The sequence below is a fragment of the Bradyrhizobium sp. LA6.1 genome (assembly GCF_040547805.1).
Taxonomy (GTDB): Bacteria; Pseudomonadota; Alphaproteobacteria; order Rhizobiales; family Xanthobacteraceae; genus Bradyrhizobium; species Bradyrhizobium barranii.
Genome location: NZ_JBEPQK010000013.1, coordinates 222,305 through 263,060, shown reverse-complemented (window position 1 = coordinate 263,060; position 40,756 = coordinate 222,305). Strand labels below are relative to the sequence as shown.

At 61.0% G+C, this 40,756-nt stretch carries 45 protein-coding genes, 1 tRNA gene and 1 pseudogene (1 of these 47 only partly in view); 19 read left to right on the top strand and 28 right to left on the bottom strand.

Translation table 11 applies throughout. The features are described 5' to 3' along the window. Both ABIB99_RS28995 and chpT read right to left on the bottom strand, forming a co-directional pair. Positions 1 to 816, bottom strand: an 816-nt coding sequence (locus tag ABIB99_RS28995; RefSeq protein WP_354178730.1) for an Hpt domain-containing protein, incomplete at its 3' end; no start/stop codon positions are given. 195 nt (positions 817 to 1,011) lie between these two features. Further along, complete coding sequence (chpT, locus tag ABIB99_RS28990) at positions 1,012 to 1,665, bottom strand: histidine phosphotransferase ChpT (protein ID WP_063985400.1); 654 nt, start codon at positions 1,663 to 1,665, stop codon at positions 1,012 to 1,014. A 170-nt stretch (positions 1,666 to 1,835) separates the two neighbouring features. Between chpT and ABIB99_RS28985 the strand changes: the two genes are divergently transcribed. Further along, positions 1,836 to 2,666: a 3'(2'),5'-bisphosphate nucleotidase CysQ family protein gene (locus ABIB99_RS28985; protein WP_354121247.1), complete on the top strand. Its 831-nt coding sequence runs from the start codon at positions 1,836 to 1,838 to the stop codon at positions 2,664 to 2,666. An 8-nt stretch (positions 2,667 to 2,674) separates the two neighbouring features. On the opposite strand, the gene ABIB99_RS28980 is transcribed toward ABIB99_RS28985, so the two are convergent. Beyond that, the gene (locus ABIB99_RS28980) at positions 2,675 to 3,160 is read right to left on the bottom strand and encodes a YHS domain-containing (seleno)protein (RefSeq protein ID WP_354178727.1); all 486 of its coding nucleotides are present in this window, start codon (positions 3,158 to 3,160) and stop codon (positions 2,675 to 2,677) included. Positions 3,161 to 3,299: 139 nt separating this feature from the next. On the opposite strand from ABIB99_RS28980, the gene ABIB99_RS28975 reads away from it, so the two are divergent. The 3 genes from ABIB99_RS28975 (at position 3,300) to ABIB99_RS28965 (ending at position 5,656) form a co-directional block, all read left to right on the top strand. Continuing rightward, entirely contained in the window at positions 3,300 to 3,905 is a 606-nt protein-coding gene (locus tag ABIB99_RS28975; RefSeq protein ID WP_028151234.1) for a DUF1134 domain-containing protein, read from the top strand. Positions 3,906 to 4,125: 220 nt separating this feature from the next. Beyond that, on the top strand, positions 4,126 to 5,424 hold the full coding sequence (locus ABIB99_RS28970; protein ID WP_354178725.1) for a coiled-coil domain-containing protein: 1,299 nt from the start codon (positions 4,126 to 4,128) through the stop codon (positions 5,422 to 5,424). A 157-nt stretch (positions 5,425 to 5,581) separates the two neighbouring features. Further along, positions 5,582 to 5,656, top strand: a tRNA-Val gene (locus ABIB99_RS28965). A 135-nt stretch (positions 5,657 to 5,791) separates the two neighbouring features. Here the strand turns inward: ABIB99_RS28965 and ABIB99_RS28960 are convergent. Beyond that, positions 5,792 to 6,706, bottom strand: a complete 915-nt coding sequence (locus tag ABIB99_RS28960) for a hypothetical protein (RefSeq protein WP_354178723.1) — start codon at positions 6,704 to 6,706, stop codon at positions 5,792 to 5,794. 279 nt (positions 6,707 to 6,985) lie between these two features. Here ABIB99_RS28960 and ABIB99_RS28955 point away from each other — a divergent pair, with 279 nt between their 5' ends. The 3 genes from ABIB99_RS28955 to ABIB99_RS28945 all read left to right on the top strand — a co-directional run bounded on the left by ABIB99_RS28955 (position 6,986) and on the right by ABIB99_RS28945 (position 8,695). Beyond that, positions 6,986 to 7,423 (top strand): hypothetical protein, encoded by a 438-nt coding sequence (locus ABIB99_RS28955; RefSeq protein ID WP_354178721.1) that lies wholly within the window; start codon positions 6,986 to 6,988, stop codon positions 7,421 to 7,423. A gap of 478 nt (positions 7,424 to 7,901) precedes the next feature. Further along, on the top strand, positions 7,902 to 8,429 hold the full coding sequence (locus tag ABIB99_RS28950) for a hypothetical protein (protein WP_354178719.1): 528 nt from the start codon (positions 7,902 to 7,904) through the stop codon (positions 8,427 to 8,429). Next, positions 8,426 to 8,695, top strand: coding sequence for a hypothetical protein (locus ABIB99_RS28945; protein ID WP_354178717.1), 270 nt, complete (start codon positions 8,426 to 8,428; stop codon positions 8,693 to 8,695). Before ABIB99_RS28950 ends, ABIB99_RS28945 begins: the two co-directional genes overlap by 4 nt. Positions 8,696 to 8,930: 235 nt before the next feature. Here ABIB99_RS28945 and ABIB99_RS28940 read toward each other — a convergent pair whose 3' ends face one another. From ABIB99_RS28940 to ABIB99_RS28895, 11 genes are all read right to left on the bottom strand, one after another. Then, positions 8,931 to 9,131: a hypothetical protein gene (locus ABIB99_RS28940; RefSeq protein ID WP_247346258.1), complete on the bottom strand. Its 201-nt coding sequence runs from the start codon at positions 9,129 to 9,131 to the stop codon at positions 8,931 to 8,933. 206 nt (positions 9,132 to 9,337) lie between these two features. Then, the gene (locus ABIB99_RS44515; protein ID WP_502917517.1) at positions 9,338 to 9,490 is read right to left on the bottom strand and encodes a DUF6894 family protein; all 153 of its coding nucleotides are present in this window, start codon (positions 9,488 to 9,490) and stop codon (positions 9,338 to 9,340) included. A gap of 799 nt (positions 9,491 to 10,289) precedes the next feature. Further along, positions 10,290 to 11,798 carry an SGNH/GDSL hydrolase family protein gene (locus ABIB99_RS28935; RefSeq protein WP_354178715.1) on the bottom strand — a complete coding sequence of 503 codons (1,509 nt, stop codon included), beginning with the start codon at positions 11,796 to 11,798 and terminating at the stop codon, positions 10,290 to 10,292. Position 11,799: 1 nt separating this feature from the next. Continuing rightward, positions 11,800 to 12,051, bottom strand: coding sequence for a spike base protein, RCAP_Rcc01079 family (locus ABIB99_RS28930; RefSeq protein WP_354178713.1), 252 nt, complete (start codon positions 12,049 to 12,051; stop codon positions 11,800 to 11,802). Between the two features lie 102 nt (positions 12,052 to 12,153). Continuing rightward, on the bottom strand, positions 12,154 to 12,459 hold the full coding sequence (locus ABIB99_RS28925; protein ID WP_354178711.1) for a septal ring lytic transglycosylase RlpA family protein: 306 nt from the start codon (positions 12,457 to 12,459) through the stop codon (positions 12,154 to 12,156). A gap of 3 nt (positions 12,460 to 12,462) precedes the next feature. After that, positions 12,463 to 12,897: a phage tail tube protein gene (locus ABIB99_RS28920; protein WP_354178709.1), complete on the bottom strand. Its 435-nt coding sequence runs from the start codon at positions 12,895 to 12,897 to the stop codon at positions 12,463 to 12,465. 64 nt (positions 12,898 to 12,961) lie between these two features. Beyond that, the gene (locus ABIB99_RS28915; protein ID WP_354178707.1) at positions 12,962 to 13,423 is read right to left on the bottom strand and encodes an HK97-gp10 family putative phage morphogenesis protein; all 462 of its coding nucleotides are present in this window, start codon (positions 13,421 to 13,423) and stop codon (positions 12,962 to 12,964) included. After that, positions 13,399 to 13,587 carry a hypothetical protein gene (locus tag ABIB99_RS28910; RefSeq protein ID WP_354178705.1) on the bottom strand — a complete coding sequence of 63 codons (189 nt, stop codon included), beginning with the start codon at positions 13,585 to 13,587 and terminating at the stop codon, positions 13,399 to 13,401. Before ABIB99_RS28910 ends, ABIB99_RS28915 begins: the two co-directional genes overlap by 25 nt. Then, entirely contained in the window at positions 13,587 to 13,988 is a 402-nt protein-coding gene (locus tag ABIB99_RS28905; RefSeq protein ID WP_354178703.1) for a DUF3168 domain-containing protein, read from the bottom strand. The genes ABIB99_RS28910 and ABIB99_RS28905 overlap by 1 nt, the downstream gene beginning before the upstream one ends. Next, positions 13,988 to 14,395 carry a hypothetical protein gene (locus ABIB99_RS28900; protein WP_354178701.1) on the bottom strand — a complete coding sequence of 136 codons (408 nt, stop codon included), beginning with the start codon at positions 14,393 to 14,395 and terminating at the stop codon, positions 13,988 to 13,990. Before ABIB99_RS28900 ends, ABIB99_RS28905 begins: the two co-directional genes overlap by 1 nt. Before the next feature lie 22 nt (positions 14,396 to 14,417). Further along, a complete protein-coding gene (locus ABIB99_RS28895) occupies positions 14,418 to 14,690 on the bottom strand; it encodes a hypothetical protein (protein WP_354178699.1) in 273 nt (90 codons plus the stop codon). A gap of 885 nt (positions 14,691 to 15,575) precedes the next feature. Between ABIB99_RS28895 and ABIB99_RS28890 the strand changes: the two genes are divergently transcribed. The 4 genes from ABIB99_RS28890 (at position 15,576) to ABIB99_RS28875 (ending at position 19,829) form a co-directional block, all read left to right on the top strand. Then, on the top strand, positions 15,576 to 16,430 hold the full coding sequence (locus ABIB99_RS28890; RefSeq protein WP_354178697.1) for a helix-turn-helix domain-containing protein: 855 nt from the start codon (positions 15,576 to 15,578) through the stop codon (positions 16,428 to 16,430). Positions 16,431 to 16,574: 144 nt separating this feature from the next. Continuing rightward, positions 16,575 to 17,186, top strand: coding sequence for a hypothetical protein (locus ABIB99_RS28885; RefSeq protein WP_354178695.1), 612 nt, complete (start codon positions 16,575 to 16,577; stop codon positions 17,184 to 17,186). Positions 17,187 to 17,197: 11 nt separating this feature from the next. Further along, complete coding sequence (locus ABIB99_RS28880; protein ID WP_354178693.1) at positions 17,198 to 17,992, top strand: hypothetical protein; 795 nt, start codon at positions 17,198 to 17,200, stop codon at positions 17,990 to 17,992. Positions 17,993 to 18,686: 694 nt separating this feature from the next. Further along, entirely contained in the window at positions 18,687 to 19,829 is a 1,143-nt protein-coding gene (locus ABIB99_RS28875) for a site-specific integrase (protein ID WP_354178691.1), read from the top strand. Positions 19,830 to 19,867: 38 nt separating this feature from the next. Here the strand turns inward: ABIB99_RS28875 and ABIB99_RS28870 are convergent, their stop codons facing one another. Further along, positions 19,868 to 20,269 (bottom strand): hypothetical protein, encoded by a 402-nt coding sequence (locus tag ABIB99_RS28870; protein ID WP_354178689.1) that lies wholly within the window; start codon positions 20,267 to 20,269, stop codon positions 19,868 to 19,870. Positions 20,270 to 20,813: 544 nt separating this feature from the next. On the opposite strand from ABIB99_RS28870, the gene ABIB99_RS28865 reads away from it, so the two are divergent. Further along, positions 20,814 to 21,632 (top strand): hypothetical protein, encoded by an 819-nt coding sequence (locus ABIB99_RS28865; protein WP_354178687.1) that lies wholly within the window; start codon positions 20,814 to 20,816, stop codon positions 21,630 to 21,632. A 116-nt stretch (positions 21,633 to 21,748) separates the two neighbouring features. Next, the gene (locus ABIB99_RS28860) at positions 21,749 to 22,291 is read left to right on the top strand and encodes a YjaZ family protein (protein WP_354178685.1); all 543 of its coding nucleotides are present in this window, start codon (positions 21,749 to 21,751) and stop codon (positions 22,289 to 22,291) included. A 1,233-nt stretch (positions 22,292 to 23,524) separates the two neighbouring features. On the opposite strand, the gene fabG is transcribed toward ABIB99_RS28860, so the two are convergent. The 3 genes from fabG to ABIB99_RS28845 all read right to left on the bottom strand — a co-directional run bounded on the left by fabG (position 23,525) and on the right by ABIB99_RS28845 (position 27,206). Then, on the bottom strand, positions 23,525 to 24,205 hold the full coding sequence (gene fabG, locus ABIB99_RS28855) for a 3-oxoacyl-ACP reductase FabG (RefSeq protein WP_208084844.1): 681 nt from the start codon (positions 24,203 to 24,205) through the stop codon (positions 23,525 to 23,527). 183 nt (positions 24,206 to 24,388) lie between these two features. Beyond that, positions 24,389 to 25,915, bottom strand: a complete 1,527-nt coding sequence (locus ABIB99_RS28850) for a coniferyl aldehyde dehydrogenase (RefSeq protein WP_354178683.1) — start codon at positions 25,913 to 25,915, stop codon at positions 24,389 to 24,391. Between the two features lie 394 nt (positions 25,916 to 26,309). After that, positions 26,310 to 27,206: a sterol desaturase family protein gene (locus ABIB99_RS28845; RefSeq protein WP_038388984.1), complete on the bottom strand. Its 897-nt coding sequence runs from the start codon at positions 27,204 to 27,206 to the stop codon at positions 26,310 to 26,312. A 113-nt stretch (positions 27,207 to 27,319) separates the two neighbouring features. On the opposite strand from ABIB99_RS28845, the gene ABIB99_RS28840 reads away from it, so the two are divergent. After that, the gene (locus ABIB99_RS28840) at positions 27,320 to 28,225 is read left to right on the top strand and encodes a LysR family transcriptional regulator (protein WP_071917142.1); all 906 of its coding nucleotides are present in this window, start codon (positions 27,320 to 27,322) and stop codon (positions 28,223 to 28,225) included. 304 nt (positions 28,226 to 28,529) lie between these two features. Here the strand turns inward: ABIB99_RS28840 and ABIB99_RS28835 are convergent, their stop codons facing one another. Then, a complete protein-coding gene (locus tag ABIB99_RS28835; RefSeq protein ID WP_354178680.1) occupies positions 28,530 to 29,279 on the bottom strand; it encodes a bestrophin-like domain in 750 nt (249 codons plus the stop codon). Between the two features lie 33 nt (positions 29,280 to 29,312). Continuing rightward, on the bottom strand, positions 29,313 to 30,650 hold the full coding sequence (locus tag ABIB99_RS28830) for a TAXI family TRAP transporter solute-binding subunit (protein ID WP_354178678.1): 1,338 nt from the start codon (positions 30,648 to 30,650) through the stop codon (positions 29,313 to 29,315). A gap of 250 nt (positions 30,651 to 30,900) precedes the next feature. On the opposite strand from ABIB99_RS28830, the gene ABIB99_RS28825 reads away from it, so the two are divergent. The 3 genes from ABIB99_RS28825 (at position 30,901) to ABIB99_RS28815 (ending at position 33,097) form a co-directional block, all read left to right on the top strand. Then, positions 30,901 to 32,238 carry a metallophosphoesterase family protein gene (locus tag ABIB99_RS28825; RefSeq protein WP_354178676.1) on the top strand — a complete coding sequence of 446 codons (1,338 nt, stop codon included), beginning with the start codon at positions 30,901 to 30,903 and terminating at the stop codon, positions 32,236 to 32,238. Between the two features lie 62 nt (positions 32,239 to 32,300). After that, positions 32,301 to 32,735, top strand: coding sequence for a hypothetical protein (locus ABIB99_RS28820; RefSeq protein ID WP_354178673.1), 435 nt, complete (start codon positions 32,301 to 32,303; stop codon positions 32,733 to 32,735). Continuing rightward, positions 32,732 to 33,097: a hypothetical protein gene (locus ABIB99_RS28815; protein ID WP_063985409.1), complete on the top strand. Its 366-nt coding sequence runs from the start codon at positions 32,732 to 32,734 to the stop codon at positions 33,095 to 33,097. The genes ABIB99_RS28820 and ABIB99_RS28815 overlap by 4 nt, the downstream gene beginning before the upstream one ends. A gap of 92 nt (positions 33,098 to 33,189) precedes the next feature. Here the strand turns inward: ABIB99_RS28815 and ABIB99_RS28810 are convergent. The 6 genes and pseudogenes from ABIB99_RS28810 to ABIB99_RS28785 form a co-directional block, all read right to left on the bottom strand. Then, positions 33,190 to 33,881 (bottom strand): annotated as a pseudogene (locus ABIB99_RS28810) (hypothetical protein). Positions 33,882 to 34,061: 180 nt separating this feature from the next. After that, entirely contained in the window at positions 34,062 to 34,625 is a 564-nt protein-coding gene (locus tag ABIB99_RS28805; protein ID WP_354178670.1) for a hypothetical protein, read from the bottom strand. A gap of 20 nt (positions 34,626 to 34,645) precedes the next feature. Then, a complete protein-coding gene (locus tag ABIB99_RS28800; protein WP_354178668.1) occupies positions 34,646 to 36,232 on the bottom strand; it encodes a tetratricopeptide repeat protein in 1,587 nt (528 codons plus the stop codon). Between the two features lie 203 nt (positions 36,233 to 36,435). Continuing rightward, complete coding sequence (greA, locus tag ABIB99_RS28795) at positions 36,436 to 36,909, bottom strand: transcription elongation factor GreA (protein ID WP_354178666.1); 474 nt, start codon at positions 36,907 to 36,909, stop codon at positions 36,436 to 36,438. A 92-nt stretch (positions 36,910 to 37,001) separates the two neighbouring features. Continuing rightward, positions 37,002 to 37,487, bottom strand: a complete 486-nt coding sequence (locus ABIB99_RS28790) for a hypothetical protein (protein ID WP_063985412.1) — start codon at positions 37,485 to 37,487, stop codon at positions 37,002 to 37,004. A 166-nt stretch (positions 37,488 to 37,653) separates the two neighbouring features. Next, positions 37,654 to 37,992 carry a hypothetical protein gene (locus ABIB99_RS28785; RefSeq protein ID WP_063985413.1) on the bottom strand — a complete coding sequence of 113 codons (339 nt, stop codon included), beginning with the start codon at positions 37,990 to 37,992 and terminating at the stop codon, positions 37,654 to 37,656. A 253-nt stretch (positions 37,993 to 38,245) separates the two neighbouring features. On the opposite strand from ABIB99_RS28785, the gene ABIB99_RS28780 reads away from it, so the two are divergent. Both ABIB99_RS28780 and ABIB99_RS28775 read left to right on the top strand, forming a co-directional pair. After that, a complete protein-coding gene (locus ABIB99_RS28780; protein ID WP_028151247.1) occupies positions 38,246 to 38,479 on the top strand; it encodes a DUF3551 domain-containing protein in 234 nt (77 codons plus the stop codon). Between the two features lie 336 nt (positions 38,480 to 38,815). Further along, a complete protein-coding gene (locus ABIB99_RS28775; protein ID WP_354178662.1) occupies positions 38,816 to 40,354 on the top strand; it encodes a peroxidase family protein in 1,539 nt (512 codons plus the stop codon). A 194-nt stretch (positions 40,355 to 40,548) separates the two neighbouring features. Here ABIB99_RS28775 and ABIB99_RS28770 read toward each other — a convergent pair whose 3' ends face one another. Continuing rightward, positions 40,549 to 40,756 carry the 3' portion of a hypothetical protein gene (locus tag ABIB99_RS28770; RefSeq protein ID WP_063985415.1) on the bottom strand. Its footprint extends 323 nt past the window's final position, so only the last 208 of its 531 coding nucleotides appear in the window; the start codon falls outside the window, past its right edge; its stop codon occupies positions 40,549 to 40,551.

The following is a 40,756-nucleotide window of genomic DNA, read 5'->3' as shown; positions in this document are numbered from 1 at the left end:
CAGCAGCTGGTTGCGGGTCAGGACCAGCTCGGAGACCATGGTCATCAGATGCTCCAGCGTATCCACGTTGACGCGGATCGACTGGTTGGCGATGCTGGCGCCTTCGCCTGCATTCTCGTCGGCCGTCGACTTCTTCGGCGCGGCCTTTTCCTTGGCGGGCTTCGCAGCTTCCTTGGCGGCGGGCGCGGGAGCTTCAGCAGCCGGCGCGGGCTCGGCCTTGGCGACAGGAGCCGGCGCTTCGATCGCGGTCTCGCGGAAGGCGCGCTCGAGCTCGTCGAGCGAGACTTCGCCCGGACGCAGCGGACGCTCCAGGGTCTGGTCGATCAGCGAGCCCTGCGTCATCTCCTTTGCGGGCGCAGGCGCAGCAGCAACAGGGGCTTCAGGCGCCAGTGGCGGAGATTCGGCGACAGGAGCAGCGGCCCCAGCGGCCATTGCCGCCATGCCCTGCTCGACCATCGCTTCCAGCTTGTCGATGAGATCGCGGTCGGTGCCCTCAGGCTCGGCTTCGGTCGCCTCGAGGCCTGCGAGGATCTCCTTGATGCGGTCGATCGAGGACAGGATCACCGTCACGGCCTGCCCGGTCACCGGCATGCCGTCGCGGAATTTGCCCATCAGCGTCTCGCCGGCATGTGCCAGCGCTTCAAGCCGCGGCAGTCCGAGGAAGCCGCAAGTGCCCTTGATGGTGTGGACCAGGCGGAAGATGTTATCCAGGATCTTGGCGTTGTTCGGCTCCTGCTCGAACTTCACCAGCTGATTGTCGACGGTGTCCAGGCTCTCGCTGGTCTCCGTCAAAAACTCCCGCAACAGATCATCCATGAAAACAGGCCTTCATACAGGGAGGGCGCGCACGACTTGTGATGCGCCATTTCGGAATGGGGCCAGCTTCACCGCAAAGCGTTTAATAATGGTTGAGTATGTGCAAAAGAACGGAACCAACAAAGAGATAAGGCGCTCCGGACAAGCCGAAGCGCCTTGTAAAGATTCGATTAACGTTTGAGGGCGGCGGCGCGCTTACGACGCGGTAATGGTGATCGCTTCGCCTTCGTGCGCGAGCCTCACGGTGAGCCCGCAAGCCTCTGCCAACAGCCGCGTATAATAAGGCTGGATCGCGTGCGCATCCGCGGCCGGGCCGCGCTCCCCGCTCAGGAGTTCGGAGATGTTCTGCGGCAGGCGCGCATTATGACCGGTCGCGGTGACGCGAAAGCTCATGGTCTCGCCGTCACCGATCGGATCGATCGTCAACATGCCGCCGCGCGGGATCGTGTGCTGGGAAACAACCAGCATATTGAGCAGTAGCTTGACGCGATTCTTCGGCAGCAAGAGCCGCGGCAGATTCCAGGTGATCGAGCACTTGCCGTCCTCGATATGGCCGCGCGCCATGGTCTGGGCGTCGCCGAGATCGATCTGCGCGCCGGACGAGCCGGCCGCGCCGAAGGCCAGGCGACAGAACTGGAGGCGGGCGGAGGCGGTTTTCGCGCTCTTGCGGATCAAATCGAGCGCGAACTCGCGATCCTCGGGCTTGGGATCGTCGTCGAGCACTTCGAGCCCATTGACGATGGCGCCGACAGGGCTGATGAGATCGTGGCAGACCCGCGAGCACAGGAGCGCGGCGAGTTCGAGCGCATCTGGAGCGGTAGCGGTACCGGGTGACGAAGCGTCAGACATAAAGGGTTCCTGGAATTGCACGGCGCGGACGCGGCGAATCACGCATGCTTGACGAATGCCGCAGGTTCTAACATTCGCAAGCCCGTGGCAGCTAGCTTGCGATCGGCTCGAAGCGGCCCTAAAGCCGCAGCGAATCAGTCGAGTAGGATGGAATTGCCGATGAATGAGGCATGCAGGTGAAGCGGATCATCGACGGCCCGGCCGCCTCCCACCTGATGGAGCCGCTCACCGCGCTGGTGGTGAAGGCGGGCGAAGCAATCCTCGCGGTCAACCGCGCAGCGATGCGGGTCGATGGCAAGCAGGACGGCTCGCCGGTCACCGAGGCCGATCTCGCCGCCGACCGCATCATCGCTGACGGCCTGGCGCAGCTTGCGGGCGACGTGCCGACGCTGTCGGAAGAGCGGACCCAGCTCGCATCGCCGCCATTCCGCGACAGCTTCTTCCTGATCGACCCCCTCGACGGCACCAAGGAGTTCGTCGCCGGCCGCGACGAGTTCACCGTCAACCTCGCCCTCGTGACCGAAGGCGTGCCGCTGCTGGGCATCGTAGCCGCGCCCGCGCTCGGCCTGCTCTGGCGCGGCATCGTCGGCCGCGGCGCCGAGCGCGTCAGGTTCGACGGCACGAGCATCGGTGCTGCCGAACCGGTCCGCACCCGCACGCTGCCGACGCAGGGCGAGCCCTGGATCGCGGCGGTGAGCCGTTCCCATGGCGACCTCAGAAGCGAAGCGTTCATCGACGGCCGGCCCAATGCAGTCAGGAAGACGGTCGGCTCAGCGGTGAAATTCGGCCGGATCGCGGAGGGCAGCGCCGACATCTATCCCCGCTTCGGACCCACTTGCGAATGGGATGTCGGGGCGGGCTGCGCGGTCGTGACGGCGGCCGGCGGCAAGGTCACCGACGGCAAGGGTGGCGAGCTCCGATTCGGCCAGCGCGGCGACACCGGCTTCATTATCCCGGAGTTCATCGCCTGGGGCGATCCGCGGGCGGCAGGCTGCTACTGACTGAGCTGTTATTGACTAAGCTGATCCTGGAGCGCCGGCCAGCGCTTGAGCACCTCATAGAGGAAGCGCTCCGGGTCGGCGGCGAAGGCATCGCGGTTGGCCTCCCGGCTGAACAGATAGAGCCGCTGCGCCGAAATCACGTAGAAGCGGGGATTGGCGGCGACGGCCACGCCCCGGGCGATGTCGGCCGGATCGTACCCGCCGAACTGCGGTCCATAGATCTCGGGATGGGCCAGGAAGGACGCCCGGTTGCCCTCGTTGCGGAAACGCCAGACCGCGCCCCAGAGGTTCGCCTCGAACTCGGCCGTCCCCTGCACGGCCGCGCCATCGACGAAATAGGCGACGGGGTCGAACCCCTCGATCGCCACGCCGCTGAAGCGGTTGACGACGATCCGCTCGGTGGTGGCCGCCTCGGCCGGCAAACCTGCGCAAGCGATCCAAATGCCGGCCAGCAGGCAGACCAGAAAGCGGATCAAGGCGATTCCGGGGCGCAAAGGGCTATCTTCCTGCCGTTGTGCCGTCATAGTTGCTGCGGATAACATCCGAGTCGAGGGGACATCCGGCGCAACCTAGAGCCGTGCCTGTTGGCGTCAGGTTAAGGAAGCGGCGGGATTCGATACCAGGGGTTCTTTTATGACTTTCGCATCACGCCTTGCTGCGGTCGCGCTTGCCGCGCTGGTCGGCTGGATCGTCCCGGCCTCCGCCCAGCAGCCGCCGCCGCCCAATTTGCCGCCGCCGCAGCGGAGCCCGTCACCCAGCACCTATGGGCCGGACGAACTCGTGACCGCCGGCCACCGCTTCTTCGGCAACGTCTCGCGCGGGCTCGCCTCGATCATCGAGAAGGCCGTCAGCCAGTGGGGCCTGCCCAACGGCTATATCCTGGGTGAGGAAGGGTCCGGCGCCTTCGTTGCCGGCCTGCGCTACGGCGAAGGCACGCTCTACACCAAGAACGCCGGCGACCTGCGCGTCTATTGGCAGGGCCCCTCGCTCGGCTTCGACTGGGGCGGCGACGGCGCGCGCACCATGACGCTGGTCTACAACCTGCCCGCCACCAACGCGATCTACCAGCGCTTCGCCGGCATCGACGGCTCGGCCTATATCATCGGCGGCTTCGGCATGACGGCGCTCACCGCCAACAACATCGTGCTGGTGCCGATCCGCTCGGGCCTCGGGCTACGGCTGGGCGCCAATATCGGCTATTTGAAATTCACCCCGCGCGCGACTTGGAACCCGTTCTAAAGCGCGATCGCGCTTTAGATTGTTGTTCGAGCATGATCTTTCCGGAAAGCCGCTGCGCACTTTGCGCTGACGCGGCCCTTCGGGCCCGGATCATGCTCTAGGGCTCCCTCCTCGGGTCCGATTCCGGATTCACGTTAACAACAGGGCGGGGCTGGCTTTTTGCCGGCCCGCCATGCATTGTCTTTGGTAAATTTTTCCTTGCTTTCGGAGTTCTGGCCCCATGGTCGAACCGATCATGTACCTGGCGATCGGCTTCCTGCTCTCGATGCTGTGCGGGCTTGCCATCGTGCCGCTGGTGCATAACCGCGCGGTCCGCCTGACCACGCGCCGGCTCGAGGCCGCCACGCCCCTGTCGATGGCCGAGATCCAGGCCGACAAGGACCAGCTCCGCGCCGAATTCGCCATGTCGGCGCGGCGGCTCGAGATGAGCGTCGACCAGCTCAAGAACAAGACCACGAGCCAGCTCGCCGAGCTCGGCAAGAAGAGCGACGCCATCAACCGCATGAAGATCGAGCTCGGCGAGAAGAACGCCACGATCTTCGCGCTGGAGGCGCGCGAGAAGGCGGTGAAGGAGCAGCTCCGCGCCACCGAAGAGGAATTCAACACCAAGACCGACGCCCTGCGCGCCGCCGAGAATGCGCTGACCGACAAGCAGGGCGAGCTCGCAAAAATCAATTCCGAGCTGTCCGATCGCTCGATGATGGCGGAGAGCCGGCAGGTCGAGCTGGTCGCGGTGCGCGCGCAGATCGAGAACTTGAAAAATCGCGTCGGCGACGCCGAGAAGGAATTTGCCGCCACGCAGGCGCGGCTGGCGCAGGAGCGGACCGAATCCGAGACCGCCTCCCGCGAGCTCGGCGATGCGCGCGGCCGTGTCGAGAATCTGAGCCAGCGCGTCACCGAGCTCGATCGCCAGCTGATCGTGCAGGTCAAAGAGGCCGAGATGCTGTCGGGCCGCGTCGCCGATCTCGAAGGCCGCCTCGCCACGCAGGGCAAGCTGCTCGCCGAGCGCGACTACGAGAACAACCAGCTCCGCCAGGCCAATGAGGGCAATGATCGCATCATCAAGGAGCTGCGCGTCGAGATCGCCGGCTTGAGCGGCGGCAAGTCGTCGGCGGCATTCGAATCGCTCCGCGCGGAAAAGACCGCGCTGGAGGAGCAGCTGCGCACCGCGCGCGACGAGCGCGCCAAGCTCCAGCGCGACATCAATGCGATCCAGCAGCAGGCGGAGAGTTCCTGGGCGACCGAGCGCATGGAGAATGCGCTGCTGCGCGAACGCATCAACGACATCGCCGCCGAGGTTGCCAAGCTCGCGATGCAGCTCGAAGGCCCGAACTCGCCGATCGAGGCCCTGCTGGCGGCCGAGGCCGGCCAGCCCCCGAAACCGGCGCCGCGCCCGGCCAATGACGCCGCCGGCAATGGCCCGACCGCAATCACCCTACCCGAAGGCGGCGGAACGCTCGCCGAGCGCATCCGCGCGCTCCAGGCCCACGCCTCCCGCGCCCGCCAGCAGGGCGCATAAGCGCCCCAAACCACGGTTTCGCCTGCGATTGCGTGTTTGACGGAAGGTTTTCCGGCCTCAAGGCGCCTGGAAACTTGACACCTTTGGCCCGCACTTCTAAATCGCGGGCTCCGATGTGCCGGCCGGCCGAAAGTCCGGCCGTCGGCATGATGGTCCCGGGCGCATAGCTCAGCGGGAGAGCGTTCCCTTCACACGGGAGAGGTCCAAGGTTCGATCCCTTGTGCGCCCACCATTAAAACCCTTTAAATCATAGAGCTTTTCCGCGTCGTGCCCTATCGCGCATCTGGCGGTTAAAGGCACTGGAGGGCAGAACTAAGCAGCAACAGGCGGGGAAATTCAGGGGAATTTGTTCGTGCCACGTTCTGACTCAGAGCAGCCTTACGTCTTCTTCTTCATCCCATTCGAGATCGCAAAGAACCTCAGCTTCGATTGAGATCTCCCCGCTGAAATCCTTGGCATGCTCGACTAGCAGGGCCCTGGCTGCCTCTTCCGCCTCAGCCTTTGAGCCGCACCGCTTGTGGAACGACGCGGTAGTCTCCGCGGCACGCCGTATCGTGTCCCAGCGCATGACGTGCAGGACCGCATACCACGTCCCGCGACCAGTGCGGCGGCGGGCGAGTCTCTCACGGTACTGATCCGCGAGCTGAGCGACGCCGAGCCAGACTGGCCGGCTTGTATCGCCCTTCGAAACCTCGCCAGCTTCGAAAGCAAAGCCTTTAAGATCGATTTCGCTTAGCCACCTCAGCTTGTTGTCAATGCTCGTGACGAGGCTCTGAATTTCACGCACCGCTTCCTTCGCTTCGTAGGTCACCCTAGGGGGCTTGGGAGCAGCCCCTTTCGCCTGCTCGATGCGAGACTCCCGATTACGCTTGCGCCAGATATCGTCCGCGATAGCGTCCAGATCTTCCTTAGCGAGAGTCCACCGGTTCTCGCGTTCCCACTTCTCGCGATTAAGCTTCGGAGCGAGGTCGACGACCTTTCCTACCGGTTTTCGAAGAACCTGTTGCAGTGCAAGACCCGTGTCCATGGCCGCAAAGCCCGAGGTGACAAGGCCCTTGTGAACTTGTCCGTTCTCATCGAACGTCAGAAAACTCCCCTCTACGCGCTCAATGCGAACGGGTTTTCCGTTGTCCATCTCGAGAATTGCGTTAGCGATCTTCTGCTTCGTGCCGGCATATTGGGGCATCGCGTCCTGGGCGTGCACCAGCGCCATCATCACGCGCTGCGAAATGCGCTTAAGCCCGTCTTCAGCAAAGAGGTAAAATCGAAGGGATGAGGCCATGTGCAAGCTGTATGAGCAAAGGGCGACATGGTTTATCAGGATAGTGATCGGCGCAAGCCTCTAGAGCTCGGAAATTTCCGACAGCGTCGCTGAGCGTCGAGGAGCGTCCGCATCTAGGGCTTGTACTCGCGGTATCCGCCTATTCGCCTACATTGTCGCCAAGCGCACGAAGCCCGAAGGGGGGCCAAAGGCGAATTACATCGTGACCAGCGCTAAGCGAGATTTGCTGTTGCAATTTTGGGATGCAGGGAGAAAGATATCCCGTTTAAGGAGATCATTTTGAGCAAGGACATCGAGCCAGAGGGGACGCCGCAGCCGGGCGATCGCACCCCGAAACGAACTGTGCTCAGTCGGATAGGAGAATACAAGGAAGCTATTGGTGTCGTCATTGCCGTAGCGGGTGCGATATTTTCAGGTGTGGCGTGGGTGATCTCATATTTTGCCACGCAGGCTACCGTGTCCGAGCTCGAATGTCGCCTTACCCACCAGATGAACGCGGCGAACTTTGATTCGAAGTCTGAAATCATCCGATCGCAGATCGAGGCAAGGCAGTCGCAAATTCAATCGACAGCACTTCAAAAGCAGACGCAAAGTACGCAAGCAGCTGTAACGAAATTATCGAATGAGGTGAAGGAGCTCGAAAAGGCGGCAAAGGAAGAGACGAGAAAATCTACAGAGCAGCTAAGCCTGGCAGCTAAATGCGCAACTGCAAAGTAGAGGCTCCAATGTTAAGAATTGTCTTCGGCTTCTTCATATCTGTGCTCGTCGCTGCGGCTGCCCTTGCACAAGACCAGCCTACTTGTGTCACCATTCAACCGGTCGACTGTAACGCGTTGGCGCAAAGTATAAGCTGCGAACTTTTACGTGACGAGCGCGAATGCAATAAGTGCATGGTCTCAGTGTTCAATAAGTGCCAAGTCCGCGGAAATGATCCTGCTTGCGAGGCGGCAAAGGCTGCGCAGAATCAGCTGTACACGATCAAGAAAGCGCAGTGTGAGGCAGAGAAGGCCGCGCGAAAGGGCCAGTGCGAAGCCACGAACGTTGCGATCAAGCAAGCGTCCTGTAAGGGACCTGAATAGGCGTTATAAATAGGTTTATTAGGGTCCATAGATGAGGAACGAGCGCTAAGACGCGCTACCATTTAAGCACGCTTACGCACGCCTATTGACCAACCGCTGGGGGCTGACCTAGGCCGGTGCGCAAGGCGCAGCGGCTGGCTCGGCATCCGACGAGCGCCTATCCTCTCGCCATGAGCAACGAAGCCGCCCTTACCCGCCGCCGCAGTGACAATCCGCACGAGGAGACTTGGCATATCTACTTCACCGATGTTCGGATCGGCGCGATCTGCGCGCGCGCCGGCGTGCCTGTCCACGCTGATCAGTGGGGTTGGTCGATCGGCTTCTATCCCGGCATGGAGCCAGGCACATGGCCAAGTGGCATAGCCGCCACCTTCGAAGCCGCGCGCGAGGTTTTCGAGACCGCGTGGTCCGATCTGCGGCCCACCATCCCAGACACTGCCTTCGCCGAATGGCGCCACGATCGCGACTGGCGGGCCGAGGTTGCGGCCAAGCGGGCGCGGGGCGAGAAGCTCGACAGCGAAATCCGAAGCACACTTATGCGCTGCGTCTGCGGGACGACATTCGACAGCTGGAAACCAGCCGAGAGCTACCCGCACCGCGCTCACATCTATGCCGCGCAGGCGGCCAATGGGACACGCCGATGAAGCACACCGAAGAAAGACCCTATGCGGACCCGGAGGCGGCTGCGCGCAAGCTCCTTGAGCTCGCAGCGAGCGTCGAAGCTGTCCAGGACGGCCGCATCTACATCGAGCGGATCAACGCGCCGTTCATGTTCAACCTGAAGGGCAGCGGCAGCGAGTTCGGCGCGGGGCTCAAACACGCCGTCGATCGCGGCTGGTTATCGAAGCACGAAAGCGGCACATACGTGAAGCTGATGCCGCCCGGTGAAGATCTGCTCACTCGCAAATAGGACGAGAAATACGGCCTCCAATGAGGAGGCCTACTTCGCGTCCGTTGTGAAATTTTCGGGTGGCCGCCTCTTAAGGCTCCAATACCCGCCCAACGCGCGCCACTCGAATACGATGACTATGATGCCGATCAGCGCGGTACCGAGTCCTGCCATAATCAAAATCGTTTGGAGCATCGAATCACCTCGTGGCGTGTCGATGTTCCTAAGTATCAAAGTGAACATTTGTTTCGAAGTCTTATTTGGGCGGCTGCAAGCCAGGCGAGCGCAGCCAGTCAGTTATATGGGCGCCGATCTCGGCGATTCTGACTCGCTTTAGGAGCGCCTCGCGCTCGGCCCCAGCCGGCAACCGATCGGCCATCGTTTTGAGCTTGGCGGCCTGCTCGGCCATTCGTTCTTCAAGGGAACGGGTTTGCTTCACTCTGCGGCGCTCTCCCATGGCGCGGCTCCTTGAGCAGTTAAGATGACTCCAAAACGAGGAAAGGTAAGAACAGTTCCCACACTAGAACGAACTTAAGCCACCGCGAAATTCGAACAGGGCGCCCATTACGGCGGCCTCAATGCCTGCGCCGTTCGACCTCGAATGTGAATTTGAGCTGGAGCACCGGACCGCTGTCATCCCGGACTTCAATCGACAGCTGTCGGCTACCGCCCCCCAGCGCGGACGGCATCTCGAGCCATATCGGCCATTGAGCGAGCCGCCTCTTCTTGCACCTTCTCTATGGTCGAGAGTTCCAGACCTTCCTCATCCGGAAAAATCTCGTCACCCTCTCTGAGATCAAAATAGTACCGTCTCATCAGACCAGAACGACGCCGACCTCAAATTGTTCTTTTCGTAAAACAGGCCACGCCCAAATGAAACTAGGCGGCTGGGGCCGGAAGCAGGCCGGCACCTACCTCTGCTCGTTCCTCGAGAGGGAAGCTAGTCTATCCAGTTGGCCGGCCAAACCCACATAAGTTCGGGCAATGTTTTTCAGGACGGCGGCGCGATCCTTGGAAATACCGATCGCGCCGGAAAGACTCTTGTAGTGGTCAGCATGTTCTTGGCACTCAGCAATGTTGATCAAATGACTCAACCTTCTTGTTGCCCGCGCGGGTCATAGGAGCGCTCCCCGCTGGCTTGCCTTATACCATGTTAGCCCCCGTTAAAATCAGTCTTATGACACTGGTGACACTGGGTTAAATACGGACAGCGCCCCCTTCAGCTCGGAAAGGAACCAAAAGTGCGGGCGAATATTTGAGTCGTCGCTGGCTCGCTGCCAGAGCTGGCGGAGCGGCCCCCGGCTTACCCCCTTGACCCCCCTGGAGCCGGGGCCGTCTCTCGCCCTTGTCGTATCGGAATAGCGTATGCGTTCCTCGCCCTCGATCGTGCCGGACGACCGCCTCGACCGCGACATCTATCTAGTGCTTGACTACCACAGCTCGTTGTTACAACTCCCAACTCAATGTAGTGCGATGGTCGTTCCGGAAGTCCGTTGTGGGTCAGAAGCGGCGATTTCTGATTGAGCAAAGAATTTCTACTTAGACCCCAAAAGCCGACGTCTGCTCCTTTATGAGTGCACGCCCTAATACGGAAAGCACCTGAGGGAGGCGCCAGCTAGGCAATTTCTAGCGGTTTCCGGACCGCCTCGACCAGCGCGTATCCCGCTGCCGTCAGATGAATGCCGTCAGGCAGGAAATAGCTCAGGTCGGCCGTGTTCTGCAGCTGCGAGATGGAGCCGATATCGGCAACCACGTAGCCGTTCGCACCGGCGCCGCCGGTCAGCAGCGAATTATAGTAGTTGCGGCAATCGCCCCTGAAATTTCCCGCTCCGACGTTAAAGTTAGTGCACGGGAGGATCGTCGATGTGACGATCTTGGTGAACCCAGCCGCCTGCGCGGCCACCACATACGGCAGGAAATAGTTGTTGTAGAGGTTCTGCGCAGAGACCGTGTTGCCAGTCTGGGCATCGGCCGTGCTGCTATAGGTGATGACGCCGATATCGTTGGTCGGATCTATGACGTGGAGAACGTTCCTCGACTTGGTCGCATCAAACAGGCCGAGCACACGCGCGCGGTTGGTGTAGGCGGTGGCAAGCGTCTGACCTGCCAGCCCCATGTTGTAATATTCCCACGTGCGGACGTCGCCCTGAGGCCCGCGGCCGAATCCGCCTTGCCAGCCCGCGCTTTGCAGCGAGGCCGCACCGACGCCGCTCATCAGCGAATTGCCGTCCTCGACGAGACGGTAGTTCCAGTTGATGGTACCCGCGCGATCGGGATTGAACGAGGCATTGAGCGCGCTCTCGACGACCAGGTTTGCCGCAGCACCATCGGCCTGCGCATAGATCGCGATGCAGAAGACATCGTTCTGCGAATTGTACTGATTGTTGAGCGAGCTCTTGCCGAACCGCATGCCTTGGATTGCCGACGACGAGATCGCGCCAGTCGCGAAGGTGCGCTCGACGCCATCCAACCGCGCGCGAACATTGGAGCCGCCGCATACGGTCGTGATCGTCTGCAAATGGCTGCGCGGGAAGAACGTATTGAAGATCAGGCTGCCGAAATTCACACCAAGACCGCCGCCGGAGCCAAGTAGGAATGAATTCGAGGTGGCGAAACCAGTGTCAGAAAAGCCCTCCCAGATAAGGTTCTGCTGGTTGGGGCAGTGGTCGACCATCATCATGTAGACGCTGATGGCTTGGCGGTTGAGGCCGGACAACAAGGGCGTATCTAGCCACTTCGCGACCGCACTCTGCGGCCACGTGTCGAAGGTGATCGGCCGGATACCCGCCCACTCGTTCAGCGAGGAGAAGATCGGCCGGTTGGCGTCAGTCGCTTGGACAAGATCGAGACCGTTGCCGGATTGGTCATAGACCTTGGCGATGGTCAGAGCAGAGCCGGACGCGAAGGTATCCGCCGCCGCCTTGTCAACGACATTCCCGGCGAAGCCGATATCCATCTGAGTGCTGTCGGACGCGCGCTGCACCCTGATGCAGCTTCCCGTCCAGCCCGCCACCCTCATGACGGAGTAAACCGCCTTCAGATTGGTAGCCGGGACTGAGATTGCGGGCCTGCTCGCCCGCCCAAGGGCCGCCCGACCGGTCAGCGAAAGACCGAGGCCCAACATCTCAGTACAGAGCCCAGACGTCGGCAGTGGAGCCGAACGTGACCTTGGTGACGCGCAACGGGTTGTAGCCGGCCTGCAACGGGATATTAGTGGCCGTATTCCCCTCGGAATCGATCACGGTAGCCGTGCCTGCGGTGCCGACCAGGAGACAGCGGCACGGTCCGGCCGGAAGGTCGACACCGCTCGATACCTGAGCGATTTTTACCGCCGGCGAATCCAAGCCATTGCCGTATCCAGCGAAGCGATCAGCCATTGTCAGTTCTCCTTCAGGTCATGCTGCCAGGTAGGAAGCAACGAACGACCGGGTGGCCGTTCAAGTAGATTGGCCACACCATTTTGCGGCCGGTGGCGTGGTTCATTCGACCGAAACCCACGCAGTGCCGCTCATGCCGATCGCGCTCGCCCCCGCCCGTCCGAGGTCCACACAGCGGCCTTTGACGAACGGGCCCCTATCGGTCACCACGGCCGAGATGGAGCGCCCGTTGGCCAGATTCGTAATCCTGAGCACCGTTCCGAACCGGTGCGTCTTGTGCGCCACCGTGTAAGGGCTGGTCGCGTAGGTGTTGAAGATCGAGCCGTTCGCGGCGCGCTTTCCGTGATAGCCATCCCCGACGCCGTACTGAGAGGCGATGCAGGTTTCAGCTCGAGACGGATTTGCCATGCGTTACGCCTGCACCAGCGAGGGCTTGCCGCTGACCTTGAACGTCACCGAGGCGGACATCTTGTCATCGATCGGCGCGTCGGGCTCGAAGGCCGTCAGAATGCCGGCGAACGAGAAATAGGAGCCGTCCGGGAACAAGATCTGGCGGTTCTTGCTGGCGAGCGGGCCGTCAAGGTCGAGCTCGGCCATCATCGCCGCCGCGGCCGTGCCGCCGGGAAGGAAGTTCAGCTCGAGCGAGACCTCGCCGCCGTCCTTCAGGCCCGCGATGAACTCGCGCCACGCGCCGGGACTTTCCTCGTGCGTGGCGTCAACCGTATCACGCGCGATCGCCGGCGGCGTGATGGCGGTCACCTCGGCCAGCGTGGTGAAGACTTCCGGGACTGCGCCGTTGCCGGTTTTGAACAGCGTGCCGTAACCAATGCGCGCCTGCGTGGTCATCGCGATATCTCCATGTCAGATTGTTGGCCCCCGCGACACGCCCCGGCGGGATTGGGGAAACGAATTACAGTCCGGCCGCGATCTTTGCGGCGAGTTTCGCGGCCTTCTTGGCCAGCCTCGCGCGCGCCTTTTCGATCTCGACCGCCAGACTGTCCTTGATGCCGTTGAGCACCTTCATAACGTTGCCGTCGAACGCCGGCCTGAGGTGCGGGTGCGCCGCCTGGTGCGCGTTGCCGAATTCCGTTTGGACCGACTTCGCGGCCGGGCCCGGCCCGATGTAGACCTCGACGTCGCTCTCTTTCCGGTTCAGGCTCTTCTGCCTACGGGAAAGCTTCGTGCCGATCGTGTAGGAAGCCTTCAGACCGCCCTTGCGTCGAGGAGCCAGACGCTCGCCCGTATCCCTGATCGGCTGGCCCTGCTCTTTCAGAACTCGCGCCATCACATTGCGGGCCGTCGCCTTTGGCAGCTCGGTGAGCGCCTCGTCGAGTTCGGCGAGGCCTTCTATTTTGAAAGTTTGCCGCGCCATTTTCCGCACCGCACGGTGGTGTGACGGCAGATGAAGGCTGCGGCGACCTCAGGATTAACATTGAGCGCGCCGACGTCATTGAAGAACTTCAGCGCGCCGACGTATGCGCGCCACCAGAACGGCAGCCTGACGGAAAGCGTGATGGTGACGACTGAAGCGGCCATCAAAGTTCCTCATGATGGATGAAATAGTCCCGGCTCACGCCATAAAGCTGCACGATATCATCGTACTGCTCGCGCTCATCGGCGCAGAACGCCCCCTGGATGAAGACCGAAGGATTGCCCACCGCGCCGCTGAAGCCGCTCAGGCAGTCCTTGACCTTGTTCGCGAGCGCCGTGGCGGCGTCCGCCGTCGGTGCCCAGGCGTCGATCTGCATGCGCGAGCGCGCGTACCCGGAGGCGCCTTCCATCTTGTAGTCGGTGTCGCCGGAAACGCGGGTGTAGACCACGCTCGCGACCTTCACGCCCTGCGGCAGCCGGATCGGGTAAACGTTCGTCCCGACCAGTGCTGCGACACCGGCATCGCCCAGCAAGAGAGAACGCAGCGCTGGGCGGATGTCCTTCATCAGCCCGACACGCCCGAATAGGCGAGAGCCAGGAGCATGACGGTCGTCGACTTGGCGATGCCGACGATGTGGAAATATTCACCGGTGCCGACGTCAGCGAGCGGACAGATGCCGCCGGCGGCGCCCGACAGATAATAGGTCGTGCCGCCGGTCAACGTGGCGCCGATCGTGATCTCGCCCGACTTCTGGATCTTCAACGGCTGGCCGGCAGCCGCGCCATTGAGCGCGATACCGCGCGCAGTGCGGATCAGCGCCGATGCGGCGTCTGCGTCCGCCAGTTTGTAGCTGTTGTCCGTATCGCGGTAGACGGCCTGGCCGGCGGTGATGGTGGCGCCGGCGAGGCCGTCCTCGGTGACGGCACCGGCGCCGGGAAGCACGTTTGCGGCAGTGATGGAAAGATCGGCCATTGTCGTTCCTTTCGGGGTGAATTTACGAGGTCACGTCCGCGCGTCGCTGGGTGATGATTCTGATGCCCCTGCGGCGGTCGATTTCTAGGGTGCCCAGCACGTCAAAAATTGATCGTGTCGGGATGACGTAGCTCGGGTCGACGGCCTGCTCAGCCGTCAATGCCGGATGAATGACGCGGTCCAGCGGCGACAGGTCAGCGACATCGTCGGAATAGCGAACGCGAAACTCGATGCGCTCATAGGAAACCTTCTCAGGCGTCCGGAAAGTCTCATCATCACCCTTGAGCGGCCACATGGAGGCAGGCCGACGCAGCGAAACGTTCGCCCAGGTCTCGACGGCTTAGCAAGCGCGCGGAGTTGTTCCACTTCTTCGGCGCGAAGGCGCACGCGCGCATCCGCGTACCAAACGTCTCGAACGCGACCTGGCGACCACTGGACCAGCTTCCTATGAAGCCGGTTCAGGACGCCCTTGATCGATTCGCCGGCGCCGCGAGTACCTGCGATCTCTCGCAGTAGCAGCGACGCCTCACTCACAGTCGTCTGACGCCCCATTTGTCTGACCTCCGACGCCTTGTCGGATTTTTCCGATCGCATCCGTGCCACTCCTGTTTCCAGGAGAGCACGGGGCGATCGTTACGCTTACGCTACGGACACTCTGATCGCGGACCGTTCAGTTTTGCCGACGTCGGGTCCGCGAACGTTTATTCGGCGCCGGATTTCTCCGTCGCGATCGAGGATTGTTCGGATGAAGACGAGACACCGCGCGAAACTCCCGGAGCATCGGCCTCGGGATCTTGATCAGTTGGCGGCGATTGTTCGGTTTCGAGCGTGGGACGCTGAGATGATCCAGCGTCATGGTCCGCTGTACTATCGAGCGATGCGGTACTCGGTGCATTAGGGGCAAGAGCGTTTGCCGCATCCTTGACCGCAGCCCATTTTCTTAGAGTTGGGCTGACTGTGCCCGAGCGCCATCGGCTCCAAGTCGACCGATCAATGCCGGCCGACGCGAACACGCGCACCAATGGAACTTTGGCCGCCCTCAGACGGCCTTCAATTGCGAAGAGTTGCTCGGGGATCAACATGAGACGTGCATTTAATCACGAAACATCGATGCAATGCAACTCATAAAAGTGAATTAATGCATCATATAGTGCATAAATTCTCGGTATATGGTGCGGCAATGAATTTTGATGCTGCTGCCCTCGCCTACGTCCGGTACGTCCTCGAGGAAAATAACCTCAAACCCGGTGCCCTGGCTCGAAAGGCCGGCATCTCCGCTTCCACTTTGACTCGAGCGCTGAACGATCCAGAGCATAAGTTTAAGCTCTCGATGTCAACGCTTCAGAAGATTGCTGACTTTACGGGCATAAGCCCCGCGCCTTTTCTTGATTCGAAGAGCACTGTCGACCTGACACTGACCGAGGCCCACCAGCCTGCAATTTACAAGCCAGGGGAAAGGCCCGCCCCTATGGGCCTTCACGAAGCCGGATACAATTTTACGTTCGTCATAGGGGATGTAGCGGCAGGGGTATGGATCGACCCGGCGCCATTCAACTACATGGAATATGGCCCGCTTCACCTTACACACACCATCAAATCATCCAAGGAATGCTTCGCGTATGTCGTGAGGGACGCAAGCGCCAACATGATCGCGGAGAACGGCGATATCTTGTTTTGTTTGAAGACCGACGAGGCTGATGTCGAGCGATACATCGAAGTACGCCCCGAGGCGGACTACGGCGCCGGCCCCGTGATAGTCGAGCGCCGATCAAAGGACGCTTTTAAGGTAGAGCATACGGCAAGGTTGATCCGCCGACGGCGCGATGGCGTCCCCGGCTGGGAGCTGGTCAGCGCTCATTACGAAGATCATTTCGCCGGCAAAAAAGAGCGCGGCGCCGGTAGGCCTTTGATTGAACGCGTTTTTATCGATAAATATGGCGGCAATGACGAGTTTAGAGTGGTTGGCGTAGTCCAGAATGTCATCCGAGGCGACACCACAGACGTCCTGAACTGGCTCCTATTCGATCACAAATAGTGAATTAATTCACGAAATGACTTTACGCGAACGATGAATTAATGCACGATGGTTTCGTCACTCACCACGACGGGGCCAACCGCAATGATTGCTTCACCAGACGATCGTCATCCGAACCTCGTTCTCCCCACTAGCAGCCCCGCCGTGCGGGGTCTCAAGCCGAAGAGCAATCATCTCGCGGCCCTCATCGACAAGCTCAACGCGGCTGTCGCCCAAGTCGAGAGGTGGTCGACCCTTGAGGACCGGCTGAGCGATCAATTTCGGCGGACCGCTGGCGCTGGGCCGAAGGTAAAGGGCGGCGTCACGCGCGCCTCCAAACTCATCCGCGACGGCGAGCCGGACTTGGATATGCCGGCGTCAGACTGGTTCTACCATTCGCGCGAAAGTATCGAGAAGAACCAGGCCGCCGCTCTCGCGGGCGCTGATCGAGCCGAGGACCGCGCAGAGGTCGAAGCTCGATCCGCCTCTCTGCTGGCGGACTGGGACGCTCAGGAGGCCGCCCGCGACCGGGCCAAGCCTCCCGGCCTCGCTCACGCCAAGCGGATGCTGAACAAGGCGCACCGCGCCTGGACGGCGGCCGAAGACGCAATCGTGAACTATCAACCCACCAGCCTGACCGAGGCCGTCGAACTCATGGCCTACGCCGGACGAGATGAAATGCGCAGCGTATTTTTCGCGCCCGGCGAAGGCCAGTTGAAATTCATGATGCGAAACATTGGGGACGCGATCGCCAAGTTTCATGCTCAGGCCAGATAGGAGTACGAGCAATGACTGCGATTCAAACTTCAGCAACGCCGCCTGTCTTTTTCCGGCCTAGATCTTCCAAAACTGACTTCGCAGCGCGCCCCATTTCGAGCGTGCCGCCGGTCATCGCTGCACCGCCGATCAAATATCCCGAGCCGAGCACGGCGCTGAAGAAGCAGGTCGTTTTTCATGATCTCTTCTACAAGGAAAAGATGGCGCGCAGCACTGCGCTTCTGCGCTCCGTGCGCAAGGCGCGTGCGAGCACATCAGCAGCCGTCGTGTTCGCTGATGCGCAGAAAGCATATCGAGATTTCGTAAAGGCCCAGCAACGCCTCAAGCAAAAAGAAGCCTTGTTGCCTGTCAATCAAAAGCTTCCTTATCCAAGCATTCAATTGAACCAGTCCGGTCGGGAAACCAGTTTTCCACGCGAAATCATTCGCTTCTATGACGACTGGATCAAGGATGCCCAGGCCAGCGGTCAGGGACATGCCAACATCCTCTATCTGAAGAGCCAAAAGCTCTTCAAGTTGGAACGGCTTCATCAGGAGACGAAAGCCATTCTCGAGGATCAGCGCACGTCTGGCTTGTGGGCCCTTCGTGTTGATGCCGGCGCACGCCGCTTCTTGCTCTCATCGCTTCTCTTTGAGGCTTGTTCAGTCAGACTTGCATCGCTCCAAGACTGCAAACTGGCCGCGGATTTTATTCGGCTTCTCACGCGCCTCGATCGAGCAAAGCCTGAGTACCAATATGATCTGAACCCATATCAGGTGTCTTCGCTCAGCAAACGCCTCGCGGCACGTCTGGCGAAAGGCCGATAGGATTCCGATGTCAGCTCCCCCCGTTGACATCGGATCGCAGGCGGACGCGCCGGCTCTGGCCCCGGGCCAGTCGCGTCCGCCAATCATTCGCCGCGACGTCATTAAGGAGCTCCAAGAGCTTCGCGACACGATCGCTCTTCTCACACTCAGCCTGGCTGCAGCGGAGAAGACACGCGACGCGGCTCTAACGAATGCCGCTCGATCGGCCGCTCAGGCAGACCTCTCTGAGCGCGCTCAGCACCAAGTTACGGCGCAGCGGGATCGTTGGAAGATGATTGCCGAATCTTACGAGGCTGCTAACCGATTACTTGCCGCAGGATCTCGCGCATGACCCAAGAGCCCGCCGCGCCAGCAAGTCAGGATCCGGTCCATCTCAAGCTCGACCTCTTGACCCATTCCATGATGGAGAGTCGGGCCGACCAAATTCGCGCTCGGAAGACGATCTTGCGCGCACAGTGGATCACCTGCGGGGTCGGCGTGCTGGCTGCCCTAGTCACCGCCGTAGTCGTTGTCCTATGGAAGCTACCGTGATCGATCCACCGAAAACCCTGAACGAGGCGGCAGCCTATTTTCGGGTCTCTCGCCGCTATTTCCAAGACTTCTTGCACACGCACCCATTTTACCGGACGATAGGCCGGCGGAAGCTTTTTTTCCCCGAGGACCTGGCCCGCCTCAAGGACGCGCTGTCAAAACCATGCCCCTCAGCCTCCGACCGCCGCGCAAAGGCAAGAGCCCGAACTACACGATCCGGGGCACCTACCTCGGAATCTACGTTGAACGAACTGCGGGTACTCCTGAACTGCGGGTCGCCAAGCGGATCCTCAAGGACATCAAGGACGCCATCGAGCGCGGGGACTATCGTCCCGCTCCGGAGGTAGTCGAGGCCCCGCGGCCCCCGACCTTTGCGGATGCCGCGCTCGCGTACCTCAAGGCCGGCGGCGAGGCCAAGTTTCTCAGCAAGATTATCGAGGCTACCGGCCCGCACGCACTTCGGGACATGCCACTCGCCAAAATCGATCAGATCGCGATCGACAACGCAGCCCGCGGTGTCTATCCGCTCGCCCCGGCCACCACGCTCAACCGGCAATTTCACACGCCCGTTTCGGCCGTACTGAAGCACGCCGGCATTGAGCGCAAGATCCGCCGGCCGAAAGGCTGGCGCGGAAGCAAAGCGACCGAGTGGCTCGAGCCGGATCAGGCGTTTGCAGTGATACGCGAAGCCTACATTATCGAGCCGGAGTTTGGACTGTTCTGCCTGACCCTGCTCTACACCGGCATGCGGCTAGGTGATGCCACCGAGGAAGCCCTGCTCCGCGGCGTCCGGCTCGACCAGGCGCTGCTCTATCTCGGTGCCACAAAGAACAGCGAGCCCCGCCCGGTGCATCTGCCGCCGATCGTGGTGGAAGCTTTCCGGAAACAGCCCCCGCGTCCTGTGAGGCCGCGCAAGGCCTCGGGAGTGGTGTTGGCGAATGGTGCTGCCGGCCGCGACAGAGCGGGCGCTGGCGTGCCCTTCCTTGAGCGTCAACCAGACGAGAAGCTCTTTCGTTTCTGCAAGGGCGGCCGGCTCTACAAGATGCTCTACCTGGCGCTGGACCGGGCCGGCGTAGTTCTGCCCAAGCGCATGCGCGGCTTCCACATCTTCTGCCACACCTACGGCACCTGGATGCACCGCTATGGTGGGCTCGATACCTACGGCCTGACGCGAACCGGCCGCTGGAAGGACCCGGACTCGGCGGACCGGTACAAGCACACCAAGGCGAGCGCGGAAGCCCGGCGCGCGGATCTGCTGCCAGTCCCGTCTATGCCAAAGAAGCTGGCGCAGATCACTGGCAAGTGATCCCGAGCTGTGGGGATAACCGGCGTAATCTCCCCCAGTTATTCGTCGCCCCTGCGCTTCCGGAATTGGATCACGCGCGCCGAACCCAATGGGCGCGGTCGCGGCTCCGTCCGCGGCGGACTTGGGGGGTCCTCGTCAAACGGCGTCCATTCGACTTTCTCGAGCCCGTAGGTGATGTACCACCAGCGCTCGGAGAGCGAGGCGCCATTCCATGGAAACTCCTCGACTGGCGATGCGTCATCCTCGGGATCGCCAGCGTCCAGTGGCACCGGTTTTGAAGGGCTCTCCCACATCACGCCGCCGTTGGGGAGTTCGACGTACTCGCATCCCGGCGCATCGGTGCATTCGTCCACTACGAACTCGAGGTCATCCTCGTCGTCGGCGACGAATATCCCGACTAGGTCGCGGGTTTCTGTAATGCGAACCAGGTAGGCAGGCATGCTGGATCCTCCAACGCGTGAGCATGCCCCTCCGCAGCAGGCGTGCCAAGCGGCGCGGACGCCGACGCCTTCGCAAAGGGCGCAATGACTTCGACTCGTTTCGCTCGGGAGGACGTTCATGGAGTGTGGGATTGACCCCAGGACTCTAGAAAAGCCGCTCTGGAAAGCGTATATTCTAGCTTGGTCGCTGGCCCGGGGTGCGCATATTCGGTGGTTTCCCAGCTTGTAGGGGCGGGCGTCCTACCGTTAGACGATCCCTGAACTTCTAGAGCCGATTAGGGGCCGCTACCTTTCCTTCACGGGGAGCCGGGTAGCGGCCCTTTCCTATTGTGTCACAGCCTCAACGCCGGTCGGGATTACGCTGAAGCTCTGGCCATGTTGTCATACTTGCCTCCGCGAATTTGCCGCAGAATACACGCCCCGCTGGCCGGTTCAAGTCCAATCAGAGAAAATCAGACATAAAAAATTTTATCAGACATCAGACATGATGTCTTGTCGATCTCTGAGCGGCTTGCTATAAGGCCTCCAGACTAAGGAGGTCCGGATGACCGATTTGGACGACGACACGGAGCGCTCGCGCAAGGAGCGTAGCCCCTCATTCCCTTTTATTTCGCTTTCTAAGGCGGTTGACCGGGCTCGCACCTTTTATGATGCCCATCGCCGGAACTCGGCTCGTCTTGCCACGATAGCCGAAACGTGGGGCTATGCGCCTGCCAGTAGCGGACTTCAGCAGACTGTTGCGGCCCTTAAGTCCTATGGGCTCCTCGAAGACGTTGGCAGGGGGCAAGATCGGAGAATTCAGCTTTCTGATCTTGCTCACCGTATCTTGCATGATACTCGCCCCGGCGCGAAGGAATCCTCCATTCGGGAGGCTTCGTTGCGTCCTCGTTTGTTTGCAGAATATGCCGAAAAATGGCTTCCAAATCGGCCGAGTGACAATCATTGCCTTAGCGAGCTTCATTTGGATCGCGGCTTTACGCAAGCGGCAGCCCAGATGTTCTTGCGTGGATTCGATGAAACGGTTACCTTCGCTAATCTAAAAAATGAAGACAGTCTGTCTTCTAGTCTTGAAGAAGGCGAAATGGTGTCGCATGGAAATCCTGAAGGGGATTCGCCGCCAATGACGGGGCTTTCGGCCACGGGGGCGGGCCGATACTCCTCGCGACCACAGAGGTTCGCGGGAGGGGGGCTGCCCGTGGAGCCACTGGTTCCTCGCGCGACACTCCCCCTCCCTGAGGGAACGGTAGCACTGGAGATTCCAAGGGGGATTTCTGGCAAAAGCCACGCAGCCTTAAAGTCTTGGCTTGAGCTTATGGTGGCACTTGCTGAGCCGACTCCGGAGGAGCCGGAATCCAAACCATAATGAAATAGGCCGCCCAACTGAGGCGGCCTCAAGTTCTAACGAACAGTTAATAGACTCGCTTCATTCTTTCCTAAAGGTAGTGATGTGCGCGGCCTGCTAGTTTCAGGGGTGTTTTCTTGTCGGGTTTTGGGAAGAAGAGAATTGCGGGGGTCGATTACGATCTAGACCACTTGGACCCGTTCACGATGGAAGTGAAGGCCAAGGAGGATGGCGCGCCGCCATATACTGTTCGTGTCAGCTTTGGCTTTCATTGCTTCACCCGAGAAATTACCCCAGAGGATAGCCCTGACCTTCACATGGTTGATGGTAGGGAGAAGCGATGCTTCTGCCATGAACGCTATAAGCTTTCAAAGGAGCTGGTGGACATGATCCGCTACGCTGCTGCTGGAAGGGCTTATTTTGGTGATAAGGGGAATTTCCTGATCGTCGAAATGCCTGGCGAGGGAAATGCGCCATATGTTGCATTTTTCGACGTCGAGAAGGCCAAGAAATCGGACGGGTTTGATGGCGCGATGTTCGTAACCAGCGCCCATCTGAGGCCGAAGCTGCCAGAGAAATTGCCAGCTGTTAGCTTCGTCACGGTAGTGGACTACCGCATAAATGGAAGGAAACTTACCCGGCCGCCGCCAAGGAACGTCATCGCTCAGAAAAGAAAATAGCCCCCGCAGGGGCTATTTCCGAGGGCAGAAATTCGTTCCAGAAGAACCCTCGTGCGAAATACTCACCTTACGTCCACGAACCGTGGAGCCTCCCGAAAGAGGCGGAGCCGCTGTTTTTCACCGCTATCAGCGACCGTACATACAACTAACATCGCTCATCGATAGTTTCAAGAAACTTAAAAAACAAACCGCTAGCAACCATAACAACACGCAAATTAACCAAATTCAGCCCAAAACCATCAAAACTGTACGCGTACAGCTCATCCACAACCGTACGCCAAATATGGGCAGTGAAATTAATTTCACAACTGGACTTGCAGGCACCTTCAACATTACCCCGCTAGGTAATTGGTCCATTCGCCCCTTCGGTTCCAGGTGCGGCATTTTTACCATTATATGTTACCCCTGACTTGCTCCCTTCAAATCAGGCCACCCCCAAAATCAAACTAGGCCACTGAGGTCGGAAACAGGCCAGCACCAGTTGATGAGATTGCCGATCGCCGCGGCGGGCCGTCGCGCCAGCTGGCGTGGTCAACCGGGCCTTAGTTCGCCAATTGAGTAGCGGGGAAAAGACGGGGAAATTGAGCCAGCCGGGAAATTAGCAAATTGCATCAACTACAGGTCCGGCCTTCACACGGGAGAGGTCCAAGGTTCGATCCCTTGTGCGCCCACCATCCGCCCTCCTGACCCCCTCCGCCGGTTGCAAACGATCACGCAGGCCCGACGCCTGTCGGGGCCGTCTGATCAAAAAAGTCGAAAACAACCCCATGCACAGTAGCCGACATCAGTCGGATCAATGAGCTACGCATTTTCCGAAATTCGATTGACGCGTCGGGCAAAACACCGGCATGATGGCATCATCCAAGGAGAGGCCCGCCCCCCCCGAGCGACTAACCCGCCTTGACACGCGAGAGGCCCCATGGTTCGACCCATGTGCGCCCACCATTGATCCTAGATTTCAAGAGTCGCTGAAAGCTCCCTTGCGAGGCGTGCGAACGTCCGCTTTGCCAAAAGCGGTCATTCACCCGAGGTCGGCTTTTGACCCTTTGCGGACATGCCGACCTCGGTCATCGCAGTAAGCTGGGTTGGATCTATCCTATTCACAGAACCTCGAGGACTATCATCTTTCGGTGGTCTTTGCGGGACAGGCGACTGGGACGTACATCGATATCGGCGCAGGGGCATCCGGTAGCTGAGCTGTGCTTCGGAAGCTGGTTGCGGCGCAACCCCGCTTCAGACCCGTCCGTTGACCGGCAGCAGCGCGCCGGTAACGGCGCTGGCGGCGTCACTCGCCAGGAAGAGGATGACATCGGCGAGTTCCTTTGGCGCGACCCATTCGGAAGAATCGGCCTTCGGCATGCTGGCGCGGTTTGCCGCGGTATCGATGATCGAGGGTAGCACCGCATTGACGGTGATCTTGCCTTTCAACTCGGCAGCCAGTGACTCCGTCAGCTTATGCACGCCGGCCTTCGACGCCGCATAAGGACCCATGCCGGGGCCGGCCTGCAGTGCGCCCGTCGCACCGATATTGACGATGCGGGCCGCCCGCGAGTTGAGAAGATGCGGGATCGCTGCGCGCGAAGCATTCAGCGCGGTCTCGACATTGAGAGCATGCATGCGCTGCCAAACCTTGGGATCGCCGTCGGCAATGGTCTCGAAGGCAAATCCGCCAGCAATATTGATTAGCGCGTCGATCGCGCCAAAATGCGCGGCGGCGGCATCGATCGCCTCTTTCGCCTGTGCCGCATCGGTCAGGTCGATGCGGCCGAATTCGATCCGCTGGGCTGTTGCGGCGAACTGCGACTCAGCATGATCGATACCGGCGACTCGCGCGCCGCGCGAAAGGGCTTCCTCGGCGACCACCTTGCCAAGCGCGCCCAGCGCGCCGGTGATGATAAAGACGTTACCCTTCATGGCGGTCTCCGTGCGAATGAGAATGAATCGACGCCGCAGTCACTATGGTCAGCAGAGCTTCAAAATGTGCGCCGCCCTGGCTGAGATCGACCGCGACGATACCGGGATAAAATGCCGACGACGCCCGGCATCCGCCCAGGCTTGCGGCGCATATCATTGGCGCCGATCTGCCACAGTCACGCATCACGTCTTCCACTTGATCATCGTCCGCAGGATGCTCATTGGGCGGCCGGCGTAGGGCGGCTGAAATAGCATTTGGATCGGCGAGAGAGGACCTTGATAGAAGACCGGGCGCAATTTTGAAAAGGTGTTGAACCCCTCGCGCGCGTGGTAATGGCCCATACCGCTCGCACCGATCCCACCGAATGGCAGGTCGTGCTGGCCGACGTGCAGGAGAGCTTCATTGACCGATACGCCACCCGACATCACCCGCGAGATGTAGAAGTCGCGCAGCTCGGCATCGGAGGTGAATGGATAGATTGCCAACGGTCGGTCGTGACTATTGATATAGTCGGCGACCTCCTGCCGATCTGTATAGGTCTTGATCGGCAGGATCGGGCCAAAGATCTCGCGCTGCATGACAATCATGTCGTCCGTCGGATTTAGCACGAGATGCGGTGGAAATTTGCGCTGCTTCGTGTCCGGAATCTGCCGTTCCGCAAGATTGACCAGGACTGCACCCTTTGTACGTGCATCCTCCAGGGTCGCCTGCAGCCGCGTGAACGACGGTTCATCGATGATCGACGTGTAGTCTTGACCGTTGATGTCCGGGAAGCGCTCGGCAAACAGCTTGCGGCAATGATGGACGAATTCGTCCTCACTCCCTTTGGGCAGAAACATGTAGTCGACATTCGTACAGATCTGACCGGCATTGAACATCTTCACCCAGAGAATGCGCTCTGCCGCTGTCTTGACCGGGAAGTCAGGCCCAACAATTGCAGGTGCCTTGCCGCCCAATTCAAGCGTGACAGGGGTGAGGTTGCGGGCCGCGTTTGCCATGACTGCGCGACCGGTCGCGCCGGATCCCGTGAACAGCAGATGGTCGAAGGGCAATGACGAGAATGCGGGTCCTCGTCCGCCGCCATCCTCGAAAAAGGCAAGCTTCTCGAGCGGGAAATACTTCGGCGAGACACGGATCAGGACCTCGGCGAGCGCTCTTGAATTTTCCGACATCTTGACCATCGCACGATTGCCGGCGGCTAGAATTGCGGCGAGCGGGCAGAAGCTGAGGTTAAGCGGGAAATTCCAGGGAACGATGACCCCGACGACGCCGAGCGGCTGTGGGATGACGCGGTTGCGCGCGAGCGGGTAGGTCATGAAGTCGACGTGCCTGCGCTGCGGTTTCATCCACTTTTTCAGCTTCTTTCTGGCGTCGGCGATTGTTTCCAGGACAACGAAATATTCGGCGAAAAGGGTCTCGAATTCAGACCGGTTGCCGTAGTCGGCGTTGATCGCTGCGACCAGCTCGTCCTTGTTGTCCTTCAGGAGTTGCCCGAGGGCCTTCAGGTCAGCAATGCGCTGATCGTAGGATGGCTCGGGCGCCGCCAAATAGGCCGCCCGCTGCGCGGCGAAGCAGGACTGCAGTTCGGCGGGAATGTCGACGGAACGGAAATTGACAGGCACGTTCATGATGTTCGCTTTCTCTGGGTTTCGCGTGTCCTCCAGGTGGATAACCAGGGCACGTGCTGACCGTGACCGTGTCAACTCCAAGTCAGTGCATGCTTGCGCTCGCATGGACGGAGCCCGGCCTCTCATCCATGATCCGCTTGATGGCGCGAGCGCAGCAGCCGCACTGGGCGCAGCATCCGAGGCAGGCATACACCTCGCTCATGCGGGGCCGTCGCGCTTCTTTTATGACCACTGACCGCACCTGGTGGTCGCTGAACACATTGCAAGAACAGACGATCATCGACTTCTCCTAACCAATACCAATGAGTCGGATGAAGATCGCCACAAGCGCGGTGCTCCAGCCGCAAGCACGATGGTTTCCGCTCGGCTCATCTCGGTGTGGCCAAGAGGCCGCTCGCGGACCAGATGGTTACCCATTCCAGCTCCTTCCGAGGCATCGCGAACGCTTGCTGCGGCGCCTCGACGCTACCCGCGTTCAGGTGGCCTTCTGCTTAGCTTCGGTCTGCAGGTCTGCTTCGGTGAAGCCACGGCCGCCGGGGCGGAGCGCCGAATGTTCGCGCTTTGAGTGGACGAGCGGGTAGAACATCTGCGTCGTCCAGCGCTCCGGGCCAAACAGGATGTCGTCCTGCAGGCCGACCTTGGCGGGATACTTGCGTGTGATATGCGCCGTACCGAACAGCACGTCCCAGAAGAACAGCAGGTTGCCGAAGTTGCCCTTGTAGTGGCCAATGCCATCTTCGTTGGTGAGCGCATGGTGCGCCTGGTGCGTGGCCGGCGTGGAGATGGTGCGCTCCAGCACCCACATCAGCGGATGCAGCGCGCGGATGCGGTACAGCGGCGCATCCCACGCCCAAGCGCAGTGCGCGCCCAGGATGACCGCCAACTTGATCACCAGGTACGCCGCATAGACTGGGCCGAAACCCAGGTACACCGCCACGCCGCCGATCCACAGGCCCGGCATCATCAGGTAGTAAAAGAAGTTGTTGCGGTAGGTAATGCGCACGCTCATGTAGGCCGCGCTGTGATGCGCGCGGTGCAGCGGCCACAGCAAGGGCGTGTGCGAGGCGCGGTGCCAGAGGTACTGCGTGAGGTCATCGCCGATGAGCAGCAGTCCGGCCATCGCCCACCATGGCAGGTTGGCCCAGGCGTCGTGCTGCGTCGGCATGAGCCAGCTGCACAACGCGTTGCTGCCCAGCAGTGCGATAGGCTGAGTGATGGCGATCAGGCTGACGAACATCAGCACTTCAAGCCAGGCGTCGTTGGCTGTCGCGTTGCCGCGCACGGTGGCTTGATACCGCCGGGTGACGAACTCCATGGCGGCAAAGCCTAGGATGCAGGCGCCAATTAAAAGGTACTGCAATTGCGAGCTCATATGGGACGTCTCCTGCCGCTCTCATGTTTTGAATTGTGGAACGGTCTAAGGGGTGTCGCCATATTGCGTCCAATGCATAATATTCATCGTCTTGATGCATGGAGAGCAATGCCATGAATCTGCGCCGCCTGAATCACGTTGTCGCCCTTGCCGACACTCTGCACTTCGCCCGCGCCGCCGCAGCCGCCCACCTGAGCCAGCCGGCCTTCAGCCGCAGCATCCAGGCCATCGAGAACGACCTGGGTATCCGCCTGTTCGACCGCGACGTTGGTGATGTCCGCCCCACCCGTGCCGGGGAATTCGTCATTGAGCGGGCGCGCAAGCTGCTGTTCGAGGCGCGTTGCCTGCAGCGCGACGTGGATCTTTACCGCGACAGCCAGCTCGGCGACACGGCCTTCGGCGTCGGGCCGCTGCTAACGGCCACCCTGATGCCACGCGCGCTTGTGGCGTTGCGCCGCCAGCACCCGCAGGTGGCGCTGCGCATGGAGGTCGGCAACTGGGTGCAGTTGCTGGAGAGCTTGCGCACCGAAAGCATCGAGTTCTTTGCCGCCGATGTCCGTGACATGCCTGGGGATGCCGCGCTGGACATCCAGTTGATCGGGGGGCAGCAGGCCGGCCTGTATGTGCGGGCAGGACATCCGCTGGCCGGGCGCGAGCACATGCTGCAGGACGTCTGGGCGTACGGTCTCGCCGCACCGAAGTTGCTGAGCCCCTCAAAGGTGGAGCTCGCCGCCCTGCTGGGCCTGCCTGCGGGCCAGGAGGCCGCCATTGCGCTCGAGTGCGACAACTACGGCCTGCTCAAGACGGTCGCGCTCACCACGGATACCGTTCTGGGTGCGACGAACGCGGCGGTACGGGGGGAGCTGGAATCCGGCGCACTTGTCCGGCTTGTCGTACATGGCTGGCAGTCGCCGCCGTCAAGCACGGGCATCGTGTGTTTGCGAGGGAGAACCTCGTCGCCGGCAGCCAAGGCAACCGTAGCAGCGATTGTGCGGGCAGCGGCCGAGATCAACGTCTAGGCGCCTTGTCGCACTCGACGCATCGTCCGGTGCGGATTACCGGCCTGTCCATTATGACGACTGTTTCGAAGTGATCGACCAGACGCCAGAGTCTGCTTGTGGGCCCTTAGCCGACCTCGCTAATTTCCCAAATGTCCGCTTTGCCCTCGCAAGCGGAAATCAGGCAGCCGACCGACATGGGCCAGATTCGGACATCGCAGCACAATGCGCATCTTGATCAACTCGAACAGCCGCTGCAGCAGGTCGCGACGACCACGATAGCAGTCGGGGCTCGCTCTGGCCGGCAACCTCGATCATGCGAACGTTAGGGACCGAGCGGCGTGAGGGCGCTGCGCAGTGGCGCGCTGGAAATCTGCATCAAACCCGCAAATGGCTGCCCCAGCTCCAGGACCAGGTAGATCGCCCCGGCGGCCGACAGTGCAAAAACGAACAGCGAGCCGAAAACGGTTGCGCTGGGTTTGGCAAACAGGCCGAAGCTTCCAAAGATGATGGTGAGCCAGAAAATCAGTACCACCAGGAACGGCATGGGGATCGAGTTGTTCGTCTGTGCGAACAGCGACAGGCGGGTTTGCGCAATGTCGGTGGCGATCTGTATGGCCCTGGCTTGCAGGGAGCGCTGGGAATCGTTCTGCGGCGAAAGCTGCTGAAGCTTCGCATAGAATGTTTCGCTTACGGCGCTCGCCTCGAAGGGGTTCGCCTTGGCAACCTCGGAACTTTTCTCGCGCCACATTCGATCGGCTAAAACAACGACGGCGCGCCGTAACAGATTGCGTTCGTCATTCGTCTCCGGTCCGTACTGCGCCAGCAGATTATCGAGCAGGACAACATTGCTCGTCATCTGCGTGACTTGAGTGCTCTGCGTGTCGTAGGAGCCCTTCGCCGAGGCGATCAGCAGGCCGAGGACAAGCGCGGCTATCGTCCCGATGAGGCCCGTGCCCAGCCTGACCACATCCTTGTCATCCGTGCTCAGGTGATGCCCAGGAAGGAACATACCAAGCAGGGCACCGCCTGAGATGCATAGAAACGTGATGCACGATAGCGCGATTGCATTCATGATTCACCACTGTGTTGCGAGGCGTGTCGTGACTTAGCGCTGTGTCGCCTTCGCCGCGGAGGCAACTGCGGGTCCCTTGGCGATCAATGTGCGTCGGTCGTGAATCAAGCTCTCCAGCCGGTGGGCTGCCACGTTCAATGTGGCATCATCCACCGCGCTCTCGTCTCCAGCAGCGGATTTGGCGAGCTCCGCCTTTAGAATGCGGTCGATTTCGTCTTCGATATCCGAAAGTTCAGCCTCTGTATCGACTTTCCGAATCCGGCGCGCCAGGGCGTAGAGAGAATCGAGCGGGCCTTCGGCTGCGCGGCTGCCGAGGCCCAGGAATTTCCACGCCGCCGCAAGCATGGTGGCAGCGCCACCCAGTACCATCGGCGTCAAATAGATCCAGTTGCCGTATTCATCCATGAAGCTTTGCGTGGTGCTGTTGTAGACGGCTGCCGCGCCAGGATGCAGCGGAAGGTAGGCATCCTGGTCGGTGCTGGGCGCGGTGATCTGCGCGAAAATCGGCTGCTCGCGCAGCAGATTCCTGCGCGCGCTCATGATCGCCTCCGTGAGGTCGGTTACCAGATCAGAGCCAAGCTTCCTTTGCGCAACCAGGTATAGCGAGGTCCTCAGGGTCGTCAGGTCATCTTCCGGGACCGGCGGCGATCCCCGCAGCGTGCCCTTCGGGACGTCGAAGCTTTCAAAAGCGCGCTCATTCTCTGCAATTGCCCCTGCGGACTCGATTGGGATCAGTACCGGGGTCTTTTTACGGTCGAGCTGAAAAAATCCACGAACGAGCGAGAGGTATTTTTCGGCGAGCGGGATCACGACAAGCAGGGCGCTGACTTGTTTTGACTGAATGGCTTGCCGGACATCCGTCAAGGCAAGGTTCTTGAAGACAACTTTTGCGCCCGCCAGATCGTATCCCTTGGTCAACACATCGACAATTTTGGCGTTCACTGCTCCGCCGACCACGCCAACCGTGCGTCCCTTCAGGTTGGCAATGCTGTCGATGGACGATCCCGGCGGCGCGATGATCAGTACGGCCATATGGCTGACGACGACGACGGCTTGCGCCTGCGACAAGTCGCCGACATCGCCGCGAACCACAGCGAGATCGACCTTGCCCGCGGAGAAAGCCGCAGCGGCCTCGAGCGCGGTGCCGCTGTCGATGACCTTGAGCCGGACCGGCGCGTTCGCTGAAACGAACTCGCCTGCTATCGCTGACATTGCCTTCGCTGCCTCGCCGTCGAGCGACCCGACCGCCACAGTCAGCGTTACCGGGCGGCTGTAGTACCGATAGGCAAGGAGACTTGCGCCTGCTGCAAAGGCGACGACGCCGACGAGCAGGAAAAAGCGAAGCCACAGCGGCAATTTCATCGACATCATGCTCGCCACCTGTGTGGGTTCGCCACGCCCTTGCCGCTGTATTTCTGCACACCTGCGATGCCCGCAAACGTCCGCGGCCAGAATAGCTGCCAGCCGCCGCTCTACGTGCTCGCTGCTACGGCAGATGAGGACGTTGATCTATATCAAGCTTACCCACCGCTGAAGGTCTACGGGAAACGGCCGGCAAATCGGGCTGTTTGCGCGCCCTATGCGGCGGCTCATTCCCTCTCCTCGATCAGGGGTGATCATCATGCAATCCTCTTGGCCTAACGAGCCCAGTCGTCGCCTGGTTCTAGGCGCACTCGCAGCAGTGCCCGCATTCTCCGTGCCACTCGTTGCCGGTGCCCAGACACAAACAACGCCCGCGCAAGCACCGCTTCCCGCAGCCGGCTTTTCATTCGCTGCGGTCGGCGATACCCGACCGATGATGTACCTCCCGTTGAAAGAGGGACAACCGGACCTCAGCAAGTTCTTCGTCGAGATGTTCGGATTGGTCATGCCGGAAAAGGTCGCCGAGGCCGTCGTAGCGAAGGATGTGAAGATGATCTTCGATCCGGTCACAAAGGACCTGGTCAAGGTCGTCATGCCGTTCGCATCCAAGACGGAAGTGATGACCCTGACGGTAGATAAGGGTTGGGTCACCGAGGCATCCGTTGAAGACGTGAAACTGCTTCCCGGAGTACATCGGACCATGTTCCGGCTTCAGGGCGGCGAATGGGTGACGCGCGAAATCGTCAAGGACGTTCAATCCGGTCGCGCTAAATTCGTGGTCAATAGCGGTGACGCTGTGTGGTGGGGCAATCAGGGCTTGACCGTGAGCGACAGCCCATACTGGAAGCGCGTGAACGAAACAATGTTGAAGAAACTACCCGCGCCGGATGACGAGATGCGCGCAGCCGGTCTGGATGGGCGCTTTTTCATGAGTGTGGGTAATCATGAGGTGTGGGCCGACCCAAAGATTGAGGGCGTACTTTCGGCTGTTCCGTATCTTAAAAAATTCGGCGTCACGCCGGAAAACCTGATCTACAAATTCGACTTCAAGGGCACCCGTTTCATCTATCTCTGGAGTGGCAAGTACGATTACCGCTCGCCGTCGCTGTGGGACGCTGATCGGCCAAAATATGCCGAGCAGATGACCCAGCTTCAAAAGTGGATGGACGAGGCGAAGGCCAACGGCATTCGGAAGGCGTTTATCGTCTTCCACTATCCTGTGTTTGCACGGTCAGGCTTAGGCCCGATCCCGGCTCCCGATAACCCGCACAAGGTGATTGCGTCGTATGCCAAGGACATGGAGGTGGTCGTATTGAACGGGCACGTCCACACCACGGAAATCTACGACGTAGATGGGGTAAAGTATCTGATGTTGGGCGGTGGGGGCGCAGAACAAGACCCAATCCTGCCGGGGCGAACCAGCATCAAGGTGCCCGCCGACTATCCGCGGGACCTTTACTGGAAGGGCCAGCCTCCGCAAGAGGAGTACAACTACGTGCTGGTGGACGTTGAACCCAGTCAGAAGACGAAGTTCACCCTCAATCGCTTCCGGCCGTGGTCGGCGGAGCCATTCGGGACTGAGGAACTCTTCACGTGACAGCAAGCGCGCAATAGGCCGGGAGTGAGGTTCTGGCGACAGTACTCCTGATTATTCACGGCTTGGTCGCCGTTGCACTGCTTGGCGCGATTACGCACCAGACCTTGGCGACGTGGGCGACTGTGGGAACGCGCCCCAGTTCGTTTTTCGGCCGCTTTCGCTCCGTGCCATCGGCCCGGTTCGCCGACGCCGTCGTCGTCTTGTATGCCATCTCCATCCTGCTTGGTGGGGTCATCTATCTGTATTTTCGCGTCGACATCAGGCCAGAGTTAGAGCGCGCCGGTCATTGGCCAGCCCTGGGCTTCTTCGACCTCAAGGAGCACTTCGCCGCTATCGGTTTTGCGTTGCTACCAGCCTACTGGGTTTGCTGGCGACGGCCGCGTGCCGACGAGCCTGCTCAGACGCGCACGATGCTCACCTCGATCCTCGCCTTTGTCATCTGGTGGGGCTTCCTAACTGGCCACGTCGTAAACAACATCAGGGGTTTCGGCGCATGACGTTATCGGCTGCGTTCCGCCGCTTTGCATTCGCGTTCGGGACGACATTTGGCTTCCTCTACGTGGTTGCACTCGCAAAGGACCTTGCTCTTTTCACCGTTTTCCCGTCGCTCGGCATCGTGCTGGCGGGCACGCATCATTCGCGAGACGTTGCTGACCCTGCGATGGGATTTCTAGCTCCAGCGATGTACTGGTACGGGTGGGCCGCGACGGCCGCGCTCGGGGCACTGATCGTCGCCCTCGTTGCTGCGTCGTTACCCGGACGTTCAGTGCGAAACTTCTGGTCGGGATGGGTGTGGATAATTCCCATCCTCTCGATGATCGCTTGCGTCTATCTCACCCTGCCTTGGTTTAGGCTCTGACTTGGGTGCTTCCGCACATGGATCATGACCGACCAAGCTCAAAGCGGGCTCTCTGGTCGGAAAGCCGGTTCGCAGTCTTCCGGATTCAAGCCTCAAGCAGCCCGATCCGGCCGGAAGGCGGCGTAGAGACCGACGAGGGTTCCGATAGCGACCAGGCCTGCCGCCAGCAGCACCTGCAATTCCCCATCATCGGTGGCGCCTGCGGACGACACCAGTCTGGTCACAATGACGAACAGAATGCCCACGGAGGCTGCTGCACCCACACTGAGATAAGCGAGCTCTCGCGTCAGGTTCCGGCCGAGAAGTCCGAGTGCCGTGAAATACATCGCGCAAGCGTTGGGATGAACGAATTGGGATGAACGAACAAGGCAACGCGCGCATAAGGACCATAGGAGTCAAGAAGGGACTCACATCGGCCCAGTGCCGCTTTTGAGGCAACCCGCTGCAACATCGGCCTGAAAAAGCGAGCCTGTCCGTAACTCAGAACGGCGCCCACGATGATGGCCAGCCACGCCACGACAAAAACGGAGACATCAGCGGGCTTCGGATTGAGCGCCACGGACATCAGGATGAGGGCGGTTCCAGGAAAATAGCCGAAATACGGGAAGACCGACTCCAGGAGCACGCAAGCGAACATGAAGACCGGAAACCATGCCGAACCGGTCGCACCCTGGACGATGGCGTTCAAGTCGAACAGGTTCGTCTTGTACAGGACGAGGTACATGCACATGGCCAATCCGGCCAGCGCGTAGAACGGCAACGCCCCCGACAAAAACCGTCTCATCCAGCCGCCGCGCTTTGTTTCGCGGACACGGCGGAGACCTTCGATATCGGGACAAGACAACGGAAACGCATGGTTCATGTTTAGGCGAATGAGATTGCCCCTGTCGATAGCAATCCTCGCCCCAGCTGCGCGGGCCATTCGCCGCATTGAAATGCCCGCCGATCGGGAAGGCGCGGTCGATCACAGACCCAGTGTGACTTCGGCCCAGTGCATCGCGGTGCTGCCGCCCAGAAACTCGATCACGCGGGGTTCGATGGTCTCCGGCCGATCGGAGCCAGTGACAGCGGTCGCTGCGATCATGTCGCAACGCTCGTTGTAGACGACCGACACCAGCGTTTTGCCGGGAGCGCCACGTGAGTTGAGCGTGTAGGCGCGGCTGCGACCGTTCATCGACGCAATCCTGATGGGATGGCCGGAACCGCGTGGAGAGACTTCGCCCAGGAGAACGGTATCGCCCATGCGATCGAGGTCCTCGTCATCGGCGACGCCCGTCGTACAATTGCAAAAACCAATCTTGGCGCGCAGATACAGCGTCACCTCGACGCCGCAGTCGGCCGCCTTGCAGCGGAACGCCTTTCCTTTGCCCCATTGGTCGATCGGGAACGGCCAAGTCACCTCGTGCCACACCGGCGTGGCGGAACTTGCGGCGGCATGCCGTGGCACATGGAGCCACAAGAGCGATGCCGCCAGCGCGCTTCCCAGCACGATTGCTGCGACGGCGATGGCGGCTGCCCTTCTCATCATTCCACCGTTCTCGTTCCGGGTCAGTTGCTGGCGAGGTATTGCTTCGCCGCCGCGACCTCGGGGCGTTCCGAATCGGCACTGGCCGTCAGCGTTACGAGTTGCTGACAGTTCTGTCGTGCCGCCTCCCTGTTACCAAGGGCTTCGGCCGCCTTGGCCGCTCCCGCGAAAGCGTGCAAGCGGTTCGGCTCCTTCGCCTTGGTTGCCTCGAATGCGGCAAGCGCCTCCTTGGCCATGCCGCGATCGAGCAGCATGAAGCCGTAAAGCTCGCGCGCCGGCGCCAGCGGTCCGGGCGTGATCACGTGCTTTTCCGTCTTGTCCTCTGCATCCGCCGCGGCACTCATCGCATTGAGTGCCTCGTCGTACTTGCCCTCGGCGTAAAGCACCCAGGCGACGGCGACCTGACGCTGGATGTCGACGATTCCGGACCAATAATTGTCCTTGGCGTCCTGCAACTTGTCGCGCAATTCCGCCAGCTTCTGGATGTCGGCCTTGGCGGCTTCCGGTTTGCCGGAGCGCGCCGCGCCGAGAGCCCGGGCGAAATGCGTTACCGCCATCGCAAAGTTGAGGTTGCTCGGCCTGACCGGCAGCTGCGAGGCACCCTCCCAATCGCCACGGTCGATCGCATAACGCGCCGGCGAAGCCGCCAGCGCGTAGTCTGCCGCCGCGACCGTCGCCTTGAAGTCGGTCTCCTTGATCATGTCGTCGATGACGGCACGCGCCTGCTTGTCCTGGCCGAGCTGCAGGTAAGCATAGACCATGTAGTCCTGCGCATGCAGGTAGTTGCCGACCGACTTTTCGGCCATCGCGGCTTTCACGGAAGCGGTGTTGGAGTCGATCGATTCCTTCCAATAGCCGACGCGCGTGTAGATGTGGGAGGGCATGTGCTGGGCGTGCGGCGCGGCCGGTGCGATCTTGGCATAACGATTGGCGGCATCGAGCCCTTTCTGCGCCAGCGCCGGGTAGTCGTAGAGATGGATCAGATAATGCGTCACGCCCGGATGCATCGGCAGCCGCCTGGAGATCGGCTCGAGAATCGCCGCGCCCTTAATTTGCTGCGCGTAGGTCTTGTCGTTCAGATCCGCCGACGTATTGAGCGTAATGGCGTAGGCGATCTGGGCTTCGTCGTCGTCTGGATATTTTGCCGCGACGCGCGCCTGCGCGTCACGCAGCATGCGCATCCGCTGGACGTGAGGGATCTTGTCGTAATCGGCATACATCACCATCAGCGCATCGATGTAGTCGCGTTCCCGCTCGGTCGCGGCGCCGATCTCCTTGGCCTTCATGATCGCGGCGAGGCCCGGCGCCAGGTTCGGCTTTGGAATAGCATTGTGCGGATTGTCCATGTAGGTGAGCGCAATGCCCCAATAGGCCATGCTGCATGTCGGGTCAGCCTTGATGGCTTCCTCGAAGATCTCCTTGGCGTTGGCGTACCAGTAGGAATGCTGATAGCGCATCCCGCGATCGAAACGACGCTGGGCCACATCGTTGCAAGAGGTCTGGAAATGAACGCTGCCGAGCTGCTGATCTACATCGTCTTGCGCGACCAGAGCTTGTGGTCCTGATAGGCCGAGACCGGCTGCGATGACGAAGTATAGGGACTTCCGCATGGATCGCTCCCTTGGCCTGACACGCAATGAATTGGTCTTGATACCCCCTCACTATATGACCTTCGCGGCTTTTGAACAGCGAAGTGAATCGCGGCAGCGCAACTGACCCAGTGACGCGATCGGAGTTGGCGCAACCAATCCGAAGCCAGAGCCGTCGGAGTTGGATCCTCACGCGCCCACCATTCAGGCCTCAGATCGCATCCCTACGCGATCGACAGAATCTCGATCTCTTGCGCGCCTGAACCCACGACATCGCCCACCGCCTTCCCGATCAGCGACTTCGCAACCGGCGCCACGAACGAGATCGATCCGGCCTTTGGATCCGCTTCGTCCTCGCCGACGATGCGATAGGTCTGCACGCGGCCGTCGGTGCGGCTGAAGGTCACGGTGCTGCCGAAGGCGACGACATCGGTCGACGCCGGATCGGGAATGACCTGCGCCGTGCGCAGCCGTTCGGTCAGATAGCGAGCATCGCGCAAGGGCACCGCCGACTGCCGGCGCTTTTCGTTGACGTCCTCGATGGCTTGCGCGGCTTCATAGGCCTCGCGCGCCTCGCGCAGCTGCGCCTGCAAGCCTGCTTCCGTCACGAGGTTTGGATGAGGCGAGATCGGGCGATCCGGCAGCAGCGTCTCGGACGCGGTTTCGGCGCTTTCTTCCTTGGTAAAGGCGACGCTCAATTCAAGATCCTGTCGAACTGTTTCGGACACCCGCTCGCGCCTCGCCCCACAACGGGGAATCGCGCCGAACAGCAGCCGGTGATTGTCCCGGACTATATCTCAAGTTCGACGAAACGGCGCAGCTTGAAGACCAGGTCCGGTACGGCCTGGCGGAACCGCGTCGCGTTCTGGAACGTGGTCGAGAACGGCGCGAAGGTGATCATCGCATTCCAGTGCTTGTAACCGTAGACCGTGACGGAGGCGCCGGTCGCCGGAAAATTCTCCAGCTTGCGCAGCTCGCCAAGCACCAGATCGGCAATCGCCTCGGCGGGAAGCAGCTTCTTGCCATCAGGCGTCGTCGTGATTTTCGCCGGCCGCTCGACCGGCTTCGCGGCAGCCGGCACGGCATCGGGCGCATCGTCGGATTCGGCCGGTGCAGGATCGGGGGTGGACGGCTCGACCAGGTCGAACCCGTTCGTCGGCGCTGTCGGCGGAACCTCGGTGAGCGGCGGCGGAGCACTGCTGTCTGCGCGCTTGTTGCCTCCCAGGATGCTGCTGATCATGGCCACAAGGCCAGCATCCTTCACGTCGTCGCTCATTTCTCCCCCCGGGGCTTCGGCCTACTCTAGCACCGCTCTCGCGGACCGCCACTGGGGATGTATGGCCGGATTCCGCTTGGTTAAGGCGCTACGACAAGGCGTCACACCAAGGCCACGATGGCACCGGCGGCCCGACGTCTGATCACGTCGCCCGCCGTGAGACCCGTCACCGCTTATCGAACGGAATGTACTGCTGGTACTGCTTGGGCACAGAGCTGCGGTAGCGCGCGGGCACGGTGCCGGTGTCGACCGAATGATCGATTTCCTGCTGCCGCGTCATCTTCTTCTTCGCCGGCTTCTTCGATGCGCTCTTCTTGGAGTCGGCCGGCTGGCTGGAGGTGTCGCTGGTCGCGGCCGGCGTTGTCGTCGTCGCTGCCGGCGCAGTGGTCGTCGCGGTAGGCGCTGCGGTTCCACCGGCGGCCGGCGCACTCTGGGCCAGCGCGAGCGGTATTTGCATGAAAAGCGCCAGCGCTGCTGTCGCAGCCAGCAAATATGACCTTTGCATTAGAACCTCCAAAATACCTGATCCGAATGAGACAAGCCTGATTCTCCGGGATCGACGCGTGCACGTCTTCTCACGATAGGCCCGGCCCCCACCGCGAACTGTGGCGTAGATCACATTCCTGGCCGCCGGCTGCGTCATGATGTGCCATGTCGCGAACGCACGGCATTCCGCCGACACCAAGATAGGCATGACATGCCTCAGACGAGCCCAGCTCGCTGACGTTCCCGTCCACCCGCTCTCGAAGGAGATTGAAATGCGTCGCATCATCCTCACTCTCGCATCGTTCGCCGCCCTGGTCGCCGTAGCATCCCCGGCCGCCCAGGCACATCCTGCAAACGATCGATATTGCCTGCAGGGACGCATGTGGGGCTATCCCGGCAACTGCCAGTTCGCGAGCTATCAGCAGTGCCTCGCCACCGCCTCCGGCACGTCGGCCTCTTGCGGCATCAATCCGCGCTACGCGTTCTCGCAGCAGTACGCCTACTGAAGACATCGCGGCGTGCGCGCATGACGCGCACGCCGCCACACTTATTGCGTGAAGACGATCCACTTCGCCGACAGTCCGGCGAACTCACTTGCGCGAAGCTGCTCGCGCATGCCGATGACGAGAATGTTATCCGTCATCGCTCCGGGAAAAATTTGCAAAGCGCGACCGCAGCTTGTTCGCAACGCTCCCTTTCGGAACATCATCGATGCCGCACAGTGTGTGAAGCAGATCGCTTGTGGCACCCAATCGCCTGATCTAGCGTGACATGCATATTCTGTTGCGAACAACTTTAGCTTTATTCGTTGCACGTCGTGACTTTTCAGGGAGGTGTTTTCAATGAGCAGCCGCCACAGCGTTGTTCCGCGCGGTCTGAACGCAACGCGTTCGCCGCTTTCCCAGGGCCGTTTCGGACGCATGTTCCGCAAGCTCACGCCGGCGAAATTCGGTCCGAACGACGCCGACAATGTCGCGAACCTTTCGGCGCTGGCCGACAAGATGGTCGCCGACTTCGATGGTCCGAAGGACGGGCCGGACGCGGAGGAGAGCGGCATTCCCGCGCTCTACACCTATTTCGGCCAGTTCATCGACCACGACATCACCTTCGATCCGGTCAGCTCGCTGACCAAGCAGCAGGATCCCGACGGGCTCGTCGACTTCCGCACGCCGTCGCTCGATCTGGACAATCTCTACGGCCGTGGTCCGAACGATCAGCCCTACATGTATGACGGCATCAAGTTCCGGCTCGGCGAGAAGCTGACCGGCGCGGGCGTGCCCGATGCCAGCGACCTGCCGCGCTTCAAGGGCCGCGCCCTGATCGGCGACCCCCGCAACGACGAGAACAGCATCGTCTCGCAGTTCCAGGCCTTGATGCTGCGCTTTCACAACCGCATGGTCGACGATAATGACAGCCTGTCGTTCGAGGACGTGCAGCAGCGCGTCCGATTCCATTATCAATACGTCGTGCTGAACGACTTCCTGCCGCGAATCGTTCACGCCAGCGTGCTGGACGAGTTGAGGACCGCGGGCCAATACGACCGCAGCAAGCTCGCTCACTACCACTGGAAGACTTATCCGTTCATGCCGGTCGAGTTCTCGGTTGCGGCCTACCGTCTCGGCCATTCCATGATCCGCCCCGGTTATCGGCTGAACGATGCGGGCAACATGCTATTGCAGATCTTCCCCGACCCCCACAATCCCGACAAGAACGCGCTGACCGGCTTCCGCGCCATGGGCCCGGGACGCGCCATGGATTGGGGCCGCTTCATCGATCTGGACACGCGCCCCTATGGTGTCGAGGACGACGACACCAATCCTGACAACAAGAAGCGACTGCAGTTTGCCTATCGCATCGACGCATCGCTGGTCGATCCGCTGCGCAAGCTGCCGCCGGAGGTCGCGTCCAATCCGTCGTCGCTGGCGCTGCGCAATCTCGAGCGCAGCTGGCGGCTCGGCCTGCCGTCCGGCCAGGCCGTCGCCAAGGCGATGAACCTGACGCCGCTGACGGATGATCAGATCATCGTCGGCAAGGCCGTCGACGAGCCCGGCGCGGGCGATCCGCAAACTGGGATCGCGACCATCGCGAACGGGGTGTTTGCCGGCAATTGCCCGCTCTGGACCTACATCCTGGCCGAGGCGCGGCAATTCCAGACCGCGGTGACGATCCCGGCTACCGGCGCGCCGGCGACCGGAATCAACACGCCGCAGCTCGGCCCCGTCGGCGGTCGCATCGTGGCCGAGGTCTTCCTCGGCATGATGTTCGGCGACCATTCCTCCGTGCTGTCGCTCGACCCGCAATGGACGCCGGTGACCGGCTCCAGCTTCGCGCTGAAGGACCTCGTCGCCTACGCGCTCGGCCAGGGCGATCCGCTGCACTGAGGTGGTGACAGTTCACGGGAGGTCGTCATGCCCGGGCTTGTCCCGGGCATCCACGTTCTCAGTACCACGTGGCAAGGCGTGGATGGCCGGGACAAGCCCGGCCATGACGCTGCGGTGACTGTCGGTCCTCCCACAAGGGAGAGGGAACGGGGAGGGTCTTGCTGCCGTCCGAATTCAATTCGGACTTCAACCCGCTACGACGCAGTTTTATGCGCGGCCCCCAGTCCGCTCTCCTCCAGCCGCGCCGCAAACCATAGCGACAGCGGTTGATCAACGACGCCGCTGACATAGACTTCCGAAATCGTCACCTGCTGCCTGTCCAGCACCAGCAGTACGCCGATCCAGTACGCGAACCAGACATGCGCGTCGGTCAGCGCCATCAGCTTGTGCTGGTCGTGGTCG

Excerpts from the sequence above, each read along its gene's own strand:
- ABIB99_RS28960 (WP_354178723.1), bottom strand. The coding sequence starts at position 6,706 with ATGGCCTCATCCCTTCGATTTTACCTCTTTGCTGAAGACGGGCTTAAG.
- ABIB99_RS28800 (WP_354178668.1), bottom strand. The coding sequence starts at position 36,232 with ATGCGGAAGTCCCTATACTTCGTCATCGCAGCCGGTCTCGGCCTATCA.
- ABIB99_RS28940 (WP_247346258.1), bottom strand. The coding sequence starts at position 9,131 with ATGGGAGAGCGCCGCAGAGTGAAGCAAACCCGTTCCCTTGAAGAACGA.
- ABIB99_RS28930 (WP_354178713.1), bottom strand. The coding sequence starts at position 12,051 with ATGGCTGATCGCTTCGCTGGATACGGCAATGGCTTGGATTCGCCGGCG.
- ABIB99_RS28870 (WP_354178689.1), bottom strand. The coding sequence starts at position 20,269 with ATGCCTGCCTACCTGGTTCGCATTACAGAAACCCGCGACCTAGTCGGG.
- ABIB99_RS28840 (WP_071917142.1), top strand. The coding sequence starts at position 27,320 with ATGAATCTGCGCCGCCTGAATCACGTTGTCGCCCTTGCCGACACTCTG.
- ABIB99_RS28780 (WP_028151247.1), top strand. The coding sequence starts at position 38,246 with ATGCGTCGCATCATCCTCACTCTCGCATCGTTCGCCGCCCTGGTCGCC.
- ABIB99_RS28805 (WP_354178670.1), bottom strand. The coding sequence starts at position 34,625 with ATGATGAGAAGGGCAGCCGCCATCGCCGTCGCAGCAATCGTGCTGGGA.
- ABIB99_RS28975 (WP_028151234.1), top strand. The coding sequence starts at position 3,300 with ATGACTTTCGCATCACGCCTTGCTGCGGTCGCGCTTGCCGCGCTGGTC.
- ABIB99_RS28895 (WP_354178699.1), bottom strand. The coding sequence starts at position 14,690 with ATGTGGCCGCTCAAGGGTGATGATGAGACTTTCCGGACGCCTGAGAAG.
- ABIB99_RS28775 (WP_354178662.1), top strand. The coding sequence starts at position 38,816 with ATGAGCAGCCGCCACAGCGTTGTTCCGCGCGGTCTGAACGCAACGCGT.
- ABIB99_RS28945 (WP_354178717.1), top strand. The coding sequence starts at position 8,426 with ATGAAGCACACCGAAGAAAGACCCTATGCGGACCCGGAGGCGGCTGCG.
- ABIB99_RS28880 (WP_354178693.1), top strand. The coding sequence starts at position 17,198 with ATGACTGCGATTCAAACTTCAGCAACGCCGCCTGTCTTTTTCCGGCCT.
- ABIB99_RS28785 (WP_063985413.1), bottom strand. The coding sequence starts at position 37,992 with ATGCAAAGGTCATATTTGCTGGCTGCGACAGCAGCGCTGGCGCTTTTC.
- ABIB99_RS28845 (WP_038388984.1), bottom strand. The coding sequence starts at position 27,206 with ATGAGCTCGCAATTGCAGTACCTTTTAATTGGCGCCTGCATCCTAGGC.
- ABIB99_RS28915 (WP_354178707.1), bottom strand. The coding sequence starts at position 13,423 with ATGGCGCGGCAAACTTTCAAAATAGAAGGCCTCGCCGAACTCGACGAG.
- ABIB99_RS28905 (WP_354178703.1), bottom strand. The coding sequence starts at position 13,988 with ATGAAGGACATCCGCCCAGCGCTGCGTTCTCTCTTGCTGGGCGATGCC.
- ABIB99_RS28815 (WP_063985409.1), top strand. The coding sequence starts at position 32,732 with ATGACGTTATCGGCTGCGTTCCGCCGCTTTGCATTCGCGTTCGGGACG.
- ABIB99_RS28790 (WP_063985412.1), bottom strand. The coding sequence starts at position 37,487 with ATGAGCGACGACGTGAAGGATGCTGGCCTTGTGGCCATGATCAGCAGC.
- ABIB99_RS28830 (WP_354178678.1), bottom strand. The coding sequence starts at position 30,650 with ATGATGTCGATGAAATTGCCGCTGTGGCTTCGCTTTTTCCTGCTCGTC.
- chpT (WP_063985400.1), bottom strand. The coding sequence starts at position 1,665 with ATGTCTGACGCTTCGTCACCCGGTACCGCTACCGCTCCAGATGCGCTC.
- ABIB99_RS28890 (WP_354178697.1), top strand. The coding sequence starts at position 15,576 with ATGAATTTTGATGCTGCTGCCCTCGCCTACGTCCGGTACGTCCTCGAG.
- fabG (WP_208084844.1), bottom strand. The coding sequence starts at position 24,205 with ATGAAGGGTAACGTCTTTATCATCACCGGCGCGCTGGGCGCGCTTGGC.
- ABIB99_RS28825 (WP_354178676.1), top strand. The coding sequence starts at position 30,901 with ATGCAATCCTCTTGGCCTAACGAGCCCAGTCGTCGCCTGGTTCTAGGC.
- ABIB99_RS28985 (WP_354121247.1), top strand. The coding sequence starts at position 1,836 with ATGCAGGTGAAGCGGATCATCGACGGCCCGGCCGCCTCCCACCTGATG.
- ABIB99_RS44515 (WP_502917517.1), bottom strand. The coding sequence starts at position 9,490 with ATGAGACGGTACTATTTTGATCTCAGAGAGGGTGACGAGATTTTTCCG.
- ABIB99_RS28835 (WP_354178680.1), bottom strand. The coding sequence starts at position 29,279 with ATGAATGCAATCGCGCTATCGTGCATCACGTTTCTATGCATCTCAGGC.
- ABIB99_RS28970 (WP_354178725.1), top strand. The coding sequence starts at position 4,126 with ATGGTCGAACCGATCATGTACCTGGCGATCGGCTTCCTGCTCTCGATG.
- ABIB99_RS28900 (WP_354178701.1), bottom strand. The coding sequence starts at position 14,395 with ATGGCCGATCTTTCCATCACTGCCGCAAACGTGCTTCCCGGCGCCGGT.
- ABIB99_RS28865 (WP_354178687.1), top strand. The coding sequence starts at position 20,814 with ATGACCGATTTGGACGACGACACGGAGCGCTCGCGCAAGGAGCGTAGC.
- ABIB99_RS28935 (WP_354178715.1), bottom strand. The coding sequence starts at position 11,798 with ATGTTGGGCCTCGGTCTTTCGCTGACCGGTCGGGCGGCCCTTGGGCGG.
- ABIB99_RS28925 (WP_354178711.1), bottom strand. The coding sequence starts at position 12,459 with ATGGCAAATCCGTCTCGAGCTGAAACCTGCATCGCCTCTCAGTACGGC.
- ABIB99_RS28910 (WP_354178705.1), bottom strand. The coding sequence starts at position 13,587 with ATGGCCGCTTCAGTCGTCACCATCACGCTTTCCGTCAGGCTGCCGTTC.
- ABIB99_RS28920 (WP_354178709.1), bottom strand. The coding sequence starts at position 12,897 with ATGACCACGCAGGCGCGCATTGGTTACGGCACGCTGTTCAAAACCGGC.
- ABIB99_RS28875 (WP_354178691.1), top strand. The coding sequence starts at position 18,687 with ATGCCCCTCAGCCTCCGACCGCCGCGCAAAGGCAAGAGCCCGAACTAC.